The 57671-nt window shown below is 71.1% G+C and carries 42 protein-coding genes, 2 tRNA genes and 1 pseudogene (1 of these 45 running past the window's edge); 12 read left to right on the forward strand and 33 right to left on the reverse strand.

Annotated features, from left to right (window positions below):
• Nucleotides 1-92: 92 nt before the first annotated feature.
• From obgE to ABZ562_RS21035, 17 genes are all read right to left on the reverse strand, one after another.
• Nucleotides 93-1526, reverse strand: a complete 1434-nt coding sequence (obgE, locus tag ABZ562_RS20955) for a GTPase ObgE (protein ID WP_361481652.1) — start codon at nt 1524-1526, stop codon at nt 93-95.
• A gap of 138 nt (nt 1527-1664) precedes the next feature.
• A complete protein-coding gene (rpmA, locus tag ABZ562_RS20960; protein WP_009717948.1) occupies nt 1665-1922 on the reverse strand; it encodes a 50S ribosomal protein L27 in 258 nt (85 codons plus the stop codon).
• A 14-nt stretch (nt 1923-1936) separates the two neighbouring features.
• Entirely contained in the window at nt 1937-2257 is a 321-nt protein-coding gene (rplU, locus tag ABZ562_RS20965; RefSeq protein WP_009717947.1) for a 50S ribosomal protein L21, read from the reverse strand.
• 252 nt (nt 2258-2509) lie between these two features.
• Nucleotides 2510-6604, reverse strand: coding sequence for an Rne/Rng family ribonuclease (locus ABZ562_RS20970; RefSeq protein ID WP_361481656.1), 4095 nt, complete (start codon nt 6602-6604; stop codon nt 2510-2512).
• A 223-nt stretch (nt 6605-6827) separates the two neighbouring features.
• Nucleotides 6828-7607 carry a TIGR03936 family radical SAM-associated protein gene (locus tag ABZ562_RS20975; protein WP_361481659.1) on the reverse strand — a complete coding sequence of 260 codons (780 nt, stop codon included), beginning with the start codon at nt 7605-7607 and terminating at the stop codon, nt 6828-6830.
• Between the two features lie 149 nt (nt 7608-7756).
• Complete coding sequence (locus tag ABZ562_RS20980) at nt 7757-9682, reverse strand: TIGR03960 family B12-binding radical SAM protein (RefSeq protein WP_361481662.1); 1926 nt, start codon at nt 9680-9682, stop codon at nt 7757-7759.
• A 70-nt stretch (nt 9683-9752) separates the two neighbouring features.
• Nucleotides 9753-11336 (reverse strand): CYTH and CHAD domain-containing protein, encoded by a 1584-nt coding sequence (locus ABZ562_RS20985; RefSeq protein ID WP_361481665.1) that lies wholly within the window; start codon nt 11334-11336, stop codon nt 9753-9755.
• Nucleotides 11337-11387: 51 nt separating this feature from the next.
• Complete coding sequence (gene rodA / locus ABZ562_RS20990; protein ID WP_234357047.1) at nt 11388-12521, reverse strand: rod shape-determining protein RodA; 1134 nt, start codon at nt 12519-12521, stop codon at nt 11388-11390.
• Between the two features lie 65 nt (nt 12522-12586).
• The gene (gene mrdA, locus ABZ562_RS20995) at nt 12587-14734 is read right to left on the reverse strand and encodes a penicillin-binding protein 2 (RefSeq protein ID WP_361481668.1); all 2148 of its coding nucleotides are present in this window, start codon (nt 14732-14734) and stop codon (nt 12587-12589) included.
• Between the two features lie 82 nt (nt 14735-14816).
• Nucleotides 14817-15566, reverse strand: a complete 750-nt coding sequence (gene mreD / locus ABZ562_RS21000; protein WP_361481890.1) for a rod shape-determining protein MreD — start codon at nt 15564-15566, stop codon at nt 14817-14819.
• Between the two features lie 6 nt (nt 15567-15572).
• A complete protein-coding gene (gene mreC / locus ABZ562_RS21005) occupies nt 15573-16514 on the reverse strand; it encodes a rod shape-determining protein MreC (RefSeq protein ID WP_361481671.1) in 942 nt (313 codons plus the stop codon).
• 152 nt (nt 16515-16666) lie between these two features.
• The gene (locus ABZ562_RS21010) at nt 16667-17686 is read right to left on the reverse strand and encodes a rod shape-determining protein (protein WP_039941926.1); all 1020 of its coding nucleotides are present in this window, start codon (nt 17684-17686) and stop codon (nt 16667-16669) included.
• Nucleotides 17687-17994: 308 nt separating this feature from the next.
• Complete coding sequence (gene ndk / locus ABZ562_RS21015) at nt 17995-18408, reverse strand: nucleoside-diphosphate kinase (protein ID WP_179934270.1); 414 nt, start codon at nt 18406-18408, stop codon at nt 17995-17997.
• An 89-nt stretch (nt 18409-18497) separates the two neighbouring features.
• Entirely contained in the window at nt 18498-18851 is a 354-nt protein-coding gene (locus tag ABZ562_RS21020; RefSeq protein ID WP_009717936.1) for a DUF4233 domain-containing protein, read from the reverse strand.
• Between the two features lies 1 nt (nt 18852).
• Nucleotides 18853-20373 (reverse strand): folylpolyglutamate synthase/dihydrofolate synthase family protein, encoded by a 1521-nt coding sequence (locus ABZ562_RS21025; protein WP_361481676.1) that lies wholly within the window; start codon nt 20371-20373, stop codon nt 18853-18855.
• Nucleotides 20374-20452: 79 nt separating this feature from the next.
• Nucleotides 20453-21916, reverse strand: a complete 1464-nt coding sequence (locus ABZ562_RS21030; RefSeq protein ID WP_361481679.1) for a penicillin-binding protein 2 — start codon at nt 21914-21916, stop codon at nt 20453-20455.
• A gap of 191 nt (nt 21917-22107) precedes the next feature.
• Nucleotides 22108-24741 (reverse strand): valine--tRNA ligase, encoded by a 2634-nt coding sequence (locus ABZ562_RS21035; protein WP_361481682.1) that lies wholly within the window; start codon nt 24739-24741, stop codon nt 22108-22110.
• Between the two features lie 120 nt (nt 24742-24861).
• Here ABZ562_RS21035 and ABZ562_RS21040 point away from each other — a divergent pair, with 120 nt between their 5' ends.
• From ABZ562_RS21040 to ABZ562_RS21050, 3 genes are read left to right on the forward strand one after another with little or no spacing between them, the layout of a single operon-like run.
• Complete coding sequence (locus ABZ562_RS21040) at nt 24862-25800, forward strand: hypothetical protein (protein ID WP_361481685.1); 939 nt, start codon at nt 24862-24864, stop codon at nt 25798-25800.
• Between the two features lie 31 nt (nt 25801-25831).
• Nucleotides 25832-26836, forward strand: a complete 1005-nt coding sequence (locus ABZ562_RS21045; RefSeq protein ID WP_361481688.1) for a hypothetical protein — start codon at nt 25832-25834, stop codon at nt 26834-26836.
• Nucleotides 26837-26894: 58 nt separating this feature from the next.
• On the forward strand, nt 26895-27749 hold the full coding sequence (locus ABZ562_RS21050) for a hypothetical protein (RefSeq protein ID WP_361481691.1): 855 nt from the start codon (nt 26895-26897) through the stop codon (nt 27747-27749).
• A 92-nt stretch (nt 27750-27841) separates the two neighbouring features.
• Here the strand turns inward: ABZ562_RS21050 and clpX are convergent, their stop codons facing one another.
• From clpX to ABZ562_RS21075, 5 genes are all read right to left on the reverse strand, one after another.
• Nucleotides 27842-29128 (reverse strand): ATP-dependent Clp protease ATP-binding subunit ClpX, encoded by a 1287-nt coding sequence (gene clpX / locus ABZ562_RS21055; RefSeq protein ID WP_123104843.1) that lies wholly within the window; start codon nt 29126-29128, stop codon nt 27842-27844.
• 183 nt (nt 29129-29311) lie between these two features.
• On the reverse strand, nt 29312-29968 hold the full coding sequence (locus ABZ562_RS21060; protein WP_055553128.1) for an ATP-dependent Clp protease proteolytic subunit: 657 nt from the start codon (nt 29966-29968) through the stop codon (nt 29312-29314).
• 61 nt (nt 29969-30029) lie between these two features.
• Complete coding sequence (locus ABZ562_RS21065) at nt 30030-30644, reverse strand: ATP-dependent Clp protease proteolytic subunit (protein ID WP_361481694.1); 615 nt, start codon at nt 30642-30644, stop codon at nt 30030-30032.
• A 337-nt stretch (nt 30645-30981) separates the two neighbouring features.
• Nucleotides 30982-32424, reverse strand: coding sequence for a trigger factor (gene tig, locus ABZ562_RS21070; RefSeq protein ID WP_361481697.1), 1443 nt, complete (start codon nt 32422-32424; stop codon nt 30982-30984).
• A 155-nt stretch (nt 32425-32579) separates the two neighbouring features.
• A tRNA-Pro gene (locus tag ABZ562_RS21075) sits at nt 32580-32656 on the reverse strand.
• A gap of 152 nt (nt 32657-32808) precedes the next feature.
• On the opposite strand from ABZ562_RS21075, the gene ABZ562_RS21080 reads away from it, so the two are divergent.
• A tRNA-Gly gene (locus ABZ562_RS21080) sits at nt 32809-32882 on the forward strand.
• Between the two features lie 65 nt (nt 32883-32947).
• Here the strand turns inward: ABZ562_RS21080 and ABZ562_RS21085 are convergent.
• Nucleotides 32948-33142: a hypothetical protein gene (locus tag ABZ562_RS21085; protein WP_055552862.1), complete on the reverse strand. Its 195-nt coding sequence runs from the start codon at nt 33140-33142 to the stop codon at nt 32948-32950.
• 564 nt (nt 33143-33706) lie between these two features.
• On the opposite strand from ABZ562_RS21085, the gene ABZ562_RS21090 reads away from it, so the two are divergent.
• Nucleotides 33707-34888, forward strand: a complete 1182-nt coding sequence (locus ABZ562_RS21090; protein WP_361481700.1) for an acyltransferase family protein — start codon at nt 33707-33709, stop codon at nt 34886-34888.
• Between the two features lie 62 nt (nt 34889-34950).
• On the opposite strand, the pseudogene ABZ562_RS21095 reads toward ABZ562_RS21090, so the two are convergent.
• The 5 genes and pseudogenes from ABZ562_RS21095 to ABZ562_RS21115 all read right to left on the reverse strand — a co-directional run bounded on the left by ABZ562_RS21095 (nt 34951) and on the right by ABZ562_RS21115 (nt 40439).
• Nucleotides 34951-36748 (reverse strand): annotated as a pseudogene (locus tag ABZ562_RS21095) (FtsX-like permease family protein).
• Nucleotides 36745-37488, reverse strand: a complete 744-nt coding sequence (locus ABZ562_RS21100) for an ABC transporter ATP-binding protein (protein WP_361481894.1) — start codon at nt 37486-37488, stop codon at nt 36745-36747. The pseudogene ABZ562_RS21095 and the gene ABZ562_RS21100 overlap by 4 nt, the downstream one beginning before the upstream one ends.
• Before the next feature lie 191 nt (nt 37489-37679).
• Nucleotides 37680-38825, reverse strand: coding sequence for a PP2C family protein-serine/threonine phosphatase (locus tag ABZ562_RS21105; protein ID WP_361481703.1), 1146 nt, complete (start codon nt 38823-38825; stop codon nt 37680-37682).
• A gap of 316 nt (nt 38826-39141) precedes the next feature.
• Entirely contained in the window at nt 39142-39951 is an 810-nt protein-coding gene (locus tag ABZ562_RS21110) for a DNA-formamidopyrimidine glycosylase family protein (RefSeq protein ID WP_361481706.1), read from the reverse strand.
• A complete protein-coding gene (locus ABZ562_RS21115) occupies nt 39951-40439 on the reverse strand; it encodes a ribose-5-phosphate isomerase (protein WP_361481709.1) in 489 nt (162 codons plus the stop codon). The genes ABZ562_RS21110 and ABZ562_RS21115 overlap by 1 nt, the downstream gene beginning before the upstream one ends.
• A 182-nt stretch (nt 40440-40621) precedes the next feature.
• On the opposite strand from ABZ562_RS21115, the gene ABZ562_RS21120 reads away from it, so the two are divergent.
• Entirely contained in the window at nt 40622-42049 is a 1428-nt protein-coding gene (locus ABZ562_RS21120) for an amino acid permease (RefSeq protein ID WP_361481712.1), read from the forward strand.
• A 73-nt stretch (nt 42050-42122) separates the two neighbouring features.
• Here the strand turns inward: ABZ562_RS21120 and ABZ562_RS21125 are convergent, their stop codons facing one another.
• The gene (locus ABZ562_RS21125) at nt 42123-42716 is read right to left on the reverse strand and encodes a biotin transporter BioY (RefSeq protein WP_055552848.1); all 594 of its coding nucleotides are present in this window, start codon (nt 42714-42716) and stop codon (nt 42123-42125) included.
• A gap of 267 nt (nt 42717-42983) precedes the next feature.
• On the opposite strand from ABZ562_RS21125, the gene ABZ562_RS21130 reads away from it, so the two are divergent.
• Nucleotides 42984-44405: an amino acid permease gene (locus ABZ562_RS21130; protein ID WP_361481716.1), complete on the forward strand. Its 1422-nt coding sequence runs from the start codon at nt 42984-42986 to the stop codon at nt 44403-44405.
• 166 nt (nt 44406-44571) lie between these two features.
• Nucleotides 44572-45213, forward strand: coding sequence for a superoxide dismutase (locus ABZ562_RS21135; protein ID WP_361481719.1), 642 nt, complete (start codon nt 44572-44574; stop codon nt 45211-45213).
• A 113-nt stretch (nt 45214-45326) separates the two neighbouring features.
• Here ABZ562_RS21135 and ABZ562_RS21140 read toward each other — a convergent pair whose 3' ends face one another.
• Entirely contained in the window at nt 45327-45962 is a 636-nt protein-coding gene (locus ABZ562_RS21140; protein ID WP_361481722.1) for a DsbA family protein, read from the reverse strand.
• Nucleotides 45963-46122: 160 nt separating this feature from the next.
• Between ABZ562_RS21140 and pepN (ABZ562_RS21145) the strand changes: the two genes are divergently transcribed.
• Together pepN (ABZ562_RS21145) and ABZ562_RS21150 are read left to right on the forward strand one after the other, a co-directional pair.
• A complete protein-coding gene (gene pepN / locus ABZ562_RS21145; protein ID WP_361481724.1) occupies nt 46123-48759 on the forward strand; it encodes an aminopeptidase N in 2637 nt (878 codons plus the stop codon).
• Between the two features lie 126 nt (nt 48760-48885).
• Nucleotides 48886-49914, forward strand: a complete 1029-nt coding sequence (locus tag ABZ562_RS21150; protein WP_361481727.1) for a hypothetical protein — start codon at nt 48886-48888, stop codon at nt 49912-49914.
• Between the two features lie 20 nt (nt 49915-49934).
• Here the strand turns inward: ABZ562_RS21150 and ABZ562_RS21155 are convergent, their stop codons facing one another.
• Complete coding sequence (locus ABZ562_RS21155) at nt 49935-51671, reverse strand: TIGR03767 family metallophosphoesterase (RefSeq protein WP_361481730.1); 1737 nt, start codon at nt 51669-51671, stop codon at nt 49935-49937.
• 336 nt (nt 51672-52007) lie between these two features.
• Between ABZ562_RS21155 and ABZ562_RS21160 the strand changes: the two genes are divergently transcribed.
• Together ABZ562_RS21160 and pepN (ABZ562_RS21165) are read left to right on the forward strand one after the other, a co-directional pair.
• Nucleotides 52008-53033: an aspartate-semialdehyde dehydrogenase gene (locus tag ABZ562_RS21160; protein ID WP_361481733.1), complete on the forward strand. Its 1026-nt coding sequence runs from the start codon at nt 52008-52010 to the stop codon at nt 53031-53033.
• Nucleotides 53034-53207: 174 nt separating this feature from the next.
• Nucleotides 53208-55784: an aminopeptidase N gene (gene pepN, locus ABZ562_RS21165; RefSeq protein WP_361481736.1), complete on the forward strand. Its 2577-nt coding sequence runs from the start codon at nt 53208-53210 to the stop codon at nt 55782-55784.
• Between the two features lie 52 nt (nt 55785-55836).
• On the opposite strand, the gene ABZ562_RS21170 is transcribed toward pepN (ABZ562_RS21165), so the two are convergent.
• Together ABZ562_RS21170 and ABZ562_RS21175 are read right to left on the reverse strand one after the other, a co-directional pair.
• Nucleotides 55837-57630: a tetratricopeptide repeat protein gene (locus ABZ562_RS21170; RefSeq protein ID WP_361481739.1), complete on the reverse strand. Its 1794-nt coding sequence runs from the start codon at nt 57628-57630 to the stop codon at nt 55837-55839.
• Nucleotides 57631-57651: 21 nt separating this feature from the next.
• A protein-coding gene (locus ABZ562_RS21175; protein WP_361481742.1) for an acyl-ACP desaturase crosses the window boundary here: on the reverse strand, nt 57652-57671 show its end. 955 nt of this gene lie beyond the right edge of the window; the window shows 20 of its 975 coding nt (coding positions 956-975); its start codon lies off the right edge, out of view; its stop codon occupies nt 57652-57654.

Raw genomic sequence — 57671 nt, forward strand, 5'->3', positions numbered from 1 at the left:
ACGCGGGTTGCGAGGCTCCCCCAGCTACCGCTGGGAGGTGCCCCCTGCACCAGACGCCGCTCGCTGATCCGGCCTGATCCACACGACACCCCCTAAAACGGCTTGAACGACTCGTACTCCTCCTCGGCGTCGTCCCGCTCCATGTCCCGGTCGCGGCGCCGCTGCGCCGCCGGGCGGGGGGCCTCGAAGCGGTGGTCCTCACCACGGCGGCCCAGCATCTCGGCACCGGCCGCGAGCGTCGGCTCCCAGTCGAAGACGACCGCGTTGTCCTCGGGGCCGATGACGACCTCGTCGCCCGCGTGGGCGCCCGCCTTCACCAGCTCCTCCTCGACGCCGAGGCGGTTCAGCCGGTCGGCGAGATAGCCGACGGCCTCGTCGTTGTTGAAGTCGGTCTGGCGGACCCAGCGCTCGGGCTTCTCGCCCACGACGCGGTAGAAACCGTCCTCGACGACGACCTTGAAGCCCGCGTCGTCCACGGCCTTCGGGCGGATGACGATCCTGGTCGCCTCCTCCTTCGGCTTGGCCGCGCGCGCTCGTCCGACGATGTCCGCGAGGGCGAACGACAGCTCCTTGAGGCCGAGATGGGCGATGGCCGAGGCCTCGAAGACCTGGTAGCCGCGGGCCTCCAGGTCCGGGCGGATGATGTCGGCGAGGTCCTTGCCGTCGGGGATGTCGACCTTGTTGAGGACGACGAGCCGGGGCCGGTCCTCCAGGCCGCCGTACTCGGCGAGTTCGGCCTCGATGACATCGAGATCGGTCAGCGGGTCGCGCTCGGACTCCAGGGCCGCGGTGTCCAGGACGTGCACCAGCACCGAGCAGCGCTCCACATGGCGCAGGAACTCCAGGCCGAGGCCCTTGCCCTGGCTGGCGCCCGGGATCAGACCGGGCACGTCCGCGATGGTGTAGACGGTCGAACCGGCCGTCACCACGCCGAGGTTGGGGACCAGGGTGGTGAAGGGGTAGTCGGCGATCTTCGGCTTGGCGGCCGAGAGCACCGAGATCAGCGAGGACTTGCCGGCGCTCGGGTAGCCGACGAGGGCCACGTCCGCGACGGTCTTCAGCTCCAGGACCACGTCCCCGGCGTGGCCCGGCTCGCCCAGCAGCGCGAAGCCGGGGGCCTTGCGGCGGGCCGAGGCGAGGGCCGCGTTGCCGAGGCCGCCACGGCCGCCCTGGGCGGCGATGTAGGTGGTGCCCTCGCCGATCAGGTCGGCGAGCACGTTGCCCTTCTTGTCGAGGACGACGGTGCCGTCCGGGACCGGCAGGACCAGGTCGCTGCCGTCCTTGCCGGAGCGGTGGCCGCCCTCGCCGGGCTTGCCGTTGGTGGCCTTGCGGTGCGGGCTGTGGTGGTACTCGAGGAGCGTGGTGACCGACTGGTCGACGACCAGGATCACATCGCCGCCGCGGCCGCCGTTTCCGCCGTCCGGGCCGCCGAGGGGCTTGAACTTCTCGCGGTGCACGGAGGCGCAGCCGTGGCCTCCGTTACCCGCGGCGACGTGCAGCTCGACGCGGTCCACGAAGGTGGTCATGACGGGTGCCTCCAGTTGCGTACGGGGTCGGTGTGTCGTCGTTACCTGGGTAACGCGCCGAGGGCGGACCCGCTTCCCCGTCACGGGAAAGAGCGGTCCGCCCTCGGAAAGGTGTGTGGCGTCGTGCCGGTGCCGGAATTACTCGGCGACCGGAACGATGTTCACGACCTTGCGGCCACGGTGGGTGCCGAACTGCACCGCACCGGCGGCCAGCGCGAACAGCGTGTCGTCGCCGCCGCGGCCGACGCCCGTGCCCGGGTGGAAGTGCGTGCCGCGCTGGCGGACGAGGATCTCACCCGCGTTGACGGCCTGGCCGCCGAAGCGCTTGACCCCGAGCCGCTGGGCGTTGGAGTCGCGACCGTTCCGAGTGGACGATGCGCCCTTCTTGTGTGCCATGTCTCCTCAGTCCCTTACTTCGCAGCCGAGTCGATGCCGGTGATCTTCAGCGCGGTGTGCAGCTGGCGGTGGCCGATCCGCTTCCGGTAACCGGTCTTGTTCTTGTACTTCAGGATGTCGATCTTGGCACCCTTGTGGTGGTCAACGACCTCGGCGTGAACCTTCACACCGGCCAGGACCCACGGGTCGCTGGTGACGGCATCGCCGTCGACAACGAGCAGAGTCGAGAGCTCGACGGTGTCGCCGACCTTGCTGGTGCCGATCCGGTCGACCTCGATGACATCGCCCACGGCTACCTTCTGCTGGCGGCCGCCGGTGCGCACGATTGCGTACACGCGGTTCTCACTCTCTCGCTAGTAAACGGGACCTCTGATGCCAGCCGCTCCACATGACCCCACGAAGGTCATGACAACCGAGTGATTCCCCGAGCGATGGCTCGCGGTTCAGCATCGGCCGAGCGGCCTCTCCCGCGGAGCGGGAGGGATGTGCTCAGGGGCTTGGCGTAAGACGCCGAGGGTCAAGGTTACCAGAGCCCGGAGGGCACCTACGCACGTGCGTAGGTGCCCTCCGGGCTCATGCCGTACCGCTCAGTCGTCGGCGGCGGCCGAGACCGACCGCGGCGTCTGCTGCTCCGCCGCCGCGGTCTTCTTCGACGCCGCCTTCTTGGCGGTCGTCTTCTTCGCCGTCGTCTTCTTCGTGGTCGTCTTCTTGGCCGCGGTCGTCTTCGACGCGGTCTTCTTCGCGGCGGTCTTCTTCGCGGCCGTCTTCTTCGCCGGCGCCTTCTTGGCCGTCTTACGGGCCGTCTTCTTCGCCGGCGCCTTGGCCTCGCCGTCCGCCGCCTCGCCGTCGGCCCCAGCCCCGCCGTCGGCCGGCTTCTCGCCGTCCGCCGTGGCCCCGCCCTCGGTGGGCGCCGCCGCCGGCTCGCCGGCCTCCGGCTTCGGCTCGGTGGCGGGAGCGCTGACGACCACCACGGCGGCGTCGTCGGAGCCCGTCGGCGAGCCCGCCGGAGCGGACACCTTACGGGTCGCCCGGCGGCGCGCACGCGGCGCGGGAGCGGCCTCCTCGGCGGCCTCCGGCCCGGCCGTCTCCGGCTCGGGGGCGGGAGTGGCGGCCTCGGCCGCCTCGGCGGGCGCCTCCGGCTTCGGCTCGTCCGCGACGACGACCACGGCCTCCGGCTGCTCGGCGCTCTTCGGGGCGCCCGCGGGGGCGGACGCCTTGCGCGTCGCCCGGCGCCGGCTGCGCCCGCGGCCCGCGGCGGCCTCGGCCTCGGCGGCGCTGCTGTACAGCTCCTCGTCGGCCGCGAAGACGGGCTCCGGCAGCGCCTTCGGCTCGGCGATCTCCGCCGCGACCTCCTCGGCGGCCTCGACGACCGTCTCGGCGTCGGCCACGGAGGTCTCCTCCGGCGCGGGCGCCTGCTGGCCGCCCTTCTTCTTCTTGCGCTTGCCGCCGCCACCGCCGCCGGCCACCGCCGGCTGGTCCATGTGGACGATCACGCCGCGGCCGTTGCAGTGGACACAGGACTCGGAGAACGACTCCAGCAGGCCCTGGCCGACCCGCTTGCGGGTCATCTGGACCAGGCCCAGCGAGGTGACCTCCGCCACCTGGTGCTTCGTACGGTCACGGCCCAGACACTCCAGCAGCCGCCGCAGCACCAGATCGCGGTTGGACTCCAGCACCATGTCGATGAAGTCGATCACGATGATGCCGCCGAGGTCGCGCAGCCGCAGCTGGCGCACGATCTCCTCGGCCGCCTCCAGGTTGTTCCTGGTGACCGTCTCCTCCAGGTTGCCGCCCTGGCCGGTGAACTTGCCGGTGTTGACGTCGACCACGACCATCGCCTCGGTCCGGTCGATCACCAGCGAGCCGCCGCTGGGCAGCCAGACCTTGCGGTCCAGCGCCTTCATCAGCTGCTCGTCGATCCGGTACGTGGCGAAGACGTCGACGTCCGAGTTCCACTTCTGCAGCCGGTCGGCGAGGTCGGGCGCGACGTGCGAGACATAGCCGTGGATGGTCTGCCAGGCGTCCTCACCGCTCACGATGACCTTGGAGAAGTCCTCGTTGAAGATGTCGCGGACGACCCGGACCGTCATGTCCGGCTCCCCGTAGAGGAGCGTCGGCGCGTTGCCGCCCTTCGCCTTCTTCTTGATCTCCTCCCACTGCGCCTGCAGCCGCTGGACGTCGCGGGCCAGCTCGTCCTCGCTCGCGCCCTCCGCGGCGGTGCGGACGATCACGCCCGCGTCCTCGGGGACGATCTTCTTGAGGATCTGCTTCAGCCGGGCGCGCTCGGTGTCGGGCAGCTTGCGGCTGATGCCCGTCATCGAGCCCTCGGGGACGTACACCAGGTAGCGGCCGGGCAGGGAGACCTGGCTGGTGAGCCGGGCGCCCTTGTGACCGATCGGGTCCTTGGTGACCTGCACGAGCACGGACTGCCCGGACTTCAGCGCGGTCTCGATGCGGCGCGGCCCGTTGGACAGCCCCAGCGCCTCGAAGTTGACCTCGCCCGCGTACAGCACGGCGTTGCGGCCCTTGCCGATGTCGACGAAGGCGGCCTCCATCGACGGCAGCACGTTCTGGACCTTGCCCAGGTAGACGTTGCCGACGTAGCTGGTGGCCTGCTCCTTGTTGACGAAGTGCTCGACGAGGACGTTGTCCTCCAGCACGCCGATCTGGGTGCGCTCGCCGTTCTGCCGGACGACCATCACCCGCTCGACCGCCTCGCGGCGGGCCAGGAACTCGGCCTCGGTGATGATCGGCACCCGGCGGCGGCCCTGCTCGCGGCCCTCGCGGCGGCGCTGCTTCTTGGCCTCCAGACGCGTCGACCCCTTGATCGACTGCACCTCGTCGGAGCTGGTCTCTTCCTTCTTACGGGGCTCACGGACCTTGACGACCGTACGCTCCGGGTCGTCACCGCCCGACTCCGCCTCGGCGGCGTCCCCGCTGCGACGGCGGCGACGGCGACGGCGACGGCTGCTGCTGGAGCCGCCACCGGCGGACTCACCGGCCTCGGCGCCCTCTTCGTCGGCGTCCTGCTCCTCGCCGGTCTCGCCCTCGGCCTGTGCCTCGTCCTCGAAAGCCTCGCCGTCCTCGCCCTCGGAACGGCCCTCGGCGCCCTCGGCGTCGGCGGCCTCGCCCCGGCGGCGGCGACGGCCGCCCCGGCGACGGCGGCGGGCCGGGCGGTCACCCGACTCCTCGTCGCCCTGCTCACGGTCGGCCGCGCGGCCGTCCTGCTCGGCGTCCTCGGCGGTGGCGCGCTCCTCGGCCTCCGCCGGGCGCTGCTCCTCGGCGGGCTCGCCCCGGCGGCGACGGCGGCGACGGCCCGCGGCGGGGGCCACCGGCTCGGCGGCCGCCGTCTTGTCCTGCGCCACGGTCTCGTCGTCCTCGTCGACCTCGGCGGACTCCTCCAGGGCGGACGCGGCGGCCTCGGCGGCGGCGCTCTCCGGGGTCTGGAAGACCGGCTCGGTGAAGACGGGTGCCTGGAAGACGGCTGTCGGCGGGCGCACGGCGCGGCGGCGGCCTCCGCGCGGCGCGGGCTCCGGCTCGGCCTCGGGCTCGGCGGCCTCCGCGGCCCGCGGCTCGGGCTGCTCCTCGGCGGCGGCCGTCTTGCGCGTGGCACGGCGGCGGGTACGGGAGCGCGGCTCCTCCGCGCTCTCCTCCGCGGCCGGGGCCTCGGGGGTCGCCGCAGCGGCCTCGGCGGGCTGTTCGGCGGCCTCGGCCGGGGCGGCGGCCTCGGCTGCGGCGGCGGTCGTCTTCCGAGTGGCCCGGCGGCGGGTGCGCGGCGCCGGAGCGGCCTCCGCGGAGGCCTCGGCCTCGGCGGCCGCGGGCTCGGCCGGGGCGGTCTCCCCTGCGCTCGGCTCGTCGTCGGCGGCCTGCGGGCCACCGGCCGGGGCGGTCGCCTTACGGGCGGCACGGCGGCGCGTACGGCCACGGGGTGCCTCGTCGGCCGGGGCGTCGGCTGCGACTGCCGCTGGGGCGGTGTCCTCGTCGCCACTGCCACCAGCGGCCGCCGCAGACGACGCGTCCACGTCGGCGGGCTCCGCCTGCGGGGCACCCTCCGGAGCGACGGCCTTGCGCGTCGCACGGCGGCGGGTACGGGGCGCCGGGGCGGGCTCGGCGGCGGCCTCGACGGGCGCCCCGACGGGCGCGGCGGCCTCGGCGACGGGCTCCTCCACCGGCACCACCGTCTCGGCGGCCTCCGGCGCTCCGGCCGGGGCGGTCGCCTTACGGGTGGCCCGGCGGCGCGAACGGGCGGGCGGAGCGGGCTCGGCGGCGGGCTCCGGGTCGGGGGCCGGGGCCCCGGCGGCCCGGGGCGCGTCCGCCGGAACCACGGTCTCCGCGGCCTCCGGCGCACCCGCCGGTGCGGCCGTCTTGCGCGTCGCACGGCGGCGCGAACGGGCGGGCGGAGCGGCGGAACCGGTGTCACCGTCGGAGACGGCGGACGCCTCCCCGGCGACCATGGCGGCGCCGGCGGCGATCGACTCGGCCGGTATGGCCGGTACGGCTGGTGTGGTCACCTCGGCGTCACCCACGGTGCCCACCGGAGGGCCGGCGGGCCGGGAGGCCGCGCGGCGGCGGCGCGGCGGCAGGGTGTCACTGGGTGAGGTCGGATCCCCGGAGGCGGCGGCGCGCGGCGCGGCTTGTCCCTGGGGCTGGATGGGTTCGGTCGGCTCAATGGGCTCGAGCATGCGGGCGGTTCTCCCGTCACGCTCCCGGGCGCCGCGCCTGTTTCCGGCCGGGCCCCGCGCGCTGCGCGGTGTCCGCCGTCCGGGGCGCGGGCGCCGCACGGGAGCTGTCGTATCGCTCGCCGGGCCGGTTTTCAGGGCCGGGACCGGCGAAAGTCTCCTGGTCAGTGCGCCTGCCGGACCCGGGTGGCTCCCAAGTGCCTGGGCGGCGCATCGACGGCGGTCCTTACGCGGAACCTTCCGGCGCCGCCATCGCGGCGGTCAGCTCGGCGGCCGTGGGTGGGGCGGCCTGAACTGCCTCGCGATCGGGCGCGAGCGGGTCGGTCACCGTGCCGGACTCCTCATCGAGCAGCCCCTGCGCCAGCCTGGTCACCGCTGCGGGGACCGGCGGCGCCAGGTCGGCCGTAGCGCGGAGACCGGACAGGACGTCGTCGGGTCGCACGGCAGGTGTCAGATGCCGTACTACCAGCCGCAGTATCGCACAGCCATCGTCGCCTGGCCTATCGCCCCGACCTGCGACCGCTTCCAGGCGGGCCACCGCGGCGCGGGCGTCGAAGGTGCGCATGCCGTTTTTCGTCCGGCGCTCGACCTCGACGGTCTCGGCCTCCAGGAAGGCGGCCACGGCCCGTTCGGCCTCCGCCGGGGCGACCCGGTCGAGCCGGATCTCCCACACGGACGCCTGGAGCCGGTCGGCGAGCCCGGAGGTGCGCGCCTCGACGGCGTCGATGATGTCGAGCCCGGAGGGCATCGACTCGTCGAGCAGCCCGCGCAGCGTCTCGGGGTCCCGCGCCTCGGTGAGCTGGATCTCCAGGTACTCGGCCTCACTGCCGGTGCCGGTGGGGGCGGCATTGGCGTACGACACCTTGGGGTGCGGGGTGAAGCCCGCCGAGTACGCCATGGGCACCTCGGCGCGGCGCAGCGCCCGCTCGAAGGCGCGCTGGAAGTCGCGGTGGCTGGTGAACCGGAGGCGGCCGCGCTTGGTGTAACGCAAACGGATGCGCTGCACCGCGGGTGCGGGCGGCGGGCCTTCGGGCTGTCGCTTGCCCAGGGGACTGCTCCTTGTTGCTTCTTCTGGTGTCTTTTCGCTTGTCGCGCACGGGCCGTGCGGCCCGTGCGCCTTCCAGCGTACTTTGTGACCGGCCGGTTGCCCGAGGGCTACTGCACGACCGACAGCGGCAGCAGCTTGCGGCCGGTGGGGCCGATCTGGATGGACGTGTCCATCTGCGGGCAGACGCCGCAGTCGAAGCACGGGGTCCAGCGGCAGTCCTCGACCTCGGTCTCGTCGAGCGCGTCCTGCCAGTCCTCCCACAGCCAGTCCTTGTCGAGACCGGAGTCGAGGTGGTCCCAGGGCAGGACCTCTTCGTAGGTGCGCTCGCGGGTGGTGTACCAGTCGACGTCGAGACCGAAGTCGGGCAGGGTGCGCTCGGCGCACTCCATCCAGCGGTCGTAGGAGAAGTGCTCGCGCCAGCCGTCGAAGCGGCCGCCGTCCTCGTAGACGGCGCGGATGACGGCGCCGACCCGGCGGTCGCCGCGCGAGAGCAGGCCCTCGACGATGCCGGGCTTGCCGTCGTGGTAGCGGAAGCCGATCGAGCGGCCGTACTTCTTGTCGCCGCGGATCCTCTCGCGCAGCTTCTCCAGCCGGGCGTCCGTGTCCTCGGCGCTGAGCTGCGGCGCCCACTGGAACGGGGTGTGCGGCTTGGGGACGAATCCGCCGATCGAGACGGTGCAGCGGATGTCGTTCTTGCCGGACACCTCACGGCCCTTGGCGATCACCTTGGTCGCCATCTCGGCGATCTGGAGCACGTCGTCGTCGGTCTCGGTCGGCAGGCCGCACATGAAGTACAGCTTCACCTGCCGCCAGCCGTTGCCGTACGCGGTGGACACCGTACGGATCAGGTCCTCTTCCGAGACCATCTTGTTGATGACCTTGCGGATGCGCTCGGAGCCGCCCTCGGGGGCGAAGGTGAGGCCCGAGCGGCGGCCGTTGCGGGTCAGCTCGTTGGCCAGGTCGATGTTGAAGGCGTCCACCCGGGTCGACGGCAGGGACAGCCCGATCTTGTCTTCCTCGTACCGGTCGGCGAGGCCCTTGGCGATGTCGCCGATCTCGGTGTGGTCGGCGGAGGAGAGCGACAGCAGTCCGACCTCCTCGAAACCCGTGTTCTTGAGGCCCTTGTCGACCATCTCGCCGATGCCGGTGATGGAGCGCTCCCGCACCGGGCGGGTGATCATGCCCGCCTGGCAGAAGCGGCAGCCGCGGGTGCAGCCGCGGAAGATCTCCACCGACATCCGCTCGTGCACGGTCTCGGCGAGCGGCACCAGCGGCTGCTTCGGGTACGGCCACTCGTCGAGGTCCATGACGGTGTGCTTGGAGACCCGCCACGGCACGCCCGAGCGGTTCGGCACGACGCGGGAGATCCGGCCGTCGGCCAGGTACTCCACGTCGTAGAACTTCGGCACGTAGATGCTGCCGGTGCGGGCGAGGCGGAAGAGCAGCTCGTCGCGGCCGCCCGGACGGCCCTCGGCCTTCCAGGCGCGGATGATCTCGGTCATCTCCAGGACGGCCTGCTCGCCGTCGCCGATCACCGCGCAGTCGATGAAGTCCGCGATCGGCTCCGGGTTGAACGCGGCGTGGCCGCCCGCGACCACGACCGGGTGGTCGACGGTGCGGTCGGCGGCGTCCAGCGGGATACCGGCGAGGTCCAGCGCGGTGAGCAGGTTGGTGTAGCCCAGCTCGGTCGAGAAGGAGACGCCGAAGACGTCGAAGGCGGAGACGGGCCGGTGCGCGTCCACGGTGAACTGCGGCACCTTGTGCTCGCGCATCAGCTCTTCGAGGTCAGGCCAGACGCTGTAGGTGCGCTCGGCGAGCACGCCCTCGCGCTCGTTGAGCACCTCGTAAAGGATCATGACGCCCTGGTTGGGCAGCCCGACCTCATAGGCGTCCGGGTACATGAGCGCCCAGCGGACGTCGCACTCCTCCCATGGCTTGACCGTGGAGTTCAGCTCGCCGCCGACGTACTGGATCGGCTTCTGCACATGGGGGAGAAGGGCCTCAAGCTGTGGGAAGACCGACTCGACAGACATCAGTAACCTTCGTGCGCGGACAGGGGTGACCCTCAAGCGTACCGGTCCCGTCCGGGCCGGAACGCCACGGTCAGGTCTCCAGCGCCGCCCGGTGCTCCGGGCGGGAGACCTCGGCCCACAGACCGGGCAGTTCGCGCTCGCGGGCGGCCGCGCGGGCCTCCTCGCGGCCGTAGAGCAGGCCGATGGTGAAGGTGGACTCCCCCGCCGCGTGCGCCTGGATCGCCAGTTCGCGCAGCGCCTCGCGCGCGACCACGCTGTCCTGGTGGTCGCCGAGCAGTTCCTGCACCTCGGTCATGAGCCGGGCGAACGCCTTCGCGGGCGGGCCGAGCACCGGGCGGGCGGCCTCGGCGGCGTAGCGGGCCCGCTTGGCGTCCTTGCGGGCCGTGTGCAGGACGACGTCGCGGTCGGGCCCGGAGGGGGCGTCCAGGGCCGGGCCGAGACGGTCCGCGAGCCGTTCGTAGTCGCGCAGCACGGCCTTGCGGATCACCTCGGCGGCCGGGCGGGCGGCGGCGGGGCGCAGCGGCGGGTCGGCCAGGAGCGCGTCGAGGGTGTCGAGGAGGGCGAGGTAGCGCGTCCCGTCCAGGACGCCGATCAGCCGGTCGCGGGAGCCGGTGCGGCGGGCGTGCGACCAGATCTCCAGCCGGGCGGCGATGGGTCCGAGCCGCAGTTCGACGGGCACCTCGGCGAGCCGTTCGGCGATGCGCGCGGTGAGCACTTCGCGGTCCCGGTCGATGCCCAGCTCGGCGGCCAGCCACTTCAGCTCGGCGCCGATGGGGTCGGTGACGGTGCGGTCCAGGACCTTGCGGTACGAGCGGAAGGCGCTGCGCAGCCGGCGGGTGGCGACCCGCATGCGGTGCACGGAGTCGGGGGTGTCCAGGCGTACGGCGGGGTCGAGGGTGACGATCGCGGTGATCTGACGGCGTACGTAGTCCAGGATGGCGTCCCCCGCGGTGGCCGCGGCCTTCTTGCCGGCCTTCTTCCCGCTCTTCTTCCGGCCGGACTTCTTGTCGCGCTTTCCGGGCTTCCGGCCTTCCCCGTGCGGGCCGGTTTCGGCCAGGGCGCGGGCGAGCTTGGAGGGGAGGTCGGCGCGGCGCAGCCCGGCGTCCATCAGATGCGGTTCCAGGGTGTCGAGGAACGCGGGGTCGCCGCCCTCGGCCAGCTCCACCTCGACCTCGGTCCAGGTCACCGGGTCGCCGGGGGCCGGGGCCAGCCGGCGGGCGGTGACCCGGTCGGCGGACAGCTCGGCGAGCAGGGTGCCGTCGCCGTCCAGGAGGTGCCGGACGGTGCGCTCCGACAGCAGGTGGACGAGGGGGACGAGGCCGTGGCCGCGGACGCGGGAGCGCACGAGGCCCGCGAGGTGGGCGGGCAGCGCGTCCGCGAGCGGGGCGCGGATCTCGTCCCGTACGTCGGGGCCCACCGGCAGCTTGAGGTGCCAGCCCGCGTCGCCGCCCCCGGTGCGGCGGCGCAGGGTGATGCCGTCGGCGGCGAGCCGCTGCCCGGGAGTGTCGTGGTACGTGGCGTCGAGCGTGACGACGCCCTCGTCCCTGACCTGCGCGATTCCGGCGACCCCGGCCAGTTCGGGGAGGCCGCCGGACGGGGCGCCGTCATCGGTGGCCTCGTACTTGCGTTCGATTTCCCGCATCATGTCCACCATGACGTGAATGTAGTCGCCCGGGACGTCCGGCGGGAGTCCCCCGCGTCCGGGTCAGGCCGATACGGGCCGTTGCACCCGGATCGACTGGAGCAGCCCGATTCCGATCCATACGGCGAACATCGACGAGCCGCCGTAGGAGACGAACGGCAGCGGCAGACCGGCCACCGGCATGATGCCCAGCGTCATGCCGATGTTCTCGAACGACTGGAACGCGAACCAGGCGATGATTCCGGCCGCGACGACCGTCCCGTACAGCTCGGTGGTGCCCCGGGCGATCCGGCAGGCGCGCCACAGGACGACGCCCAGCAGCACGATGATCAGGCCCGCGCCGAGGAAGCCCAGCTCCTCCCCCGCGACCGAGAAGACGAAGTCCGTCTGCTGCTCGGGCACGAACTGGCCGGTGGTCTGGGTGCCGTGGAAGAGCCCCTTGCCGGTGAGACCGCCCGAACCGATCGCGATGCGTGCCTGGTTGGTGTTGTAACCGACGCCCGCCGGGTCCAGGGCGGGGTTGGCGAAGGCGGCGAAGCGGTCGATCTGGTACTGGTCGAGGATGTGCAGCTGCCAGATCAGCAGGGCGCCGACCACCGCGGTGGCGATCAGCCCGGCGATCCAGCGGTTGGACGCGCCGGAGGCGAGGAGCACCGCGAGCACGATCACCGCCATGACCATCACCGAACCGAGGTCCGGCATCAGCATCACGATCGCGATGGGCAGCGCGGCCAGGCCGAGCGCCTGGACGACGGTGCGGTGGTCGGGGGTGAGCCGGTCGCCCGCGTCCACCCGCGCGGCCAGCAGCATCGACATGCCCAGGATGATCGTGATCTTGGCGAACTCGCCGGGCTGGAGGGAGAACCCGGCGCCGATCACGATCCAGGCGTGGGCGCCGTTGATGGTCGAGCCCAGCGGGGTGAGGACGGCGAGGACGAGGATGACGGACAGGCCGTACAGCACCGGCACCGCGCCGCGCAGGGTGCGGTGGCCGAGCCAGATGGTGCCGATCGCGAGCAGCAGCCCGATGCCGGTGTTCAGGGCGTGCCGGACCAGGAAGTAGTACGGATCGCCCTGGTTCAGCTCGGTGCGGTTGCGGGTCGCCGAGTAGACCAGCAGGGTGCCGATCGCGGACAGCGCGAGGCAGCTGAGCAGCAGCACCCAGTCCAGGCGGCGCACGAGCGAGTCGCGCGCCATGAGCTTGCGCCAGGTGCCGCGCTCGGGGGTGAAGCGGGGGACGGAGTAGCCGTGGGTCGACGCGCTCACTGCTGCGCACCTCCCCGCCGCCTGGTGTCACCCAGCAGGGAGAGCGGCTTGCCCACCGGCTGGGCCTCGATCGAGCCGTCGGAGGAGATCTTGGGGAGGGCAGCCTGCGGCTTGGGCAGCAGCGCCTTCTTCTCGTCGATCTTGCCCTTGCCGTCGACCCCGTACAGCGCGTTGTAGATCTTGCGGACGGCCGGACCGGAGGCGCCGGAGCCGGTGCCGCCCTGCGAGATCGTCATGACGACCGAGTAGTCCTTGGTGTAGGTCGCGAACCACGAGGTGGTCTGCTTGCCGTAGACCTCGGCGGTACCGGTCTTGGCGTGCATCGGGATCTTGTCCTGCGGCCAGCCCTGGAACCGCCAGGCGGCGGTGCCCCGGGTGGCGACGCCCGCGAGCGCCTGGTCGATCTGTTCGCGCGTCTGCCCCTTCATCGGGAGCTTGCCGTGCGCTTTGGGCTTGATCTCCTGGATGTGCTTGCCGTCCGGGCTGACGATCGCCTTGCCGACGGTCGGGTCGTAGAGCGTGCCGCCGTTGCTGATCGCCGCGTAGATGGTGGCCATCTGGATCGGGGTGACGAGCGTGTCGCCCTGGCCGATCGAGTAGTTCACGGAGTCACCGGCGCGCATCTTCATGCCTTCGAGGCAGTTCTCGTAGGAGAGGCGCTCGGTGTAGTTCCCGTTCTTCTTGCCGTTCTTGCACCAGGCGTCCTTGTTGGCCTTCCAGAAGTCCTTCTTCCACTGGCGGTCCGGGACGCGGCCGCTGACCTCGTTGGGGAGGTCGACGCCGGTCTCCTTGCCGAGGCCGAACTGGTGGGCGGTCTTGTAGAACCAGTCCCCCGGGTGCTTCTTGGGCTTGTTGCCGCCGTCCTTCTTCCACTCGTCGTAGGCGAGGCGGTAGAAGACGGTGTCGCAGGAGACCTCCAGCGCGCGGCCGAGGCTGATCCCGCCGTAGTTCTCGGACTCGAAGTTCTTGAAGACCTGGCCGCCGATGCTGAAGGAGCTGGTGCACGGGTAGGGCCCGTTGAAGCCGTATCCGGCGTTGACCGCGGCGGTCGTCGGGATCACCTTGAAGATCGAGCCGGGGGCCGCCTGACCCTGGATCGCCCGGTTCAGCAGCGGGTAGTTGCTGTCCTTGCCGGTGAGCTTCTTGTAGTCCTTGCCGGAGATGCCGCCGACCCAGGCGTTGGGGTCGTAACTGGGGTTGGACGCCATCGCCACCACCCGGCCGGTCTTGGCCTCCATGACCACGACCGAGCCCGAGTCCGCCTTGTACTTCCGGCCGGTGTTGCGGTCGTACTGCTTGCGGGCGTCCTTCATCGCCTGGTCCAGCTCCTTCTCCGCGACCGCCTGGACGCGTGCGTCGAGGCTGGTGACGACGTTGTCGCCGGGCCGGGCCCGCTGGCTCTCCCGCTGGCCGATGACGCGGCCGAGGTTGTCGACCTCGTAGCGGGTCACCCCGGCCTTGCCGCGCAGCTTGCTGTCGTACTCGCTCTCCAGCCCGTTGGAGCCGACCTGGTCGGAGCGGAGCAGCGGCGACTTGGTGTGCTCGGCCTTCTTGATCTGCTCGTCGGTCACCGGCGAGAGGTAGCCGAGCACCTGGGCGGCGTTGGAACCGGCCGGGGCGGCGTAGCGGCGCACGGCGGTGGGCTCGGCGCTGATCCCGGGGAAGTCCTCTTCGCGCTCGCGGATCTGGAGCGCCTGCTTGGCGCTGGCCTCGTCGGTGATCGGGATGGGCTGGTACGGGGAGCCGTTCCAGCAGGGCTGCGGGGTCTCGGCGTCACACAGCCGGACCTTGTCCTTGACGTCCTTGGGCTTCATGTGGAGGACGCCCGCGAGCCGGGTGAGGACGGCCTCGCCGTCGTCGGGCTCCTTCATCAGCGCGGTGCGGCTGGCGGAGACGACGAGCCGGGTCTCGTTGTCGGCGATCGGCACGCCGCGGGCGTCCAGTATCGAGCCGCGGACGGCCGGGTGGACGACCTGCTGGACGTGGTTGTTGGCGGCCTTCTCGGTGTATTCGTCGCCGTTGCGGATCTGCAGGTACCACAGCCGTCCGCCGAGGGTGAGCAGGAGCGAGAACACGATGATCTGGATGGCGACGAGGCGGACGGTGACCCGGGGAGTCCGTCCGGTCTCCGGAATATTGCTCATGGCGCTCCGTCGAGGGGGGAGGCGGGAGACGGGAGGACCGCGGGCGACCGGCGGGCGGCGGCGGTCGGCGGGGCGGCGGTGCTCACAGGCGCTTGACCCCCTTGAGCTTGACGCGGCCGTCCTTGACGCGGCCGGTCCGCTTCGTCGCCTTCGCCAGCAGGCCGCCGCCCTGACCGCCACCCAGGCCACCGCCCAGGCCGCCGAGCCGGGCGGCCCGGCCGGTACGGCGGAAGCGGCTCATCTTGCCGGCCCGGACGCTGCCCGCCGAGGTGATCCAGCGGGTGCCGCCGCCCTCGGTGCCGGTGCCGCCGGTGCTGTCGGCCATCCGGTCGTTCTCCCCGCGTCTGGCCAGCCCCATGATCAGCGGAACCGTGAAGGGCGCCAGCAGCAGGTCGTAGAGGGCGGCCGTGAACAGCAACTCGCCCAGGCCCACGTGGCGGGCCGCGTCGTCGCCGACGAGGATGCCGACCCCCGCGTACAGCAGGGTGGCGCCGATGGCCGCCGCGACGACCACCACCATCGGCCCGGTGGCCGACCGCAGCTGGCCGCTCTCGGGCTTGGCCAGCCCCGCCAGATAGCCGATGACGCACAGCACCAGGGCATAGCGCCCGGCGGCGTGATCGGCGGGCGGGGCGAGGTCGGCGAGCAGACCGGCGCCGAAGCCGACCAGGGCGCCGCCGGTGTGGCCGTAGACCAGCGCGAGGCCGAGGACGACGAGCAGCAGCAGATCGGGCACGGCGCCGGGCAGTTGCAGCCGGGCGAGGACGCAGATCTGGACGACGAGGGCGACGACGACGAGGACGGTGGACAGGAGGACACGGTTGAGGCGCAGCATCGGTCAGCTCCTGTTGGCCGGGCTCGTTGCGGTGGCGGAGGGGGTGGCCGTGACGGTGACCGTGGGCGCCGGCTTGGGCTTCGCGGGCTTGGGCGGCAGCACGGTGTCGCGCGGGTTGGAGCGCGGCGGCTGGACGACGACGCCGACGATGTCCAGCCTGCTGAACCGGACGTAGGGGCGCACCTGGAGGGTGCGGGTGAGGTCGCCGCCGGTGGGGTCGACGCGGACCACCTTGCCGACCGGGACGCCGGGCACGAACGGCTTGTCGGCCTGGGAGCCGAAGGTGACGAGCCGGTCCCCCTTCTTGATCTTGGCCTTGCCGTTGAGGAGCTGGACGTGCAGGGAGCGGTCGCCGCGTCCGGTGGCGAAGCCCAGCTCGCTGGACTTCTCCATCCGGGTGCCGACGGTGAAGTCGGGGTCGATGGCGAGCAGCACGGTGGAGGTGGAGGGGCCGACCGTGGTGACCCGGCCGACGAGTCCGTCGCCGTTGATGACGGTCTGGTCGCGCTGGATCCCGTCGTCGCTGCCGATGTCGAGGGTGACGGTCCAGGAGAAGCCCTGGGCGGCGCCGATGCCGATGACCTCGGCGCCCTTGATGCCGTACTGGCCGGTGCCGGCCACCTTGCGCAGCTTGTCGAGCTCGACGGTACGGGCGCGGTTGCGGTCGTCGCTGCCGAGCCGCTGCCTGAGTCTGGTGTTCTCCTGCTCCAGTTGGCTGATGCGGTCGTGCCGCTCGTCGGAGTCCCGGATCGCGGCGACGGCGTTGCCGACCGGATCGACGGCGCTCGCGACACCGTTCTCCACCGGGCCGAAGGCGGAAGCGGCGGCCTGACGGGCGCCGTCGAGGGGCGAGTCCTCGCCGCCGCGGATATCCACCGTGATCAGCGCGAACGCGATGGCGATCAGCAGAACCAGGAGCAGCCGGCTCTCTCGTGTGTCCCTCACGTGCGGCGACGTGCCTTCCTCGTCGAAGTCGGACCGGTCCCGATCTCGTTGTGGCCGTCCGGTCCTTAAGGAGCCTTATGCCTGTATATCAGCGGATCCGCCGATGCGCCGTACGGGCGACACACCGCCCGCACGGCCGATCCGCCTGGTTGTCATCTGCGCGGCTGGGCGTCCAGCACCTGCTGGAGCGCCTCGAATTCCTCCACGCACTTGCCGGAACCGAGCGCGACCGAGTCGAGCGGGTCCTCGGCGATGTGGATGGGCATGCCGGTCTCGCGGCGCAGCCGCTCGTCGAGGCCGCGGAGCAGCGCGCCGCCGCCGGTGAGCACGATGCCGCGGTCCATGACGTCGCCGGACAGCTCCGGCGGGCACTTGTCGAGCGTGGTCTTGACCGCGTCGACGATGGAGTTGACCGGCTCCTCCATGGCCTTGCGGACCTCGGCGGCGGAGATCACGACGGTCTTGGGGAGCCCGCTGACCAGGTCGCGGCCGCGGATCTCGGTGTGCTCCTCTTCCTCGCTCTCGAACGCCGAGCCGATCGTGATCTTGATGTTCTCGGCGGTGCGCTCGCCAAGGAGGAGGCTGTACTCCTTCTTGATGTGCTGGATGATCGCGTTGTCCAGCTCGTCGCCGGCCACCCGGATGGACTGGGCGGTGACGATGCCGCCGAGCGAGATGACGGCGACCTCGGTGGTGCCGCCGCCGATGTCCACCACCATGTTGCCGGTGGCCTCGTGGACCGGGAGGCCGGAACCGATGGCCGCGGCCATCGGCTCTTCGATGATGTGGACCTGGCGGGCGCCCGCCTGGGTCGACGCCTCGATGACAGCGCGGCGCTCGACTCCGGTGATTCCGGACGGAACGCACACGACCACCCGGGGACGGGCCAGATAGCGGCGCTTATGGATCTTCAGAATGAAGTACCGCAGCATCCGCTCGGTGATCTCGAAGTCGGCGATAACGCCGTCCTTGAGCGGACGCACGGCGACGATGTTGCCAGGGGTGCGGCCGATCATCTTCTTTGCCTCGGCGCCCACGGCGAGAATTCCGCCGGTGTTGGTGTTGATGGCGACGACGGATGGCTCGTTGAGGACGATCCCGCGGCCCCTGACGTACACCAGCGTGTTGGCGGTCCCGAGGTCGACAGCCATGTCACGGCCGATGAACGACATGTTGTTCCCCATGAGGATACGTCAGGCCTTCCCTGCTGGAGCGATTGCTTGCTTGAGGTCGGCAGGATGTGGTGCGCTGCGAGGCGCGGAAGCTTCATCGTAGTCACGCCCGCGCGAACACGCTGCGGGGGTCCTCCGCCATTGTCAGCAGAACACGAGCCCGCCCCCTCTAATGGTGACGTCGTGTCGCGGAGATGCGTTCCCCCGATCGGCTCGCATATGCCGAGGGGCGGCCGATAAATTCGACCGCCCCCAGGTCAGCAGGGGTGCGACCAGCTGATGATCGATCAGAGCGAGATCAGGTGGGATCAGGCGAGACCGGGAAAGAAAATCTTGATTTCCCGCTCGGCCGACTCTTCGGAGTCGGAGGCATGGATCAGATTTTCCCGAACGATGGTGCCGAAATCGCCACGGATGGAACCGGGCGCCGCGGCGATCGGGTCGGTCGGCCCGGCCAGCGCCCGGACGCCCTCGATCACACGCTCGCCCTCGACGACCAGCGCCACGGCCGGCCCGGAGGACATGAACTCGACCAGGGGCTCGTAAAAGGGCTTGCCGACGTGCTCGGCGTAGTGCTGCTCCAGCAGCTCACGGCCCAGCCGGCGCAGCTCCAGGGCGGAGATCGTCCACCCCGCCTTCTGCTCGATCCGGCCGAGAATCTCGCCCACCAGTCCGCGTCGTACGGCGTCGGGCTTGAGAAGGACGAGCGTGCGCTGGCTCACGGTGCGGGCTCCTTTGGGCAGTGACATGGAAGAACTGGCATGCGGGTGAAGCTGTGCGGCTGAGGCTACATGGGTGATCGCCGGCCACGTCACGCAGCGTCAGGCGACGCGGCGGAGGCCGCGGCGAACCGCTCCTTCGCCTGGTCGACCTTGCGGCCGAAGTGGACCGAGGCCCACCACAGCGCGGCGAAAACCACGCCGAGGAAGAACATGGTGGTCACCACGAAACCGCTCAGCACCAGCCCGATCTGCAGGGCCCAGCCGATCTGCACCGCCCCGGGGCGGCTCAGCATGCCGCACAGCAGTACACACAGTGCCATGGCGATACCGCAGACCGTCCAGACGGTGCCCATCGACAGGCCGGACACCTTCATCGCGACCAGCCCGGCGAAGCCGATCACGAAGAACTCACCGATCAGAGTGGAGGCGCACAGCGTCCGCATCTCAGCCCTTTCCCAGAAGCAGCCGGGCCTCGCCGACCGTGATGACCGACCCGGTGACCAGCACCCCCGCACCAGCGTATTCGCCCTCCTCCTCCGCGAGGGTGATCGCGGCCTCCAGGGCGTCGTCCAGCCGGGGCTCGACCTGCACGCGGTCGGAGCCGAACACCTCGACGGCGAGCCCGGCCAGCTCATCCGCGTCCATCGCGCGATGGCTGGAATTACGGGTCACCACGATTTCGGCGAAAATCGGCTCAAAGGCTTCCAATAGCCCCCGAACGTCCTTGCCGTCACTGGCCCCGACCACACCGATGAGGCGGCTGAAGTCGAACGCCTCGGTGACCGCCTCGGCCGCCGCCCGGGCGCCCCCGGGGTTGTGCGCGGCATCCAGCACCACGGTCGGGCTGCGGCGCACCACCTCCATCCGGCCCGGGGAGCTGACGGAGGCGAAGGCGGAGCGGATGGTGTCCAGGTCCAGCGGCCGGGCGTGCTGGGAGCCGACGCCGAAGAACGCCTCGACGGCGGCCAGCGCCACCGCCGCGTTGTGCGCCTGGTGGGCGCCGTGCAGCGGGAGGAAGATCTCGGGGTACTCACCGCCGAGGCCGCGCAGCGTCACCAGCTGGCCGCCGACCGCCACCTCGCGGGAGACCACCCCGAACTCCATGCCCTCGCGGGCCACCGTGGCGTCCACCTCGACGGCGCGCTTGAGCACCACGGACGCGGCCTCCACGGGCTGCTGCGCGAGCACCACCGTGGCGTCCTGCTTGACGATCCCGGACTTCTCGGCCGCGATCTCCTCCGTCGTGCCGCCGAGCCGGTCGGTGTGGTCCAGCGAGATCGGCATGATCACTGCGACGTCCGAGTCGATCACATTGGTGGCGTCCCAGGAGCCGCCCATGCCGACCTCGACGACGGCGATGTCCACCGGGGCGTCCGCGAAGGCCGCGTAGGCCATGCCGGTGAGCACCTCGAAGAACGACAGCCGGTACTGCTGCCGGTCGTCGACCATCTCGATGTACGGCGCGATGTCCTGGTACGTCTCGATGAAACGCTCGGCGGAGATCGGCGCCCCGTCCAGGCTGATCCGCTCGGTGACGGACTGCACGTGCGGGCTCGTGTAGCGGCCGGTGCGCAGCTCGAAGGAGCCCAGCAGCGCTTCGACCATGCGGGCGGTGCTGGTCTTGCCGTTCGTCCCGGTGATGTGGATCGAGGGGTAGGCGCGGTGGGGCGAGCCGAGGATGTCCAGCAGCGCCTCCATGCGCACCAGCGAGGGGTCGAGCTTGGTCTCCTCCCACCGCGTGGCCAGCTCCGCCTCCACCTCGCGCAGCGCGCGGTCCACCTCGGGGTCGGAGGGACGAGCCGGAATGCCGTCGCCCTGCGGCGGGCCCGACTGCGCGCGCAGCGTCCGGCTGCCCGCCTCGATCACCGCCAGATCGGGGTCGCGGTCGGTCTCGGCTCCGACGATGTCGTCGAATTCATCCGGCTCGTTCTGTTCGTCCGGTTGGTTCTGGGGGCGCTCGCTCACACGGACCAGTCTACGAGTGACCCCCGACAGGCCCCGGAAGCGCCCATGCCGTCCCGGGAGCGGGCCCCGGAACGGCCCCTCAGGACGCCGCGCCGCCCTTCAGGGCCGCGGACATCATCGACTTGGCGATCGGCCCGGCCAGACCGCCGCCGGAGATGTCCGCGCGGGGCGCGTCGCTGTCCTCGACCACCACCGCGACCGCGACCTTGTGGCCGCTGCCGTCATCCGCGTAACTCACGAACCACGCGAACGGATTACCGCTGTTGTCCTCGCCGTGCTGCGCGGTGCCGGTCTTGCCGCCGACCTCGACCCCGGGGATCTTCGCGTTGGTGCCGGTGCCCTTCTGCACGACGGTCCGCATCGCCGACCGCAGCTCCTTCGCCGTGGACTCCGACATCGCCTGGCTGTAGGTCTCCGGCTCGGTGCGGTCCAGGGTGGTCGCGCTGCCGTCCGTCGTGCGGTCCACCTCGTAGGGCTTCATCAGCTTGCCGTCGTTCGCGATCGCCGAGGAGACCATCGCCATCTGGAGCGGGGTCGCGGTCACGTCGAACTGGCCCATGCCGGTCAGCGCCGTCTGCGCGTCGTCCATCCCGCTCGGGTACACGCTCTTGGCGGCCCGCACCGGGATGTCCAGCTTGGAGTCGTCGAAGCCCAGTTTCTTCGCCTCGGCGTGCAGCTTGGACTGGCCCAGGTCCACGGCCAGCTTCGCGAAGACCGTGTTGCACGAGTACTGCAGGGCCGTGCGGATCGTCGCGTTCTCACAGGGCGCCGACGCGTTCTCGTTCTTCATGTCGGTGACCGTGCCGGGCAGCCGGTACGGGTCCGGGCTCTTGGTCGGCTCGTCCACCGACGAGTACAGCCCGCCCTCCAGGGCCGCCGCGGCGACCACCAGCTTGAACGCCGACCCCGGCGGATACGTCTGGCGCAGCGCCCGGTTCAGCATCGGCTGGTCCTTGTCCTTCGTCAGCTTCAGCCACGCCTTCTGGTCGGAGGTACCGGACCCGGCGAAGGTGCTCGGGTCGTACGAGGGCGTGCTGGCCAGGGCGAGCACCTTGCCGGTCTTCGGGTCGAGCGCCACGGCCGCGCCGGTCTTGTTCCCCAGTCCCTCGAAGGCGGCCTTCTGCACGGCCGGGTCGATCGTCGTCAGCACGTCGCCCGGCTTGGACGGCTCCCGGGTCAGCGCCTCCATGGGGTTCTTCAGCCGGCTGTCGGAGCCGTCGAGCACGGACTGGTTCAGGGCCTCCAGCTGGTTGCTGCCGTACGACTGCGAGGAATAGCCGGTGACCGGGGCGTAGAGCTTCCCGTCGGGGTACGTCCGCTTGTACTTCAGATCGCCGGTGGTGGCGGCCGAGCCGGTGATGGGCTTGCCCCCCGCCATGATGTTGCCCAGCGGGTTGGCGTACTGGCTGATGGTGTTGCGTTCGTTGTGGGAGTTGTCCCGGTAGCTCGCCCCCTCCGCCACCTGGACATAGGTGACCCAGGCGAGCAGGACCAGCACGAGCAGCAGGGAGAAGACGGAGGCGCGCCGCAGCGGTTTGTTCATGGGAGGGAGGGCTCCTTCCGGGACGTACTGGTGGATAACTCCCGGAAGGCAGTCATGGGTTCCCGGCTCACCGTACGGATCGGCTTCCCCGGCGGTCACTGTGGGACATCGCACACCGGCCCTGGGGCGGGCGGAGGGAAGCACGGAGCGCCCCCGCCGGAAGGGGCGGGGGCGCTCGGTACGGGCCGGGGTCAGCCCTGGGGCAGGGACGCCAACTGCGCGGTGATCCGGGCGATGTCGGCTTCGGCGGTCGCCTGCCGGGCGCGGATCTTCTCCACCACGTGGTCGGGGGCCTTGGCCAGGAACCCTTCGTTGGACAGCTTGGCCGTGGTCTGTGCCTTGTCCTTCTCGGCCGCGGCGAGGTCCTTGGCCAGCCGCTTGCGCTCGGCCTCGACGTCGATCGCGCCGGACAGGTCCAGCGCCACCGTCGCGCCCGCCACCGGCAGCGAGGCGGTGGCGGTGAAGCCCTCCCCGGCCGGCTGGAGGCGCAGCAGGGAGCGCATCGCGTCCTCGTGCGCGGCGAGCGAGGTGCCGGACAGCTCGAGCCGGGCCGGGACCTTCTGGCCGGGCTGGAGACCCTGGTCGGCGCGGAACCGGCGGACCTCGGTGACCACCTGCTGCAGGTTCTCGATCTCCCGCTCGGCGGCCTCGTCACGGAAGCCGCTGTCGGTCGGCCAGTCGGCGATGACGACCGACTCCTGGCCGGTGAGCGCGGTCCACAGCTTCTCGGTGACGAACGGGACCACCGGGTGCAGCAGCCGCAGCGTGACGTCGAGGACCTCCCCGAGGACGCGCCGCGAGGCGTCGGCCTCCGGGCCGCCCTTCTGGAAGGTGGTCTTGGACAGCTCGACGTACCAGTCGAAGACCTCGTCCCACGCGAAGTGGAAGAGCGTGTCCGAGAGCTTCGCGAACTGGTAGTCGTCGTAGAACGCGTCGACGTCCGCGACGACCTCGTTCAGCCGGGACAGGATCCAGCGGTCGGTGGCCGACAGCCGCTCGGGGGCGGGCAGTTCGCCCTCGACCGTCGCGCCGTTCATCAGCGCGAAGCGGGTCGCGTTCCAGATCTTGTTGGCGAAGTTACGGGACGCCTGGACCCAGTCCTCGCCGATCGGCACGTCCACCCCGGGGTTGGCGCCGCGGGCGAGGGTGAAGCGGACGGCGTCGGAGCCGTAGGTGTCCATCCAGTCCAGCGGATTGACCGCGTTCCCGAAGGACTTGGACATCTTCTTGCCGAACTGGTCGCGGACCATCCCGTGCAGGGCGATGGTGCGGAACGGCGGGGTGCCGTCCATCGCGTACAAGCCGAACATCATCATCCGGGCGACCCAGAAGAAGAGGATGTCGTAGCCGGTGACCAGCACCGAGTTCGGATAGAACTTCGCCAGGCTGTCGGTCCGCTCGGGCCAGCCGAGCGTGGAGAACGGCCACAGGCCGGAGGAGAACCAGGTGTCCAGGACGTCACTGTCCTGGTGCCACCCCTCGCCGCTCGGCGGCTCCTGATCCGGTCCGACGCAGACGACCTCGCCCTGCGGCCCGTACCAGACCGGGATCCGGTGGCCCCACCACAGCTGGCGCGAGATGCACCAGTCGTGCAGGTTGTCGACCCAGTCGAAGTAGCGCTTCGACATGTCCTCCGGGTGGATGCTGACCCGGCCGTCGCGGACGGCGTCGCCCGCCTCCTTGGCCAGCGGGCCGACCTTGACCCACCACTGCATGGACAGCCGCGGCTCGATCGTGGTCTTGCAGCGCGAGCAGTGGCCCACGGAGTGGGTGTACGGGCGCTTCTCCGCCACGATCCGGCCCTCGGCGCGCAGCGCGCCGACGATGGCGCTGCGGGCCTCCAGCCGGTCCAGGCCCTGGAAGGGGCCGTGCGCGGTGATCACCGCGTGCTCGTCCATGACGCTGAGGTTCGGCAGACCGTGGCGCTGGCCGATCTCGAAGTCGTTCGGGTCGTGGGCCGGGGTGACCTTGACCGCGCCGGTGCCGAACTCCGGGTCGACGTGGGCGTCGGCGACGACCGGGATGCGGCGGCCGGTGAGCGGCAGCTCGATCTCGGTGCCGACCATGTGCCGGTAGCGGTCGTCGTCGGGGTGGACGGCGACCGCGGTGTCGCCCAGCATCGTCTCGGCGCGGGTCGTGGCGACGACGATCGAGGAATCGCCCTCGCCGTACCGGATCGACACCAGTTCGCCGTCGTCGTCCTGGTACTCCACCTCGATGTCGGAGATGGCGGTGAGGCAGCGGGGGCACCAGTTGATGATGCGCTCGGCGCGGTAGATCAGCTCATCGTCGTAGAGCTTCTTGAAGATGGTCTGGACGGACTTGGACAGCCCCTCGTCCATGGTGAACCGCTCGCGGTTCCACGCGACGCCGTCGCCCAGCCGCCGCATCTGGCCGGAAATCTGCCCGCCGGACTCGTTCTTCCACTGCCACACGCGCTCGATGAACGCCTCACGGCCCAGGTCGTGCCGGGAGACGCCCTCCTTGGCCAGCTCGCGCTCGACCACGTTCTGGGTGGCGATACCGGCGTGGTCCATGCCCGGCTGCCACAGCGTCTCGTAGCCCTGCATCCGCTTGCGGCGGGTGAGCGCGTCGATGATCGTGTGCTCGAAGGCGTGGCCCAGGTGGAGCGATCCGGTCACGTTGGGCGGCGGAATGACGATCGTGTACGGCTCCTTGCCGCTCTTGGCGTCCGCCTCGAAGTAACCGCGCTCTACCCAGCGCTCGTACAGCTGCCCCTCTACATCGGCCGGCGCGTACTGGGTCGGCAGTTCAGGGTGGCTGTTCGGCCCGCTGTCGGGGCGCTGCTGAGAGTTCTCGGTCACCCCCGCAGTCTAAAGGGCCGCCGGACTCCGTTACGAACCCGTTGCGGCCCCGCCGCAACGCCGCCGGGACGCGTCGGGAAGGATGTTCGGGACCTGTCATGCGCTTCTAGGAGAGGCACGATGAGCTATCAGAGCCCGCCGCCGCAGCCCGGTCCCTACGGGGCGCAGCCGGGTCCTCACGGCGCCGGCCAGCCACCTGTGCCGAATCCGTATGCCCAGCCCACCGGCTACGGCCATCCGCAGCCGGCCCAGCCCGGGCAGCCCGGGGGTTACGCGGCGCCCCCTCCGTACAGCGGCGGCGGCCCGTACGGCGCCCCGGCGAACCCCTACGGCCGGCAGGCCCCGCGGCCGGGTCAGCCCGGGCAGCCGGGTCAGCCGGGTCAGGGCTTCTACGGCGGTCCGCCCGCGCCGCCCGCCGCGCCCGGTGGCCGCCGCAAGGGCCGGACCGTCGGCCTGGCGGTGGGTGCGCTGGTGGTCGTGGGAGCGCTGACGGCGGGCGGGTTCCTGCTGTTCGGCGGTGACAGCGGTCCGTACAAGCTCACGACCCCGAAGACGGTCGCGGAGGAGTACCAGCGCCAGGGCAGCGGCACGGACGACGGCGATCTGTCGGCGGCGGGCAAGAAGGACCTCCAGCAGGTCCCGGTGGTCAAGGATCCGCACCTGGTGGCGGCCGACTACCAGACCGACGGCAAGAAGATGCTGAAGTTCACCGGCGTCTGGGGCGAGGTGACCGACCCGAAGCGGGGCGCGGACCTCGCCCTGGCGGTCATCGTCAAGGCGCTGCGGGACAACGGGACCGCGCAAGCGAAGGGCACTCCCCAGGAGTTCTCGCCGGACGGCTTCGACGGGGACGTGATGAAGTGCCAGTCCCTGAAGTTCACGTCGGATCAGGGATCCATGGAGGCGCCCGCGTGCGTCTGGGGCGACAAGAGCACCCTGGGCGTCGCGGTGATGGCGGACCCGGCGGGGGCCGTTCTCGGCGGCAGCATGTCGCTGGAGGACGCCGCGGGGCTGACCGCCAAGGTGCGTGAGGACGCACGCGTCGAGATCGACAACTAGCTCCAACAGCACAACCTAACGAGGGAAGAACATGAGTCACAACCAGCCGGGCCCCTACGGCCAGCAGCCCCAGCAGCCGGGTCCGTACGGACAAGGCGGCGCCGCCGGCCAGCCCGGCTACGGCTACCCGCAGCAGCCGCCGCAGCAGCCCGGTCCGTACGGACAGCCCCCGCAGTCCGGCTACGGCCACCCGCAAGCCCCCGGTCAGCCCCCGAACCCGTACGGCCAGCCGCAGCAGCCGTACGGCCAGCAGCCGTATGGCCAGCAGCCCTACGGTCAGCAGCCGTACGGCCAGCCGGGCATGCCGGGGCCGTACCAGCCGGGCCCGGGCCAGGGTGGCGGCAAGAAGAAGGGCCTGGCGATAGCCATCGGCGCGGTGGTCGTGGTGGCCGCGGTGGTCGGCGGCATCGTGGTGTTCAGCGGCGGGGACGGCGGCGGCACGGTCGCCGACGACGGCAAGCGCTACAAGCTCACCACCCCGCAGACCGTGGCCGGTGAGTACACCAAGGACGACTCCTCCAGCGGCGGCGGGATCACCTCGTCGGACGAGGACGACTTCGAGAAGTTCGGCGTCAGCAACCCGAAGACCGAGGGCGCGGACTACAAGTCCGGCGAGGGCATGACCTCGAAGCAGCTGCAGCTCAACGGCGTCTGGGGTGAGGTGAAGGACCCCGAGGCGGTCGTGGACGGTGCCTTCTCGAAGATCGCGGAGGAGTCCGAGAAGGACAAGTCGGCCGGCAGCATGAAGGCCGAACTGGTGGGCAGCCCGGAGAAGGTGTCGCCCAGCGGGCTCGACAACGCCGTGATGAAGTGCCAGAACGCCAAGTTCACCCCGAGCGGGGACTCCGGCTCCAGCGGCCTGCCCACCAAGGGGTTCACCATCCCGATCTGCATGTGGGGCGACCACAGCACGATCGCCTATGTGGTCGTCTCCGACACCGCGGCCGCGCTCTCCGGCAAGAGCACGTCGATCGACCAGGCCGCGGAGATCACCGCGAAGGTCCGCAAGGACGCGCGCGTCGAGATCCCCAAGTAGCGGTTCCGCAGCGCCGGTCCACACGCCGTCCACCGTCCGGAGGGATACCCCCACGCCCATGAGCCACAACCAGCCACCGCCGCCGCCCGGTCCCTACGGCGGCGGCGGGCCCGGCCCGTACGGGGGCGCCCAGCCCAATCCGTACGGCGGGGGGCAGCAGCCGTCCGCGGTGCCCAACCCGTACGCGCAGAACCCGGGTTACGGCTATCCGCAGCCACCCCAGCCGGGGTACGGCTATCCGCAAGCGCCGGGTCCCTATGGCCAGGCCGGGCAGCCGGGCTACCCGGCGCCGCCCGGGCCCCCGCCGGGCCGCAATCGCACCAAGATCATCGCGATGTCGGCGGCGGGGCTCGTGGTGGTGGGGGCGATCGTCACCGGCGCCGTGGTGCTCTCCGGCGGCGACGGCGGCCCCGCGCCGATGCGGCTCGTGACCCCCAAGACGCTCGACGACGGCACGTACACGCTGTCCAAGGGCACCGACGAGCTGAAGGACGAGGGCACCAGCGTGCAGGACAGCATGCCCAAGGGCGCGACCTCCGTCCTCGGGCAGTACCAGCGCGCCGACGACGAGAACTCGGGGCTCGCGTTCTCCGGCATGTACGGGGAGATCAACGACCCCGACCGGGTCCAGGACGGGATGTTCAAGGGCTTCGAGGACGGCGAGGGCACTCCGTCCGTCGAGCAGAAGCGCAAGACGTTCCGGCCGGACGGCGCGGAAGGGCCCGCCATCGACTGCGAAGTCGTGAAGATGTACGACCGGATCTACGCCCCGGCGTGCGCGTGGGCGGAGGAGACGGACGCGGCGATGGTGCTGGACGTCAACGCGGAGAACACCACCGCGTCCGACGTCGACCTGGAAGCCTTCGCGAAGGTGACCGCGGGCATCTACGAGGACACCCGCGAGCCCGCCTAGCCCGCCCGCCCACAGGAGGCCCTACGGCGGCCTGTGACACGAAGAGGGCCCCGGGAGACCGGGGCCCTCTTCGCGTGCGCTCTACGCGGCGCTCACGCGCTCTTCTCGTGCCGTTCACCCGGCTCGGTGCCGCGCGAGCGGGGCACCAGCGTCGGGTTGACGTTCGAGTGGACGACGTCCTCGGTGATGACGACGCGGGCCACGTCCTTGCGGGACGGCACCTCGTACATCGCCGACATCAGGACCTCTTCGATGATGGCGCGCAGGCCGCGCGCGCCGGTGCCGCGCAGGATCGCCTGGTCGGCGATGGCCTCCAGGGCGGGGCGGTCGAAGTCGAGCTCCACGCCGTCGAGTTCGAACAGCCGCTGGTACTGCTTCACCAGCGCGTTCCGCGGCTCGACCAGGATCTGCAGCAGCGCCTCGCGGTCGAGGTTGTGGACGGAGGTGATGACGGGGAGCCGGCCGATGAACTCCGGGATCATCCCGAACTTCACCAGGTCCTCCGGCATGACCTCCTGGAACTGGTCGCTGGCCTCGATCTCGCGCTTGGAGCGGATCGTGGCGCCGAAGCCGATGCCCTTGGCACCGGCCCGCGACTCGATGATCTTCTCCAGACCGGCGAAGGCACCGCCCACGATGAACAGCACATTCGTCGTGTCGATCTGGATGAATTCCTGGTGCGGGTGTTTCCGGCCGCCCTGCGGCGGAACGGAGGCCGTGGTGCCCTCGAGGATCTTCAGCAGCGCCTGCTGCACGCCCTCGCCGGAGACGTCGCGGGTGATCGAGGGGTTCTCGCTCTTGCGGGCCACCTTGTCGATCTCATCGATGTAGATGATGCCCGTCTCGGCCTTCTTGACGTCGTAGTCGGCGGCCTGGATCAGCTTGAGGAGGATGTTCTCCACGTCCTCGCCGACGTAGCCCGCCTCGGTGAGCGCGGTGGCGTCGGCGATGGCGAAGGGAACGTTGAGCATCCGGGCGAGGGTCTGCGCGAGCAGGGTCTTCCCGGAGCCGGTCGGGCCGAGCAGCAGGATGTTGGACTTCGCCAACTCGATGCCGTCGTCCTTGCTGTGGCTGCCGTTCTCTCCGGCCTGGACCCGCTTGTAGTGGTTGTAGACCGCGACGGACAGGGCCTTCTTGGCGGCCTCCTGGCCGACCACATAGCCCTCGAGGAACTCGTAGATCTCCCGCGGCTTGGGGAGTTCCTCCCAGCGCACCTCGGAAGTCTCGGCCAGCTCTTCCTCGATGATCTCGTTGCAGAGATCGATGCACTCATCGCAGATGTACACACCAGGGCCCGCGATGAGCTTCTTCACCTGCTTCTGGCTCTTTCCGCAGAACGAGCACTTGAGCAGGTCGCCGCCGTCACCGATGCGTGCCACGAGGTGCTTCCCCTTCGCCTTGGATCCGCTTTGCTCCGCGGAACCGGGTGCTTGCGCTGCGAGCTTTCCGCTTGATGTTTCCGGGGGCCGGCCCCCAGCCCTCTATGACGGTACCTTGCCGGGCCCCCGGTTCGGGCCCCCCTTGGACCGAACTGGTCCAAGGGGCGCCGGGCCGCCCGGGCTTCAGCCCAGGCCGACCGAGGTCTTACGGGTCGAGACGATCTGGTCGACCAGACCGTACGCCAGCGACTCCTCGGCGGTCAGGATCTTGTCCCGCTCGATGTCGTCGCGGATCTTCTCGATCGGCGTGGTGGAGTGCTTGGCCAGCATCTCCTCCAGCTGCGAGCGCATCCGCAGGATCTCGTTGGCCGCGATCTCCAGGTCGGAGACCTGACCCCGGCCCGTCTCACTGTACGGCTGGTGGATCAGGATACGGGCGTTGGGGAGCGCCATCCGCTTGCCGGGGGTACCGGCGGCGAGCAGCACGGCCGCGGCGGACGCCGCCTGGCCCATGCACACCGTCTGGATGTCGGGCTTGACGAACTGCATCGTGTCGTAAATGGCGGTCAGCGCGGTGAACGAGCCGCCGGGCGAGTTGATGTAGACCGAGATGTCGCGGTCCGGGTCCATCGACTCCAGGCACAGCAGCTGCGCCATGACGTCGTTGGCCGAGGCGTCGTCGATCTGGACGCCCAGGAAGATCACGCGCTCCTCGAAGAGCTTCGCGTACGGGTCGTACTCCCGGACACCCTGGGAGGTGCGCTCGACGAAGCGCGGAACGACATAGCGCGATTCGGCCATCGGGCCGTCGTAGAGGCCGCTGCCGGGAAAGTTGTTCATCTGGGTGTTCACCATCCTGTGGCGATCAAAGGGCTGGAGGTCGGCTACGGGACGGCGGGGCTCAGGCCCCGGTGCCGCCCCCGCCCGGAACGCCCGAGGCCGAGGCCATGACGTCGTCGACCAGGCCGTACTCCTTGGCCTCCTGGGCGGAGAACCAGCGGTCGCGGTCGGAGTCGCGGGTGATCTGCTCGACGGTCTGACCGGTGTGGAACGCGGTCAGCTCGGCCATCCGCTTCTTGGTGTGCAGCAGCCGCTCGGCGTGGATCTTGATGTCCGAGGCGGAACCGGCGAGGCCCGCGGACGGCTGGTGGATCAGGATCTCGGCGTTCGGCAGCGCGAACCGCTTGCCGGGGGTGCCCGCGCTCAGCAGGAACTGTCCCATCGAGGCGGCGAGGCCCATGGCGATGGTGACGACGTCGTTCGGAATGAACTGCATGGTGTCGTAGATCGCCATGCCCGCCGAGATCGAGCCGCCCGGAGAGTTGATGTAGAGGTTGATGTCCTTGTCCGGGTCCGCGGCGAGCAGGAGCAGCTGCGCGGTGATCTTGTTGGCGATTTCGTCGTCGACCGGCTGGCCGAGGAAGATGATCCGCTCACCGAGCAGCCGGTTGTAGACCTGGTCGCCGAGGCCACCGCCGGTCGGCTCGCCGGCGGCGGAAGGCATCGTATTCGTCACGTATCCACCTGCTCGTCTCTGACGGCGACTGGCCGTCTCAGCGTCTTCTTCTGGGCTCGGGACGGGCCGGCCGGTGCGATCCGGCGGGCCTGCGAGACTCCCTGCCCTCGTATCTACGGACCCTAACGCGCTGGTCGGCGGGCGCCATCCCGCATCAGGAACTGTTCGCTCTGAGCGCAGGTTCCGCCGCCCCCGCGGCCTTCGTGCGACGCGTTCGTACAACGCCTTCACGGAAGGGTCCACGGAAAGGATTCACGGAACGGTTCGCGGAACACGAACGGGCCCGGACGCGCGCAGACGTTCGGGCCCGTTCGTACGGGCTGCGGAGCGGCCAGGATCAGCCCTCGGCCTTGTCCTGCGCCTTCTCCTGCTCCGGAGCGGCCTCGGCGGCGGCCTCGGTGACCTCGGCGGTCTCGTCGCCCGCCTCGGCGCCCTCGGCACCGGCCTCGACCGTCTCGGCGGTCTCGTCCTCGTCGTCGAGGTCGACGGTCTCGCCCTTGTCGTCCACGACCTTGGCGGCCTCGACCACGACGGCGAGCGCCTTGCCACGGGCGACCTCACCGACGAGCATCGGCACCTGGCCGCCCTCGACGACCTGCTGGGCGAACTGATCCGGGCTCATGCCGGAGGACTGCGCACGGCGCATCAGGTGCTCGGTGAGCTCCTCCTGGCCGACGGACAGCTTCTCCTTGTTGACCAGCTCGTCGAGGACGAACTGGGTCCGGATGCCCTTCTCCGCCTGCTCCTTGAGCTCGGCGTCGAACTCCTCGGCGGTCTTGCCCTGGATCTCCAGGTAGGACTCCAGGTTCAGACCCATCTGGCCGAGCTGGTGGTGCTCCAGGTTGTGCTTCCGGGTCTGGATCTCGTCCTCGAGCAGCTTCTCGGGGATCGGCACCTCGACCAGCTCCAGGAGGGCGTCGAGCACCTTCTCCTGGGCCTGGGTGGCCTGGTCGTACTTCTTCGACTGCTCAAGGCGCTTGCGGCTGTCCGCGCGCAGCTCCTCGAGGGTGTCGAACTCGCTGGCCAGCTGGGCGAAGTCGTCGTCCAGCTCGGGCAGCTCCCGGGCCTTGACCTCGTTCACCTTGACGGAGACCTCGGCCTCCTTGCCCTGCGCGGAGCCGCCCTTCAGCTCGGAGGTGAAGGTGGCGGTGCCACCGGCCTCCAGGCCGGTCACGGCCTCGTCGATGCCGTCGAGCAGCTCACCGGAGCCGATGGTGTAGGTGACGCCCTCGGCGACACCGTCCTCCAGCACCTCGCCGTCGACCTTGGCCTCCAGGTCGATCACGACGATGTCGCCCTCACCGGCGGCGCGCTCGACGGGGCTGGTGGTGGCGAAGCGGTCGCGCAGCTGCTCGACCGACTTGTCGATGTCCTCGTCCGAGACCTCGACCGAGTCGACGGTGACCTCGATGCCGGAGTAGTCCGGGATCTCGATCGACGGGCGGATGTCCACCTCGGCGGTGAACGCCAGCAGCTCGTTGTCCTTGAGCTCGGTGATGTCGACCTCGGGCTGCCCGAGCGGGTTCAGCTCACCCTCGTTGACCGCGTCGGTGTAGAACTTCGGGAGGGCGTCGTTGACGGCCTCCTCCAGCACCGCGCCGCGGCCGAATCGCTGGTCGATGATGCGGGCCGGGATCTTGCCCTTGCGGAAGCCCGGCACCGTGACCTGCTGGTTGATCTTCTTGTACGCCGCGTCGAGGCTGGGCTTGAGCTCCTCGAAGGGCACCTCGACAGTGAGCCGAACCCGGGTCGGGTTCAGGTTCTCCACGGCGCTCTTCACGGTTCGGTCTCCTTGGGGCTGACGTGTGGTGTTCTGCTGCCTCGCACTGATGCTTCGCAGCGGATCGCGCCCGGTAGAGAAAAGACACAGACGCGCAGCTTGCATAGTAACCGCAAGCATGACGCGGCCCACAACGCGATCTTGACGGCTGTGGATGGTCGGGGTGGCCGGATTCGAACCGACGACCTTCCGCTCCCAAAGCGGACGCGCTACCAAGCTGCGCCACACCCCGTCGGTGCGACACGTAGGGTACATGGCCGCGGACGCCCCGGCTGCCCGTTATTCCGCCGCGGGGCAAGGGTGTGCGGGACAGGGCCCGGACCCGCTACGATGCTTTCCGTGCCGCGGTCACAGGTGATCACACCTGGGCGACGCGCGGCGCGTGCGGGCGTAGCTCAATGGTAGAGCCCCAGTCTTCCAAACTGGCTACGCGGGTTCGATTCCCGTCGCCCGCTCCATACGCACGACGGCCCGGCCCCGGGGATCCCCCGGAGCCGGGCCGTCGGCGTTTCCCGGACGCGACTCAGAGGTTGATGTCGCTGATGGAACTGGCGACCGAGTCGAGGAAGTCCTGGATGTTCGGCGCCAGGTCGGAGGAGGCCAGGAGAAAGCCGAAGAGGGCGGCGACCAGCGCCGGCCCCGGCTTCGTCTTCCCGGCGCGGATCATCAGTACGAGGATGATCCCTACCAGCACCACCAATGACAGGGAAATGACCACAGCTGATCACGCTTCCTCGGTCGCTCATGTCTTCACCCGGCCCCGGAAGCACGCGACCTCGCACACCCCCGCTGCAACCATCGTGCCATCAACTACGGCTCCACAGCAGCAGGGTGAGGTGATCACCTGCGTCGGCACACACCACACCCACCCCGTTGGTACCCCGTCAGAAATCCTTTACACGGGCGGTTACGGGTGACGCTCCCCACAATTTCCGTGGATCAATTTGCGGCCTGATCACATAACCCGGAAGGGAATTCCGATTTCCATGAATCAGACATTCCGCCGGAGCCACCTGAGGGGCATATGCACCATTTAAGGGGGATGAAACCCGACAGAACGGGCGGCCCGGTTCCTCATATCGAACAACCGGATCGCTATGTCGACTTGATAACGGTCGGCTATCGGCCGGAGTGTGAACTGTATTACCGGGGAAGACCTGGACGAGGTTTTACGCAATAGAGGTTTCGGCGCTATCGTGCCTCAGATGTTCCACGCTGCCATCTCTCCCCCACGCGCAGTGCGGTCCCGGGTGCTCTCCCCCAGCTCCTGGTGGGAGGGCCTGTGACCAACTCCCTGCGCCCGCACGGTTCCCAGCGGTCCCCGCTCCCCCCGGCCCGGGAGGCCGAGGCCGGGGCACCCCCCACACCGCAGCGCGAAGAAGCGGGGCGTCAGGCGACTCCGCCCGCCGCCAGTGCCCCTGCCGGGCAGAAGCCGAAGCAGCGGGACGCGTTCTTCGACAACGCGAAGTACCTCGCGATCGTGCTGGTCGCGATGGCCCACTCGTGGGAGCCGCTCACCGACTCCAGCCGCACCGCGGAAGCCCTGTACATGACCGTGTACACCTTCCACATGCCGGCCTTCATCGTGATCTCCGGCTTCTTCTCCCGCAGCTTCGACATGCGGCCCGACCGGCTCCGGCGGCTCATCACCGGCGTCGCGGTGCCGTACGTGCTGTTCGAGGTCGCGTACAGCCTGTTCAAGAAGTGGGCCGACGACGACCCGGGCCACCCGATCAGCCTGCTCGACCCCTGGTACCTGACCTGGTTCCTGGTCGCGCTGTTCGTGTGGCGGCTCACGACGCCCATCTGGAAGCTGGTGCGCTGGCCGGTCCCGCTCTCGCTGGCGATCGCCACCCTGGCGTCCGTCTCGCCCGACATCGGCGACGACCTCGACCTCCAGCGGGTCCTGCAGTTCCTGCCGTTCTTCGTCATCGGCCTGTGCATGAAGCCCGAGCACTTCCAGCTGATGCGGGGCCGCAAGATGCGGATCGCGTCCGTGCCGATCTTCGCCGGCGCGCTGCTGTTCGCCTACTGGGCGGCGCCCCGGATGAACTCGGCCTGGTTCTACCACCGCGACAGCGTCCAGGAGCTCCACGCCCCGGCGTGGACCGGCCCCGTGATGACCCTGGCCATGTTCGGCTGCTCGATGGTCCTCACCGCCTGCTTCTTCGCCTGGGTGCCGCGGCGCCACATGTGGTTCACCGTGCTGGGCGCCGGGACGCTGTACGGCTACCTGCTGCACGGCTTCCTCGCCAAGGGCTCCCGCTTCTGGGGCTGGTTCGACCCCCAGTGGGTGCACAAGCCGCTGGGTGAGATCGCGGTCACCGTCATCGCCGCCGGCGTGGTCACCGCGCTGTGCACCCCGCCGGTGCAGCGCGTCTTCCGCTTCGCGATGGAGCCGAAGATGACGTGGGCCTTCCGCAAGGACCCCGCCGAGCAGGCCCGTCACCGTACGGCCGCCTGACGGCTCACCGAACGCCCCGAGGGGCCGGGACCGGTATCGCACCGGCCCCGGCCCCTTTTCGCTCATCCGCTCCTCCCGGCCGCCTCCCGGCGCAGTGCCGCCCGGGCGGGCAGCAGGGTCGCCGCGAGGCCGAGCGCCACGGCCGCGCCCGCGAACCCGGCGTAGGTCAGCGGCGGGACGTACGGGCTCCCGCCGGTCAGCCCGCGCACCATCGGCACGAGCGTGGCCAGGGCGATCGCCGTGCCCAGCGCGACACCGGCCGTGGCCACCAGCAGCGCCTCCCAGCGCACCATGCCCAGCACCTGCCGCCGGGTCGATCCGATCAGGCGCAGGGTGCCCAGCTCCCGGCGGCGGTCGAGGACCGTCATCACCAGGGTGTTGGCGGCGGCGACCGCGGCGAAGCCGCCGAGCACCGCGGCCATGGTGGTGTTGGACCAGGCGTTCAGCGCGCGGTCCCGGTCCTGGGCGGCCGCGTAGCCGTCCCGGCCGGTGACCCGCTCGCCGAGCCGCTTGCCGAGCGCCGCCGCGACGGCCGTACGGTCCGCGCCCGTGGCGTCCCGTACCAGCACGTCGCCGTCGAAGGCCGAGGTGACATGGGCCGCGAGGGCCGCGCGCGGCAGGGTGAGGCGGGCGACGCCCAGGCCCCGGCCGTAGGTCGCGACCACCTCGGGTGCGGCCCTGGTGCCGTCCGGGAGGCGGAGCCGGAGCCGGTCACCGACGCGGACGTGCGCGGACCGCGCGAGGCCCGCGTCGACCGCCACCCGGCCCGGCCCCAGGTCCGCCAGGCGGCCGGTGCGGACGTCCAGGTCCTGTACGGCCGCCAGCGCGCGGCCGGTGCCGGAGACGCCCTGGGCCGTCGCGCCCTCCAGCGCGGAGCCCGTCGGCACGAGCACCCCGGCGCGCAGCACGCCCACCGCCGCCGCGACGCCCGGTACGCCGGCCGCGCGGCCGGCCGTATCGGCCGGGAGGCCACCGGGCGCGGAGACGACGTGGTCGGCGACGATCCCGGCGCGCCGCTGGCCGGCCATCGCGTGGTCCTCGCTGGTGTGCAGGAACACGAGCGTCGAGGAGAACGCCATGGCCAGCACGATCGGGGTGATCGCCGAGGCCAGCCGCCGGGCGTTGGCCAGGGTGTTGGCCGACGCCAGGACGGCCGGGGCCGCGCCCGCGCGCAGCGGCAGCCCGATCAGCCAGGCGCACAGCCGGGCGACCAGCGGGCCGAGCAGGGCCACGGCCAGCATGAAGAGCATCACGATCCCGAGCGCGGTGTTGGCCGCGTCCTCGCCGGAGGCCGACGCGGCGACCTCGGTGAGCACGATGCCGCCGGCCAGGGCCGCCGTGCCCAGCAGGGTAGGGATCACGCCGGGGCGCAGCCGCTCGACGGCGGCCTCGCCGAGCGCCCGGCCCGGTGTGGTCCGCGCGGGGCGGTGTGCCGGTGGTGAGCGTCACGCCCGTGAAGGGGGCCGCGGCCCAGCCGTGGCCGGTCAGCGCGCCCTCGGAGCCGCCGCCCGTGCGCAGCGGGAAGGTCGTGTCGGGGGCGGCGGCCGCCGCCCCGGGGGTGCGGGCGGCGGTGGTGACGAGCGCGGCGTCGAGGCGGGCCCGGTCGGGGACCGGTGCGGACTCGTCCTCCCGGTCCTCCCCGTGGCCGACGGTGTAGTGCGCGCGCTGGTCGGCGGCGACGACGACCGGGGTGCTCGCGTAGCGCTCGGGCGGCACGGAGGCGCGTACTCCGGTCTCCAGCAGGATGCCGCAGGCGGACACGATCATCGCGGTCATCATCAGGGCGACGAAGGTGCCCGCGAAGGCGGCGGGCTTGAAGCGGACGGAGGCGCGGGCCAGGCCGTTGGTGAGCGCCCTCACCGGACGACGGCGAGGCCGGCGGGGGTGCGGGCGGTGAGCCGGGTCATCCGGTCGGCGATCTCGTGCGCCGGGGCGCGGGTGAGCCGGTCGGCCACGCTTCCGTCCGCGAGGAAGAGCACCCGGTCGGCGTAGCTCGCGGCCACCGGGTCGTGCGTGACCATCACCACGGTCGCGCCGAGCGCGTCCACCGCGTGCCGCAGCAGCCCGAGCACCTCGGCGGCGGTGACGGTGTCCAGGGCGCCGGTGGGTTCGTCGGCGAAGACGACGTCGGGGCGGGTGATGAGCGCGCGGGCGATGGCCACGCGCTGCTGCTGGCCGCCGGACAGCTGTCCCGGGCGGCGCCGGGCGTGCTCGTGCAGCCCGACCCGGGCCAGCACCTCGTGGGCCCGGTGGCGGTCGGGGCGGGCGCCGGCGAGCCGCATCGGGAGCAGCACGTTCTGCTCGACGGTGAGGGAGGGCAGCAGGTTGAACGCCTGGAAGACGAAGCCGAGACGGCTGCGGCGCAGCGTGGTGAGCTTGTTCTCGCTCATCCCGGTGATCTCGGTGCCGCCGAGCGTCACGGACCCGGCGGTCGGCCGGTCCAGTCCGGCGGCGCACTGCAGGAACGTCGACTTGCCGGAGCCGGAGGGGCCCATGACGGCGGTGAAGCTGCCGTGCGGGAGGGCGAGGTCGATGCCGCGGAGCGCGTGGACGGCGTTGCCGCCGCGGCCGTAGCGGCGCTGGACGCCCCGGAGTTCGATGGCGTGGGGGGGGCGTGCGGTGCCGGGGGCGCCGCTGTCGTACGCCGCTTGCGCAGCCGCATGGTGGTGGCCCTTCTCCGGAAGTTCGCCCGATGTCCTACGAGGTCCTATGAACGTAGGGATCGGGGGTGTTCCGGAGCCATGGCGGTCGCCGCCGTGTCCACGGGGGGTTAACCCCCGGTACGACGGTCCTACTGGCGGCAGATCAGCAGGAGCGCCCGGTCGTCGTTGACGTCCTTGGCCACCGTCTCGATCAGGTGCCAGGCCGCGCCCTGGAAGCCGGACGCGACGTAGCGGTCGGCCTCGCCGGTCAGATGGTCGATGCCCTCGCTGATGTCGCGGTCGGCGGTCTCGACGAGGCCGTCGGTGAACAGCATCAGGACGTCCCCGGGGCGCAGGGTGCCCTTGGTGGGGTCGAACTGGGCGCCGTCGTAGACGCCGAGCAGCGGGCCGTCGGCGGACTTCTCCTCCCATTTGCCGGTGCCCGCGCTGAGCTGGAGCGCGGGCAGGTGTCCGGCGGAGAAGAGCTCGAAGTCGCCGCTGTCGAGGTCGAGTACGAGGTGGACGGAGGTCGCGAAGCCCTCTTCCCAGTCCTGGCGCAGCAGATAGCCGTTGGCGGCCGGGAGGAAGCCGTGCGGCGGCAGCGAGCCGAGGAGGCCGCCGAAGGCGCCGGAGAGCAGGAGGGCGCGGGAGGCGGCGTCCATGCCCTTGCCGGAGACGTCGGTGAGGACGACTTCGAGGGTGCGGCCGCCGTTTCCGGTGCGGGCGGCGACCACGAAGTCGCCGGAGAAGGACTGGCCGCCGGCCGGGCGCAGCGCCATCTCGCGGTGCCAGCCGCGCGGCAGGGCGGGCAGCTTGCTCTGGACGCGGATGCGTTCGCGCAGGTCGAAGAGCATGGTGCCGCCGCGCCGCCAGGGCACACCGACCCGGCTGCGGAACTGGGCGATGAGCAGCCCGGAGAAGCCGACGGCGGCGACCACGAGGATGGTGCCGGGGGTGACCCGGGCGGAGGTGTCCTCCTCGGTGTACGGGCCGAGGACGGCGGACTCCACGATGAGGGCGGAGGCGGCGGCCGCGTACAGGGCGAGCAGGCTGGCGGGACGCAGCAGCAGTCCGCCCGCGACGATCGGCAGGACGAGGGCGGAGGGGGCGCACCAGTCGGGGGTGGCGATGGTGCCGCAGGCGATGGCGGGGACGGCGAGGAGCAGCAGGGTGAGGGCGAGCCGGTCGGAGCCCTCGCCGCGGAAGTAGTCGACTCCGGCTTTGCGCACGCCTGTGCGAACCCGGTGCAGAGCTTTGCGCATCCGGGCCATCGGAGTGTCCGCGCCGCCAGTCATTGCATCGGGACCCTACCCACCCGTTCGGACGCGCGTCGATTCGTGGCGCGTTGAACCACCCAGCCAGGGGGGCAATCGTAAGCGATATTCGTTCGGGTGTACGGGAAACCGCTGCTGGGGATGGGGATATGAGCGCGGAGCCGGGCCCGGCCGATCGGCTGTTTGGGATGATTGGTACGGAAAGCTGGTGTTCGTCTTCGGTCTCGTACCCCGATCGACGGGGAAAATCGCGCTCGGGCGGGAGTTGACCGAATGCGAGCGCTCCACCGGCGGCCGGGGCGGCGGTCGCATCTGACGGAGCGCCGGCTGCCGCGTCTCACGACCGCTGGCAAGCGGGGCACCAGAAAAGGTTCCGGGCGGCCAGGCCAGCGGTGCGGATCTCGCCGCCGCAGACATGACAGGGCTGCCCGGCCCGGCGGTAGACGTAGACCTCGCCGCCGTGGTCGTCGACGCGCGGCGGGCGGCCCATGGCCTCGGGGGTGTGCTCGGGGCGGACCGTGTCGATCCGGTTGTTCCGTACGCCCTCGCGCATCAGTTCCGCGAGATCGGCCCAGAGCGCGTCCCATTCGGCGCGGGTCAGCCCGCGGCCCGGGCGGTACGGGTCGATGCCGTGCCGGAACAGGACCTCGGCGCGGTAGACGTTGCCGACGCCCGCGACCACCTTCTGGTCCATGAGCAGCGCGGCCACGCTGACCCGGCTGCGGGAGATCCGGGCCCAGGCGTCGGCGCCGTCGTCGCCGGGGCGCAGCGGATCGGGTCCGAGGCGGTCGTGGATGGCCTGCTTCTCGGGCTCGGTGATCAGGGCGCAGGCGGTCGGCCCGCGCAGATCGGCGTACCCCCCGGGGCCCGCGAGCCGCAGCCGTACGGTCTCGGTGGGCGGCGGGGCGGGGGCCGGGCCGATGGCGTACGTGCCGAAGAGCCCGAGGTGGACGTGGACCCAGCCGGTGGCCGCGAAGTCCAGGAAGAGGTGCTTGCCGTGCGCCTCGGCGTGCTGGAGCACCTGCCCGTCCACGAGGGCCGCCCCGTCGGCGAACTTGCCCTGGGGGCTGGTGGCACGGACGGGCCGGCCGCCGAACCGGTCGAGGTGGTCGGCGGCCAGTCGGTGGATGGTGTGCCCTTCGGGCATCAGTCGCCGGCGGGGTGGTGGGCCGGGATGGGCGGCAGTTCGCCGGTGGTCTCGTAGTCGGCGAGCATGGCGATGCGGCGGGTGTGCCGCTCCTCGCCGGAGTACGGGGTGGCCAGGAAGATCTCGACGAACTTGATCGCCTCTTCCCGGGTGTGCATGCGCCCGCCGATGCTGATCACGTTGGCGTCGTTGTGCTCGCGCGCGAGGGCTGCGGTCTGCTCGCTCCAGGCCAGTGCGGCGCGTACCCCCTTGACCTTGTTCGCCGCGATCTGCTCGCCGTTGCCGGAGCCGCCGATCACGATGCCGAGGCTGTCGGCGTCGGCGGCGGTCCGCTCGGCGGCGCGCAGGCAGAACGGCGGGTAGTCGTCCTGGGCGTCGTAGATGTGCGGGCCGCAGTCGACGGGGTCATGACCGCCCGCCCGGAGCCACTCCACGAGGTGGTTCTTCAGTTCGTATCCGGCATGATCGGAGCCGAGGTACACGCGCATGCCCTGAGTGTGGCACGGCCGTGTCTTTCCCGCCGAGCCGGGTAGGCGCTCTGTGATTACGACGCAACACCAAGGAACCTCATGAAAACCTCAAGTAACGATTTGAAATCGAAGGTTCACCTGTTCGTTCTCCTGAGATTCACTGGCGTCGCTCCTATTCCGGAAGCAAAGGATCGAGCCATATGAGCGCACAACCAGCGACTTCCCCCGACGGCCTGAAGGCCGGGCTCAAGAACCGCCATCTATCCATGATCGCGATTGGCGGGGTGATCGGCGCCGGGCTGTTCGTCGGCTCCAGCGCCGGTATCGCCAAGGCCGGGCCGGGCATTCTCGTCTCCTACGCACTCGTCGGCCTCATGGTCGTCCTCGTGATGCGCATGCTGGGCGAGATGGCCGCCGCGAATCCGACCTCCGGCTCCTTCTCCGCCTATGCCGACCGGGCACTCGGGCGCTGGGCGGGCTTCTCCATCGGCTGGCTCTACTGGTTCTTCTGGGTCGTGGTGCTGGCGGTCGAGGCGACCGCCGGTGCCAAGATCCTGGAGGGGTGGTGGCCGGCCGTACCGCAGTGGGGCTGGGCGCTGATCGTGATGCTCGTGCTCACCGCCGCCAACCTGGCCTCGGTCTCCTCCTACGGCGAGTTCGAGTTCTGGTTCGCCGGGATCAAGGTCGTCGCGATCGCCGCCTTCATCGTCATCGGCGGGCTCGCGGTCTTCGGCCTCCTGCCCGGCTCCGAGAACGAGGGCGCCGGTCTGGCGCATCTGACCGACCACAGCGGCTTCCTGCCCAACGGGCCGGGCGCGATCCTCACCGGAGTGCTGCTGGTCGTCTTCTCCTTCATGGGCAGCGAGATCGTCACCCTGGCCGCCGGTGAGTCCGCCGACCCGCAGCGGGCCGTCTCCAAGGCCACCAACAGCGTGATCTGGCGGATCGCGGTCTTCTACCTGGGCTCGATCTTCGTCGTGGTCACCCTGCTGCCCTGGGACGCCAAGTCGATCACCAAGGACGGCAGTTACGTCGCCGCGCTCGACTCGATCGGCATTCCGCACGCCGGTCAGGTCATGAACGTCATCGTGCTGACCGCCGTGCTCTCCTGTCTCAACTCCGGCCTCTACACCGCCTCCCGCATGGCCTTCTCGCTCGGGCAGCGCGGTGACGCCCCGGCCGCGTTCGCCAAGACCAACGGACGCGGCGTGCCCCAGGCCGCGATCCTCGGTTCGGTCGTCTTCGGCTTCGTCGCGGTGTGGTTCAACTACCAGTGGCCGGACACGATCTTCCAGTTCCTGCTGAACTCCTCGGGCGCGGTCGCGCTCTTCGTCTGGCTGGTGATCTGCTTCACCCAGCTGCGGATGCGCGGCATCATCCTGCGCGAGAACCCGGACAAGCTGGTCGTCCGCATGTGGGGCTTCCCGTATCTGACCTGGGCGACCATCGGGATGATCTCGTTCGTGCTGCTCTACATGCTCACCGACAAGGACGGACGCGACCAGGTGCTGCTGTCCACCCTGGTGGCGGTGCTCGTGGTGGGCTTCGCGCTGGTACGGGACCGGGTCGCCGGGCCCAAGCCGGTCGCCCCGGCCGAGAACGCCTCCAAGGAGTCCGTGGCCCCGTAGTCCGTTCACCGGACACGCGTCGGGCGGGCTGGAGAACCAGCCCGCCCGACGCGTACCGATGAGGGGTGACGGCTCAGCCGCGGCGGCCCACCAGCTTCCAGGCGGCCGGCAGCGCGCCCATCGCCAGCGCGGCCTTCAGGGCGTCCCCGATCAGGAACGGGGTCAGTCCGGCGGCGACCGCCTGGCCGAGGGAGAGGTCCGTGGCCAGCGCCAGGTACGGGACGCCGATCGCGTAGATGATCGCGGAGCCGACCGCCATCGTGCCCGCGGTGCGCAGCGCCCTCCGGTCACCGCCGCGCCGCGCCAGCGCGCCCACCACGGTCGCGGCGAGCAGCATGCCCAGCACATAGCCGAAGGACGGCATCGCGGCGCCGGAGTCGCCCTCGGCGAACCAGGGCATGCCCGCCATCCCGGCCAGCGCGTACAGCGCGAGCGACAGGAAGCCCCGGCGGGCCCCGAGCGAGGTGCCCACCAGCAGCGCGGCGAACGTCTGGCCGGTCACCGGCACCGGCGAACCGGGGACGGGCACCGAGATCTGCGCGGCGAGGCCGGTGAGCACGGCGCCACCCACGACGAGCGCGGTGTCACGGGCGAGAACGCGCCGCGCGGGGAAGACCGCGTCGGCGAGGACCGTACCGGTCGGGGCGGCGGCGGAAACAGTGCTCATGAGCGGAACTCCGTGGTCGGGAAGGGCGGACTACGCGACGGTAACCCGAGGTGAAGCGGCCGCACACCATCGGATCAGCACAAAGGCCGGGCCCCGGGCTTGGCGGCTTCGGGCAGATAGTCACGCAGAATGGCGCGATACGGAGCGTGACCATGATGTCCGATATCCAGAAAAGTTTGACATCAATGTTGTCCTGATCGGACGCACGCCCCACACTGGGGGCGTTTTGCATCCGCCCGCCCCTCACACAAGGGACAGAGACCAGCCATGAACCCGACACCTGCGTCCTCAGCGCCGCAGAGCGGCACCAAGGCGACCGACGCGGGCGGGGACGCCTCGCGGCCGCTCTCGCACGGCCTCAAACAGCGCCATCTGTCGATGATCGCCCTCGGCGGCGTGATCGGCGCCGGGCTGTTCGTCGGCTCCGGTGCCGGAATCGCCGCCGCCGGGCCCTCGATCATCCTCGCCTACGCGCTCTCCGGGCTGCTCGTGATGCTCGTGATGCGCATGCTCGGCGAGATGTCGGCGGCCAACCCGGCCTCCGGTTCGTTCTCCGTGCACGCCGAGCGCTCGATCGGGCCGTGGGCCGGATTCACCGTCGGCTGGATGTTCTGGGTGCTGCTGTGCGTGGGCATCGCCGCCGAGGCGATCGGCGCGGCCGGGATCATGGTCCACTGGTTCCCGGGCACCGACTCCTGGATGTGGGTCGCCGTCTTCATGGCGATGTTCTGCGGCACCAACCTCGCGGCCGTCAGCAACTTCGGCGAGTTCGAGTTCTGGTTCGCCGCGCTGAAGATCGCTGCGATCGGCATCTTCCTCATCCTGGGCGTCCTCGCCATCATCGGCGCCCTGCCCGGCACCGACGCCCCCGGCAGCAGCAACCTCACCGGCGAGGGCGGCTTCATGCCCAACGGCGCGAACGGCCTCGTCGTCGGCCTGCTGGCCTCCGTCTTCGCCTACGGCGGCCTGGAGACGGTGACGATCGCGGCGGCCGAGTCCGAGAACCCGGTCAAGAGCGTCGCCGGCGCCGTGCGCACCGCGATGTGGCGCATCGCCCTGTTCTACGTCGGCTCGATGGTCGTCGTCGTCACGCTCATACCGTGGAACGACGCGTCGGTCGTCAAGGACGGCCCGTACGTGGCGGTCCTGGACCACCTCGACATCCCGGCGGCCGGCGACATCATGAACGTCATCGTGCTGGTCGCCCTGCTCTCCGCCATGAACGCCAACATCTACGGCGCCTCCCGCATGTCCTACTCCCTGGTCGTCCGCGGCGAAGGCCCCGCCTTCCTCGGCCGGGTCTTCGGCGGCGTCCCCCGGCTCACCGTGCTCGCCTCGTCCTTCTTCGGCTTCGTCGCCGTCCTGCTCAGCTACTGGTGGCCGGACACCATCTTCAAGTGGCTCCTCAACATGGTCGGCGCGGCGGTGCTGGTCGTCTGGGGCTTCATCGCCGTGTCCCAGCTCGTGATGCGCCGCCGCCTCCAGCGCGAGGCCCCGGAGAAGCTGGTGGTCAAGATGTGGCTCTTCCCCTACCTGACCTACGTGGCCCTGGCCGCCACCGTCGCCGTCCTGCTCCTGATGCTCCGCGAGGACGACACCAGCACCCAGCTGTACTTCACGCTCGGCATGACGGTGGTGCTCGCGGTCATCGGCTACGCCCGCCAGCGGGCGATATCCGCCCGGCACTGATCTCCACTCTCTCCTTCCGCTTCCGAGGCGGGGCGGGTCCTCCATCCGAGGGCCCGCCCCGCCTCGGTCTTTTGGCGCGGACTCCCCGGCTCCCCCTGGCGGAAAACGCTCTTGCTGATAGCGTGCAGTTGCAAGTGAATTGCATTAAGCGTCCGGAGGGCTTGGCATGGCCATCTACACACTTCCTGAACTTCCGTACGACTACGCGGCGCTGGCCCCGGTCATCAGTCCCGAGATCATCGAGCTGCATCACGACAAGCACCACGCCACGTACGTCAAGGGCGCGAACGACACACTGGAGCAGCTCGCGGAGGCGCGGGAGAAGGACCAGTGGGGGTCCATCAACGGGCTGGAGAAGAACCTGGCCTTCCATCTGTCGGGCCACATCCTGCACAGCATCTACTGGACCAACATGACCGGCGACGGTGGTGGTGAGCCGCTGGAGAAGGACGGGGTGGGCGAGCTGGCCGATGCCCTCGCCGAGCACTTCGGGTCCTTCGGCCGGTTCAAGGCGCAGCTGTCGAAGGCGGCCGCGACCACCCAGGGGTCGGGCTGGGGGGTGCTGGCGTACGAGCCGGTGAGCGGGCGGCTGGTGGTGGAGCAGGTGTACGACCACCAGGGCAACGTGGGGCAGGGTTCGGTGCCGATCCTGGTCTTCGACGCCTGGGAGCACGCCTTCTACCTGCAGTACAAGAACCAGAAGGTGGACTTCATCGAGGCCATGTGGAAGGTCGTCAACTGGCAGGATGTGGCCCGCCGTTACACGGCGGCGAAGGAGCGCGCCCACAACCTGCTGCTCGCGCCGTAGGAGACCTCCTGCTCACGTGATCGTCTTCTCAGCCTTCACGGGCAGGCGGAAAAACAGGGCCCCCGCGCGGTCGAGTCGCGCGGGGGCCCTGCCGTGCCGGGCATGCGGGCGGGTCAGTCGAAGATCGGGCCGACCGTGCGGGTGCGCTTGATCTCGTAGAAGCCGGGGATGGAGGCGACCATCAGGGTGCCGTCCCACAGCTGGGCGGCGGCGTCGCCCTTGGGGGCGGGGGTGACGACCGGGCCGAAGAAGGCGATCTGCTCGCCGTCCGAGCCGGGGACGGCGATGACCGGGGTGCCGACCTCCTGGCCGACCAGGTCGATGCCCGCCTTGTGGGAGGCGCGCAGCTCGGTGTCGTACGCGTCGGAGTCGGCCGCGTCCGCGAGGTCGGCGGGCAGCCCGGCCTCCTCCAGGGCGGCGACGATCGTCTCGCGGGTCTTCTCCAGGCCCTGGTTGTGGAAGCGGGTGCCGAGGGCGGTGTAAAGGGGGCCGAGGACATCGCTGCCGTGCTTCTGCTCGGCGGCGATGCAGACCCGGACCGGGCCCCAGGCGGTCTTCATCAGCTCCTGGTACTTCTCGGGCAGCTCATCGAGCTTGGGCTCGTTGAGCACCGCGAGGCTCATCACGTGCCAGCGCACCTCGACCGGGCGGACCTTCTCCACCTCGAGCATCCAGCGCGAGGTCATCCAGGCCCAGGGACACAGCGGATCGAACCAGAAATCGGCGGGCGTCTTGACAGTCTCGGCCATGGTCTCTCCTCGGACGGGAACGCACGGATACGGAGTTATCTCGTACGACAACGTGGCCGGGTGCGGGGACCATTCCCCGATACCGAGTGTCAGTGCCGCGTGACATGATTCCCGCTGTCCGCCATCCGAGATGGCCAGCCGAAGACGAGGGAGCCGCTACGTGCCCGGTGAGAACCTGACCCGTGACGAGGCCCGCGAGCGGGCGAGGCTGCTGTCGGTGGACGCCTATGAGGTGGCCCTCGACCTGCGGTCGGCGGTCGGGGCGGACACCGGCCCGGGCCCGCGCACCTTCCGCTCGACGACGACCGTGCGCTTCCGCTGCGCCGAGCCGGGCGCCGCGTCCTTCGCCGACCTGGTGGCGCCGGAGGTCGTCGCGGTGCGGCTCAACGGGCGGGAGCTGGACCCGGCGGCCGTCTTCGACGGGACCCGGATCTCCCTGGAGGGGCTGGCCGGGGAGAACGAGCTGGTGGTGGACGCGCGGTGCGCCTACAGCCGCACCGGCGAGGGGCTGCACCGCTTCGTGGACCCCGAGGACGGCGAGGTGTATCTGTACACGCAGTACGAGCCGGCCGACGCCCGGAGGGTCTTCGCCAACTTCGAACAGCCCGATCTGAAGGCGCCGTTCACCTTCTCGGTGACCGCCCCCGAAGGCTGGACGGTGCTGAGCAACGGGACGGCCGAGGGGGTCGAGCCGTCCGGCGACGGCGACGGGGCCGCGACCACCCGCTTCACCCCGACGCTGCCCATCTCGACGTACATCACGGCCGTCGTCGCCGGCCCGTACCACTACGAGAGCGACCGCTACCGCCGCACCCGGCCGGACGGCTCGGTGCTGGAGATCCCGCTCGGCGCGCTGTGCCGCAAGGGGCTCGCCAAGCACTTCGACGCGGACGACGTCTTCACCGTCACCAAGCAGGGCCTGGACTTCTTCCACGACCACTTCGACTACCCGTACCCCTTCGGGAAGTACGACCAGGCGTTCGTGCCGGAGTACAACATCGGCGCGATGGAGAACCCGGGGTGCGTGACCTTCCGCGAGGAGCTGATCTTCCGCGGCAAGGTCACCCGGGCGTCGTACGAGCACCGGGCGACGATCATCCTCCACGAGATGGCGCACATGTGGTTCGGCGACCTGGTCACCATGGAGTGGTGGGACGACCTGTGGCTCAAGGAGTCGTTCGCCGACTTCATGGGGTCCTTCGCGCTGGTCGGGGCGACCCGCTTCACCGACGGCTGGATCACCTTCGCCAACCGCCGCAAGTCCTGGGCGTACCGCGCCGACCAGCTGCCCTCCACCCATCCCGTCACGGCCGACATCCGGGACCTGGAGGACGCCAAGCTCAACTTCGACGGGATCACGTACGCCAAGGGCGCGTCCGTGCTCAAGCAGCTGGTGGCCTACGCCGGGCAGGACGCCTTCCTGGAGGGCTCCCGCCGCTACTTCAAGCGGCACGCGTACGGCAACACCCGGCTGACCGATCTGCTGTCGGTGCTCACCGAGACCTCCGGCCGGGACATGGCGGCCTGGTCGCGGGCGTGGCTGGAGACCGCGGGCGTCAATGTGCTCACCCCGCAGGCCGTCTACGACGCCGAGGGGCACATCACCGAGCTGGCCGTCCTCCAGGAGGCCGCGTCCGGCACTCACCCCACGCTGCGCCCGCACCGGGTCGCGGTCGGGCTGTACCGGAAGGACGCGGCCGCCGGGGAGCGCGCCGGGGCGCTGGTGCGGTACGCCCGCGCCGAGGTCGACGTCGACGGCCCCCGTACGGTGGTCACCGAGCTGACCGGGGCCGAGCGGCCCGATCTCATCCTGGTCAACGACGAGGACCTCACCTACTGCAAGATCCGCTTCGACGAGGGCTCGCTGGACACGCTGCGCGAGCACCTGGGCGAGCTGAGCGATCCCCTGGCCCGCGCGCTGTGCTGGTCCGCGCTGTGGAACCTCACCCGGGACGGGCTGATGCCCGCCCGCGACTATCTCGCGCTGGTGGCGAGGTTCGCCGGGGCGGAGAGCGACATCGGCGTGCTCCAGATGGTCCAGGCGTGGGCGCTGTCCGCGCTGCACCACTACAGCGCGCCGGAGGGGCGTGCGGAGGCCGGGAGCCGGATCGCCGAGGGCGCGCTGCGCGAGCTGCGGCTCGCCGAACCGGGCAGCGGGCACCAGCTCGCCTGGGCACGGTTCTTCGCCCAGGTCGCCACCGGCGACGCCGAGCTGCGGATGCTGCGCGGCCTGCTGGACGGCTCGGCCCGGATCGACGGGCTCGATGTGGACCAGGAGCTGCGCTGGACGTTCCTGGCGGCGCTCGCCGCGCTGGGCGAGGCCGACGAGAAGGCGATCGCGGCGGAGCTGTCCCGCGACGACACCGCGTCCGGCAAGCGCCATCAGGTGCGCGTCCTGACCGCCCGGCCCTCGGCCGCGGTCAAGGCCGAGGCGTGGGCGGCCGTGGTGGACTCCGACCGGCTGTCCAACGCGCTGGTGGAGGCCACCATCGCGGGCTTCGACCAGGCGAACCAGCGCGAGCTGCTGGCCCCGTACGCCCCGCGCTACTTCGAGGTGATCGAGCGGATCTGGCAGGAGCGGTCGATCGAGATCGCCATGGCGATCGTGCGCGGGCTGTTCCCGTCCACCCAGGGCGACGCCAGCACCCTGGCGGCGGCCGACGCCTGGCTGACCGGTCACCCGGAGGCGCCGCCCGCGCTGCGCCGCCTGGTGCTGGAGGCCCGCGACGACCTCGCGCGGACCCTGCGCGGACAGGAGTGCGACGCACGGGCGGCGGGCCGACGGCCGCGGCTGTGACGCCCGTCGGCGGACGGGGGCCCTTTCGGCATTCGAACTGCCGTACTTTAGTGCGGTGTTGTCCGGTTTTGTCGACGGTTCTGTCACAGCGGTGAGCGGGGTGGAGCGGGCGGGAATGGCGGGGTCATGAACCACAACACACCGCTGTCTCCCCGCCCCCTCCACCAGCTCTCGGACGCCCGCCGCCGGGTCTTGACGACGCGTCAGCTGCGTGAGCACGGCGTGACGGCGGCCCAGACCGCCGAGCGCTGCCGGGCCGGCGGCCCCTGGCAGCGGATGCTGCCGGGGGTGCATCTGCTGCACCCCGGTCCCCCGACCGGCGAGGAGCGGCTGTACGCGGCGCTGCTGTACACCGCGAGCCGCCGCCAGGCGGGCGGCGGGCACGGCGCCGCCGCGGGCGACGGCCACGACGGTGAGGCGATGATCACCGGGCTCGCGGCGCTCGCCCTGCACCACTTCGCCTCCGCTCCCCCGCTGGCCTCCCTCGACCGCATCGACATCCTCGTGCCGCGCGCCCGGCGGCTGCGCTCCACCGGCTTCGTGCGCTTCGTCCGCGCCCACCCCCTCCCGCCGCCGCGGGACCGCGCCGGGATGCCCACCGCCCCGGTCGCCCGGGCGCTGGCCGACGCGGTCGCCCGGCTCTCCGACGCGGTGACGGTGCGCGCGCTGCTCACCGAGTCGGTGCGCCAGGGGCACTGCGACGCCGCGGCCGTGGTCACGGAGCTGAGCGGGGCCCGGCTGCTGTCCCGGCCGCATGTCGTCGACGCCGTGGACGCGCTGCTCGCCGAGGGTCGGGCCATCGCCGAGGGCCGCCTGTACGACATGGTGCGCGGCTACGGCCTGCCCGAACCGCTGTGGAACGTGGAGCTGCGGCTGCCGGGTGGGCCCGCGCTCGGCGGGGTGGACGCGTACTGGCGGGACCAGGGCGTCGCGCTGGAGATCGACGCCCGGGTGCCGCGCCACGGCGGGCCCGTCCCGGGCACCGCCCAGGCCCGGCGGCGCGAGCGCCTGGAGGAGATGGGCATCACGGTCGTGCGCGTCACGCCCAAGCGGCTCCGGGAGGGCCTGGAGGAGCAGGCCGCGGTGGTCCGTACGGCGCTGATCGCGGCGGCCGACCGCGGCCCGGCCCCCCATGTGCTGCTCCTGCCGCGCTGAGAACGCTCAACGCTTTCCGCTCACGGCTTGCGCAGCAGCAGCTCGGTGTTGCGGTCGTCCGGGTCACCGGCGAGGGTCTGGCTGGCGCCGGGCGCGTTGAAGGCCAGTTCGCGGTAGAGCGCGGCGAGTCCGGTCTGCGACAGGTCCTCGAAGTCGGTGCGGCGCGGGGCGGCCGCCTCGATGAGCGTGGTGAACAGGGACAGCGTGCCGTCCTCGTTGTCCACGACCTCGATGACCCGGGCCAGCTGGGGGAAGTCGACGTGGGAGGCGGTGGTGATCTCCCAGAAGGTGTCGTGCGGGGTGATCTCGTTCTGGTGGCTGTGACCGTTGATCCAGGCCAGCACGTGGGGGTTGCGCTGGAAGAGGGAGACCACCTCGTCGCCGCCGTGCCGGGCCTCGCCCGGGCGGTTCGGGTCGCTGTTCATGTTGTTCAGGCTGTCGCTGTAGTGGTGGCTGTAGACGATGACGTAATCGTCCTTGTGCTCCTTGAGCGTCTTCTCCAGCCACTTCAGCTGGGCGGTGCCGATCGAGCCGGTGTAGTGGCCGCCCGGGTCGGTGGTGTCCAGGCTGATGCCGACGACGTTGTCGGAGATCCGGAACGAGTAGTAGAGGGTGCCCTCTTCGAGGTTGGCCTTGGTGTAGCCGTGGCCGACCGGGCCCGCCCCGGCGGCCAGCGGGTCGAGGTGGGCGGCGACGTACTCCTTCTGGGTGAAGGGCGCACGGCGCTCGTCGGGGGTGACGGTGCGCATGTCCTTGGCGTGCGCCTCCAGCACCGCCTTCATGTCGGCGCCCTTGGGGTCGGCGCCCTTGCGCTCGCCCTTGTAGATCTTCGCGGCCTCGTCGGCCGGGATGAGCTGGAGCTTCCGCTTGCCGGTCGCCAGCTCGGCGAGGTAGTCGCCGCCGAACGAGTAGACGCCGCCCGCCAGGTCGTCGTGGTTGCCGATGGCCGAGTACCACGGCAGCCGCAGTCCGGGGCTGTTGACGGTGCGCAGGGCGGCGTCGAGGAAGCCGTCGATGCGCGGGAAACCGGCCTGCTTGTCGGAGTCGCGCAGCGCCTGCTCCGGGTGCCAGAACTCCTTGAGTCCGCTGTTCTGCACGCCCTCGTAGTGGCGCGGATCGCCGGTGTTGGGGGTGATCCGGCCGCCGTTCATGGCGGTGAGGAACCAGTCCAGCTCGATCTTCGAGTTGTTGTCGGTGTTGTCACCGGTGGTCATCACGAAGGAGAGCGGCGCGCCGGTGGCCGGGCCGCCGCGCAGCCCGTTGATCCGCTCGATGAGGGAGGTGAGGCCGACGACGGTCAGCGCCTCGTGGGGCCGCCAGGCGCCGGTGCGACCGGAGCGCAGGAACTCGTAGCGCAGCGGGTGCTGAACGTCCGTCAGGTGCAGGTCGGTCAGCTGGACGAACGATGCCAGCGCGGTGCGCCGGTCCTCCCGGCCCGCCTTGGCGCCGGTGATGTCGGTGCGTACCCTGCGGTCCCAGGCCGGGCCGTCGCCGAGCCGGCGGTAGCCGCCGGAGCCGGAGAGGGGCGCGGAGAACGTCTCCAGGGTGGTGCCCGCGTTGGAGGGCGCGGCGGGCGCCTGGGCCACCCGGCGTCCCGCGGTGCGTGCCGTGGCGGGCTGCGAGGCCTTGGCCGATCCGCTGCCGGGCCCGAAGGCGATGCCGAGGCCGGCCGTGGCACCGGTGGCCGCCGCGGCGGTGAGGAAGGTGCGGCGGTCGAGCGCGGCGACGGCGGAGGCGGCGGACCGTATGCGGGACATGCGCGATCTCTCCCCGAGTGGATTCGCGAAGCGGGCGGACAGCGGCGGCTGTCCTCACTTCGGATCGTTGGCATCGGGGATGGCCTGGGAGTGAACGACGCGGCAACGCCGGCCGCCGATCTCCTCACGTCGATCTTGGTGAAGAAAACGGCCATCGCACCCTCGTGAACAGGAATTCTTCCGCTCACTTCGTGTTCACCCGCGCGGGAACGCCGGGCCTCGCCGCCAGGCGTCGGACCAGCGTGGCGTTGGTCACGGAAGGGTTACGGCGGGGCCTGAGACACTGGCCGGAAGGGTAGGCGCCATCGCGAGACACAACCAAGGAAAAGGGTTCATATGAGGATCGGAATCGTCGGAGCGACCGGCCAGGTCGGCGGAGTGATGCGGAGGATACTCGCCGAGCGCGACTTCCCCGCCGACCAGCTGCGGCTGTTCGCGTCCGCCCGTTCCGCAGGCCGCACGCTCCCCTGGGGCGGCACCGAGGTCACCGTCGAGGACGCGGCCACGGCCGACTACTCCGGCCTGGACATCGTGCTGTTCTCGGCGGGCGGCGCCACCTCCCGCGCGCTGGCCGAGAAGGTCGCCTCGCAGGGCCCGGTCGTGATCGACAACTCCTCCGCCTGGCGCATGGACCCCGACGTTCCGCTGGTCGTCTCCGAGGTCAACCCGCACGCCACGGTGCAGCGCCCCAAGGGCATCATCGCCAACCCGAACTGCACCACCATGGCCGCCATGCCGGTGCTGCGCCCGCTGCACCAGGAGGCCGGGCTGACCGCCCTGGTGGCCACCACCTACCAGGCCGTCTCGGGCTCCGGGCTGTCCGGCGTCGCCGAGCTGGACAACCAGATCCGCAAGGGCGCCGACCGGGCGGCCGAGCTGACCCACGACGGCTCGGCGATCGACTTCCCCGAGCCGGAGGTCTACGCCCGCCCGATCGCCTACAACGTGCTCCCGCTGGCCGGGAAGATCGTCGAGGATGGCCGGCTGGAGACCGACGAGGAGCAGAAGCTCCGCAACGAGAGCCGCAAGATCCTGGAGATCCCGGACCTGAAGGTCTCCGGCACCTGCGTCCGGGTCCCGGTCTTCACCGGCCACTCGCTCCAGGTGAACGCCCGCTTCGAGCGTCCGATCAGCGTCGAGCGGGCCGTGGAGCTGCTGGCCGGCGCCCCCGGCGTGGCCCTCAGCGACATCCCGACCCCGCTGCAGGCCGCGGGCCAGGACCCGAGCTTCGTGGGCCGGATCCGGGTGGATGAAACGGTCGAGAACGGTCTCGCGCTGTTCCTGTCCAACGACAACCTGCGCAAGGGCGCCGCGCTGAACGCGGTGCAGATCGCCGAGCTGGTCGCGGCCGACCTGAGCTGACGCCCGCGCGTGGAGGGGGGAGCGGCTTCGGCCGCTCCCCCCTCCGGCGTTTCCCGGGCCCCCGCGTACCGGCTTATGTACCGGCGCCAACCGGTTCCGACGTGCGAGGATGGCAATCCGCCTGACGCATGGCGTACCGCACATACCGCACATGACGAACGGGAGAGAGCCGACGTGCCTGGTACCAACCTCACCCGGGAGGAAGCGCAAGAGCGAGCGCGCCTCCTGACCGTGGACGCGTACGACATCGAGCTGGACCTGAGCGGCGCGCAGGAGGGCGGCACCTACCGATCGGTGACCTCGGTGCGCTTCGAAGCCGCCGAGGCGGGTGCGTCCTCGTTCATCGACCTGGTGGCGCCCACCGTGCACGAGGTGGTCCTCAACGGGGACGCCCTGGACCCCGCCGAGGTGTTCCAGGACTCGCGGATCGCGCTGCCGTCGCTGCTGGCCGGGCGCAACGAGCTGCGGGTCGTCGCCGATTGCGCCTACACCAACACCGGTGAGGGGCTGCACCGCTTCGTCGACCCGGTCGACCAGCAGGCGTACCTCTATACCCAGTTCGAGGTGCCGGACGCCCGCCGGGTGTTCGCGAGCTTCGAGCAGCCGGACCTGAAGGCCACCTTCCAGTTCACCGTGACCGCGCCCGAGGGCTGGACGGTGATCTCCAACTCGCCGACGCCCGAGCCCAAGGACAACGTCTGGCGCTTCGACCCGACGCCGCGCATCTCGACGTACGTCACCGCGCTCATCGTCGGCCCGTACCACAGCGTGCACAGCAGCTGGGACGGCGGCGACGGGCGGTCGGTGCCGCTCGGCATCTACTGCCGTCCCTCGCTCGCCGAGTTCCTCGACTCGGACGCCATCTTCGCGGTGACGCGGCAGGGCTTCGACTGGTTCGAGGAGAAGTTCGACTACGCGTACCCGTTCGCCAAGTACGACCAGCTCTTCGTGCCGGAGTTCAACGCGGGCGCGATGGAGAACGCGGGCGCGGTGACCATCCGCGACCAGTACGTCTTCCGCTCCAAGGTGACGGACGCGGCGTACGAGGTGCGGGCCGAGACCATCCTCCACGAGCTGGCCCACATGTGGTTCGGCGACCTGGTCACCATGGAGTGGTGGAACGACCTGTGGCTGAACGAGTCGTTCGCCACGTACACCTCCATCGCCTGCCAGGCGTACGCGCCGGGCAGCAAGTGGCCGCACTCGTGGACCACCTTCGCCAACTCCATGAAGACCTGGGCCTACCGGCAGGACCAGCTGCCGTCCACCCACCCGATCATGGCCGAGATCAACGACCTGGACGATGTCCTGGTCAACTTCGACGGCATCACGTACGCCAAGGGCGCGAGCGTGCTCAAGCAGCTCGTCGCGTACGTCGGCATGGACGAGTTCTTCCGCGGCGTCCAGGCGTACTTCAAGCGCCACGCCTACAAGAACACCCGGCTCACCGACCTGCTCGGCGCGCTGGAGGAGACCAGCGGCCGGGACCTGAAGACCTGGTCGAAGGCATGGCTGCAGACCGCGGGCATCAATGTGCTGCGCCCGGAGATCGCCACGGACGCCTCCGGCACCATCACCTCCTTCGCGATCCGGCAGGAGGCCCCCGCGCTGCCGGCCGGTGCCAAGGGTGTGCCGACGCTGCGGCCGCACCGCATCGCGATCGGGCTGTACGACCTCGACGCGACCGGCAAACTGGTCCGCTCCGAGCGGATCGAGCTGGACGTGGACGGCGAGCTGACCGAGGTGCCCGCCCTGGTCGGCACCAAGCGGTCCGCCGTCATCCTGCTCAACGACGACGACCTGTCGTACGCCAAGGTCCGGCTCGACGCCGACTCCCTGGCCGTCGTCACCGACCACCTGGGCGACTTCGAGGCGTCCCTGCCGCGCGCCCTGTCCTGGGCCTCCGCCTGGGACATGACCCGGGACGGCGAACTGGCCACCCGCGACTACCTGGCGCTCGTGCTGTCCGGGGTGGCCAAGGAGTCCGACATCGGCGTGGTGCAGTCGCTGCACCGCCAGGTGAAGCTGGCGCTCGATCTGTACGCCGCGCCCGAGTGGCGGGAGACCGGGCTCGCCCAGTGGACCGACGCCACGCTGGAGCATCTGCGCGCCGCCGCTCCCGGCAGCGACCACCAGCTCGCCTGGGCCCGCGCGTTCGCCGCGACGGCCCGCACCGACGCCCAGCTCGACCTGCTCGCCGCCCTGCTGGACGGCAGCGAGACGATCGAGGGCCTGGTCATCGACACCGAGCTGCGCTGGGCCCTGGTGGAGCGGCTCGCCGCGACCGGGCGCGCCGACGAGGACGGGATCGCCGCCGAGCTGGAGCGCGACAAGACCTCGGCGGGCGAGCGGCACGCCGCCACGGCGCGGGCCGCCCGGCCGACCGAGGCCGCCAAGGCCGAGGCGTGGGCGTCGGTCGTCGAGGGCGACAAACTCCCGAACGCGCTGCAGGAGGCCGTGATCGGGGGGTTCGTCCAGACCGATCAGCGGGAGCTGCTGGCGCCGTACGCCGAGAAGTACTTCGCGGCGGTCAAGGACGTCTGGAACAGCCGCAGCCATGAGATGGCGCAGCAGATCGCCGTCGGGCTGTACCCGGCGCTCCAGGTCTCCCGGGCCACGCTGGACGCCACCGACGCGTGGCTGGCCTCCGCCGAGCCCAGTGCGGCGCTGCGGCGGCTGGTGACCGAGTCCCGGGCGGGCGTCGAGCGCGCCCTCAAGGCCCGCGAGGCGGACGCGGCGGCGGCAAGCTGACCTAGTCGTGGGCAGTCGTCCCGCGGGGCGGGACGACTGCCCACAAACGGGGTTACTGGTCCACCGGGTCGGGGATGGCGAGGCGGGCCATGTCGCCGTACTCGCGCAAGAGCTGGGGGTGGCGTTCGGCCGCCGTGCGCAGCCACCGCTCGGCCTCTTCCGGGCGGCCGAGCCCCCGTACGGCCTTGGCCAGCCAGTACGCCGCCTCCGCGTGGCCGCCGTCGTGGGCGGCGTGCAGCAGCGGTACGGCGTCGGCGTGGGCGCCGCGCCGGACCATGCTGCGCCCGGCGAGAAAGGCGGGCGGTACGAGCCCGGTGCGGGCGGCGCGGACGTACCAGCGCTCGGCCTGCTGGGGGTCGCCGCCGCGCTCCTCGGAGGTCCGGCCGAGCCACCACGCGGCGCCCCCGTGGCCGAGCCCGGCGGCGCGGTGGAACCAGATCTCGGCGGTGCGCCGGTTCCCGGCCTCGTCGTGGATGCGGCCGATGTCGTACGCGGCGGAGGCGTCGCCCTCGCCGGCGGCGGGTTCGTAGTACGGCACCATGAGCGTGCCCCTGGCGCCGCCTGACCGGTACAGCATCCGGCCGAGGGCGAGGAGGGCGCGTGGGGTGCCTGCCTTGCGGTACCACTCGGCGGCCTCGGGGAGCCGGTGGACGTGATCCAGGGCCTCGGCGTAGGCGTACCAGGCGTCGGGGCCGCCGTCCTCGGCGCGGGCGCGCAGCCCGGGGAGACGGTCGCGCCACTGGGCGGAGCCCTGCCGTCCGGGGTCGTCGCGGAGGGCGGCGACGTCCTCCAGGGCTCTGACGACCCGTTCCTCGCTCTCCGAGAACGGGTCCCGGTTCTCCGGGTCGACGCCGGTGGACAGCAGCCATTCCTCGGCCTCGTCCAGCCGCCGCTGGCGGGTGCACAGCACGCCGAGGTTGTAGCAGGCCCAGAAGTGGCCGCCGTCCGCCTCGTCGGCCGCGCGGTACCAGGACTCCGCGGCCCGCAGGTCGCCGTGCTCCTCGGACCAGACGCCGAGGACGAACGCGGCGCCGTCGTAGCCGAGTTCATGGGCGCGCTCCACCAGGGCGCGGGCCTCGTCCCGGCGGCCGGGGTCGCGGGCGGCGAAGATGGCCTGGTCGACCAGGGCCTTGACGCTGCCGACCGCGGCGGCGCGGGCGTACAGCGCCTCCGCCTCGGCGACCATGTGCGGATAGGTGTCGTACATGGTCGCCCGGTCGGGGGCGAGCAGCGCGCGCAGCGCCTCGTACGCGGCCTCGGGGTCGCCCGCGGTCTCCGCCGCGGCGAGGGCGTCGCGCCGGGCCGCCAGCTCCGCGAGCAGGTCCTCGATGACCTTGCGGGCGCGGGTGGCGACGTCGTCGCCCTCGGCGGACGCCTCGGCCAGCCGCTCCAGGGCGGTGGCCCACTCGCCCCGGGCGGCCAGCATCAGGGCGCCGTTGGTCGTGCAGGCGACGCTGCCGAGCGCGGCCCCGCGCCCGTACCACTCCTCGGCACCGGCCAGGTCGCCCGCCTCCTGCAGCAGCCGGGCGAGCCCGAAGGCGCAGCCGCCGTCGCGGTCGGCCGCGCTCCGGTACCACCGTTCGGCCTCGGCGAAGTCGCCGCGGTCCCGGTGGCACATCGCCAGGGTGCGCGAGGCGTCCGCGTCCCCGGCGTCGGCGGCCCTGGCCCACCAGGGCAGGGCCTCGTCCAGCTGCCCGCGCCCGGTGAGGAGTTCGGCGTACGAGCGGTACGCGCCCGGTTCCCCGGCCGCCGCCGCGGCCCGCAACTCGGCTGCCTCGTCACGGCTTTCACCGGCGGTTTCCGTAGGGGCCGCGCCGGACGTCCCGTGCGAAGGATGATCGACCATCACCCGATGGTGCCAGAGTGATCAATCCCGCTCGGCACGGG

The sequence above is a fragment of the Streptomyces sp. NPDC019937 genome (genome assembly GCF_040631655.1).
In the GTDB taxonomy this organism is placed as follows: domain Bacteria; phylum Actinomycetota; class Actinomycetes; order Streptomycetales; family Streptomycetaceae; genus Streptomyces.

Bases quoted from the DNA above. Each gene is read 5' to 3' on its own strand.
- obgE (WP_361481652.1), bottom strand. From the start codon at position 1,526: ATGACCACCTTCGTGGACCGCGTCGAGCTGCACGTCGCCGCGGGTAAC.
- rpmA (WP_009717948.1), bottom strand. From the start codon at position 1,922: ATGGCACACAAGAAGGGCGCATCGTCCACTCGGAACGGTCGCGACTCC.
- ABZ562_RS20970 (WP_361481656.1), bottom strand. From the start codon at position 6,604: ATGCTCGAGCCCATTGAGCCGACCGAACCCATCCAGCCCCAGGGACAA.
- ABZ562_RS20980 (WP_361481662.1), bottom strand. From the start codon at position 9,682: ATGTCTGTCGAGTCGGTCTTCCCACAGCTTGAGGCCCTTCTCCCCCAT.
- ABZ562_RS20985 (WP_361481665.1), bottom strand. From the start codon at position 11,336: ATGGTGGACATGATGCGGGAAATCGAACGCAAGTACGAGGCCACCGAT.
- rodA (WP_234357047.1), bottom strand. From the start codon at position 12,521: ATGGCGCGCGACTCGCTCGTGCGCCGCCTGGACTGGGTGCTGCTGCTC.
- mrdA (WP_361481668.1), bottom strand. From the start codon at position 14,734: ATGAGCAATATTCCGGAGACCGGACGGACTCCCCGGGTCACCGTCCGC.
- ABZ562_RS21010 (WP_039941926.1), bottom strand. From the start codon at position 17,686: ATGTCGTTCATCGGCCGTGACATGGCTGTCGACCTCGGGACCGCCAAC.
- ABZ562_RS21020 (WP_009717936.1), bottom strand. From the start codon at position 18,851: ATGCGGACGCTGTGCGCCTCCACTCTGATCGGTGAGTTCTTCGTGATC.
- ABZ562_RS21030 (WP_361481679.1), bottom strand. From the start codon at position 21,916: ATGAACAAACCGCTGCGGCGCGCCTCCGTCTTCTCCCTGCTGCTCGTG.
- ABZ562_RS21040 (WP_361481685.1), top strand. From the start codon at position 24,862: ATGAGCTATCAGAGCCCGCCGCCGCAGCCCGGTCCCTACGGGGCGCAG.
- ABZ562_RS21045 (WP_361481688.1), top strand. From the start codon at position 25,832: ATGAGTCACAACCAGCCGGGCCCCTACGGCCAGCAGCCCCAGCAGCCG.
- ABZ562_RS21050 (WP_361481691.1), top strand. From the start codon at position 26,895: ATGAGCCACAACCAGCCACCGCCGCCGCCCGGTCCCTACGGCGGCGGC.
- ABZ562_RS21060 (WP_055553128.1), bottom strand. From the start codon at position 29,968: ATGAACAACTTTCCCGGCAGCGGCCTCTACGACGGCCCGATGGCCGAA.
- ABZ562_RS21105 (WP_361481703.1), bottom strand. From the start codon at position 38,825: ATGACTGGCGGCGCGGACACTCCGATGGCCCGGATGCGCAAAGCTCTG.
- ABZ562_RS21110 (WP_361481706.1), bottom strand. From the start codon at position 39,951: ATGCCCGAAGGGCACACCATCCACCGACTGGCCGCCGACCACCTCGAC.
- ABZ562_RS21115 (WP_361481709.1), bottom strand. From the start codon at position 40,439: ATGCGCGTGTACCTCGGCTCCGATCATGCCGGATACGAACTGAAGAAC.
- ABZ562_RS21120 (WP_361481712.1), top strand. From the start codon at position 40,622: ATGAGCGCACAACCAGCGACTTCCCCCGACGGCCTGAAGGCCGGGCTC.
- ABZ562_RS21125 (WP_055552848.1), bottom strand. From the start codon at position 42,716: ATGAGCACTGTTTCCGCCGCCGCCCCGACCGGTACGGTCCTCGCCGAC.
- ABZ562_RS21130 (WP_361481716.1), top strand. From the start codon at position 42,984: ATGAACCCGACACCTGCGTCCTCAGCGCCGCAGAGCGGCACCAAGGCG.
- ABZ562_RS21135 (WP_361481719.1), top strand. From the start codon at position 44,572: ATGGCCATCTACACACTTCCTGAACTTCCGTACGACTACGCGGCGCTG.
- ABZ562_RS21140 (WP_361481722.1), bottom strand. From the start codon at position 45,962: ATGGCCGAGACTGTCAAGACGCCCGCCGATTTCTGGTTCGATCCGCTG.
- ABZ562_RS21150 (WP_361481727.1), top strand. From the start codon at position 48,886: ATGAACCACAACACACCGCTGTCTCCCCGCCCCCTCCACCAGCTCTCG.
- ABZ562_RS21155 (WP_361481730.1), bottom strand. From the start codon at position 51,671: ATGTCCCGCATACGGTCCGCCGCCTCCGCCGTCGCCGCGCTCGACCGC.
- ABZ562_RS21160 (WP_361481733.1), top strand. From the start codon at position 52,008: ATGAGGATCGGAATCGTCGGAGCGACCGGCCAGGTCGGCGGAGTGATG.
- ABZ562_RS21170 (WP_361481739.1), bottom strand. From the start codon at position 57,630: ATGGTCGATCATCCTTCGCACGGGACGTCCGGCGCGGCCCCTACGGAA.